Annotated in this window: 50 protein-coding genes (1 of these 50 only partly in view); 39 read left to right on the top strand and 11 right to left on the bottom strand. The window is 67.0% G+C overall.

Annotated features, from left to right (window positions below):
* Positions 1–1317, bottom strand: a complete 1317-nt coding sequence (locus SR870_RS17525) for a bifunctional folylpolyglutamate synthase/dihydrofolate synthase (RefSeq protein ID WP_322514818.1) — start codon at positions 1315–1317, stop codon at positions 1–3.
* A complete protein-coding gene (locus SR870_RS17520) occupies positions 1318–2304 on the bottom strand; it encodes a hypothetical protein (RefSeq protein ID WP_322514817.1) in 987 nt (328 codons plus the stop codon).
* 204 nt (positions 2305–2508) lie between these two features.
* On the opposite strand from SR870_RS17520, the gene SR870_RS17515 reads away from it, so the two are divergent.
* Positions 2509–4140 carry an FMN-binding glutamate synthase family protein gene (locus SR870_RS17515; protein ID WP_322514816.1) on the top strand — a complete coding sequence of 544 codons (1632 nt, stop codon included), beginning with the start codon at positions 2509–2511 and terminating at the stop codon, positions 4138–4140.
* Positions 4141–4512: 372 nt separating this feature from the next.
* Here SR870_RS17515 and SR870_RS17510 read toward each other — a convergent pair whose 3' ends face one another.
* From SR870_RS17510 to SR870_RS17500, 3 genes are all read right to left on the bottom strand, one after another.
* Complete coding sequence (locus SR870_RS17510) at positions 4513–6471, bottom strand: carbohydrate porin (protein WP_322514815.1); 1959 nt, start codon at positions 6469–6471, stop codon at positions 4513–4515.
* 390 nt (positions 6472–6861) lie between these two features.
* Positions 6862–7122, bottom strand: coding sequence for a hypothetical protein (locus SR870_RS17505; protein ID WP_322514814.1), 261 nt, complete (start codon positions 7120–7122; stop codon positions 6862–6864).
* A 126-nt stretch (positions 7123–7248) separates the two neighbouring features.
* Positions 7249–8061 (bottom strand): creatininase family protein, encoded by an 813-nt coding sequence (locus tag SR870_RS17500; RefSeq protein WP_322514813.1) that lies wholly within the window; start codon positions 8059–8061, stop codon positions 7249–7251.
* Between the two features lie 153 nt (positions 8062–8214).
* On the opposite strand from SR870_RS17500, the gene SR870_RS17495 reads away from it, so the two are divergent.
* The 8 genes from SR870_RS17495 to SR870_RS17460 all read left to right on the top strand — a co-directional run bounded on the left by SR870_RS17495 (position 8215) and on the right by SR870_RS17460 (position 14455).
* Positions 8215–9336: an ABC transporter substrate-binding protein gene (locus SR870_RS17495; RefSeq protein ID WP_322514812.1), complete on the top strand. Its 1122-nt coding sequence runs from the start codon at positions 8215–8217 to the stop codon at positions 9334–9336.
* Positions 9337–9346: 10 nt separating this feature from the next.
* Entirely contained in the window at positions 9347–10150 is an 804-nt protein-coding gene (locus tag SR870_RS17490) for an ABC transporter ATP-binding protein (protein ID WP_322514811.1), read from the top strand.
* The gene (locus SR870_RS17485) at positions 10147–10971 is read left to right on the top strand and encodes an ABC transporter permease (protein WP_322514810.1); all 825 of its coding nucleotides are present in this window, start codon (positions 10147–10149) and stop codon (positions 10969–10971) included. The genes SR870_RS17490 and SR870_RS17485 overlap by 4 nt, the downstream gene beginning before the upstream one ends.
* Positions 10971–11957: a 2-hydroxyacid dehydrogenase gene (locus tag SR870_RS17480; RefSeq protein ID WP_322514809.1), complete on the top strand. Its 987-nt coding sequence runs from the start codon at positions 10971–10973 to the stop codon at positions 11955–11957. Before SR870_RS17485 ends, SR870_RS17480 begins: the two co-directional genes overlap by 1 nt.
* A gap of 1 nt (position 11958) precedes the next feature.
* The gene (locus tag SR870_RS17475) at positions 11959–12678 is read left to right on the top strand and encodes an AprI/Inh family metalloprotease inhibitor (RefSeq protein ID WP_322514808.1); all 720 of its coding nucleotides are present in this window, start codon (positions 11959–11961) and stop codon (positions 12676–12678) included.
* A gap of 102 nt (positions 12679–12780) precedes the next feature.
* Positions 12781–13023 (top strand): type II toxin-antitoxin system Phd/YefM family antitoxin, encoded by a 243-nt coding sequence (locus tag SR870_RS17470; RefSeq protein ID WP_322514807.1) that lies wholly within the window; start codon positions 12781–12783, stop codon positions 13021–13023.
* Positions 13020–13478, top strand: coding sequence for a type II toxin-antitoxin system VapC family toxin (locus SR870_RS17465; protein WP_322514806.1), 459 nt, complete (start codon positions 13020–13022; stop codon positions 13476–13478). The genes SR870_RS17470 and SR870_RS17465 overlap by 4 nt, the downstream gene beginning before the upstream one ends.
* Positions 13479–13612: 134 nt before the next feature.
* Complete coding sequence (locus SR870_RS17460) at positions 13613–14455, top strand: AraC family transcriptional regulator (protein ID WP_322514805.1); 843 nt, start codon at positions 13613–13615, stop codon at positions 14453–14455.
* A 474-nt stretch (positions 14456–14929) separates the two neighbouring features.
* Here SR870_RS17460 and SR870_RS17455 read toward each other — a convergent pair whose 3' ends face one another.
* Both SR870_RS17455 and SR870_RS17450 read right to left on the bottom strand, forming a co-directional pair.
* Complete coding sequence (locus SR870_RS17455; RefSeq protein WP_322514804.1) at positions 14930–16423, bottom strand: NAD-dependent succinate-semialdehyde dehydrogenase; 1494 nt, start codon at positions 16421–16423, stop codon at positions 14930–14932.
* Positions 16424–16580: 157 nt separating this feature from the next.
* A complete protein-coding gene (locus tag SR870_RS17450) occupies positions 16581–16907 on the bottom strand; it encodes a hypothetical protein (protein ID WP_322514803.1) in 327 nt (108 codons plus the stop codon).
* Positions 16908–17193: 286 nt separating this feature from the next.
* On the opposite strand from SR870_RS17450, the gene SR870_RS17445 reads away from it, so the two are divergent.
* Both SR870_RS17445 and SR870_RS17440 read left to right on the top strand, forming a co-directional pair.
* Positions 17194–18381 carry a serine hydrolase domain-containing protein gene (locus tag SR870_RS17445; protein ID WP_322514802.1) on the top strand — a complete coding sequence of 396 codons (1188 nt, stop codon included), beginning with the start codon at positions 17194–17196 and terminating at the stop codon, positions 18379–18381.
* Between the two features lie 120 nt (positions 18382–18501).
* Complete coding sequence (locus tag SR870_RS17440; RefSeq protein ID WP_322514801.1) at positions 18502–20208, top strand: AMP-binding protein; 1707 nt, start codon at positions 18502–18504, stop codon at positions 20206–20208.
* A 317-nt stretch (positions 20209–20525) separates the two neighbouring features.
* Here SR870_RS17440 and SR870_RS17435 read toward each other — a convergent pair whose 3' ends face one another.
* Positions 20526–21527, bottom strand: coding sequence for an adenosine kinase (locus SR870_RS17435; protein ID WP_322514800.1), 1002 nt, complete (start codon positions 21525–21527; stop codon positions 20526–20528).
* A gap of 428 nt (positions 21528–21955) precedes the next feature.
* On the opposite strand from SR870_RS17435, the gene murJ reads away from it, so the two are divergent.
* The 26 genes from murJ to SR870_RS17305 all read left to right on the top strand — a co-directional run bounded on the left by murJ (position 21956) and on the right by SR870_RS17305 (position 51858).
* Complete coding sequence (murJ, locus tag SR870_RS17430; RefSeq protein ID WP_322514799.1) at positions 21956–23512, top strand: murein biosynthesis integral membrane protein MurJ; 1557 nt, start codon at positions 21956–21958, stop codon at positions 23510–23512.
* 51 nt (positions 23513–23563) lie between these two features.
* The gene (gene trpS / locus SR870_RS17425) at positions 23564–24616 is read left to right on the top strand and encodes a tryptophan--tRNA ligase (protein ID WP_322514798.1); all 1053 of its coding nucleotides are present in this window, start codon (positions 23564–23566) and stop codon (positions 24614–24616) included.
* A 196-nt stretch (positions 24617–24812) separates the two neighbouring features.
* On the top strand, positions 24813–25307 hold the full coding sequence (locus SR870_RS17420) for a universal stress protein (protein WP_322514797.1): 495 nt from the start codon (positions 24813–24815) through the stop codon (positions 25305–25307).
* A gap of 150 nt (positions 25308–25457) precedes the next feature.
* Positions 25458–26024, top strand: coding sequence for a NifU family protein (locus SR870_RS17415; protein WP_011439486.1), 567 nt, complete (start codon positions 25458–25460; stop codon positions 26022–26024).
* A gap of 161 nt (positions 26025–26185) precedes the next feature.
* The gene (tsaB, locus tag SR870_RS17410; RefSeq protein ID WP_322514796.1) at positions 26186–26878 is read left to right on the top strand and encodes a tRNA (adenosine(37)-N6)-threonylcarbamoyltransferase complex dimerization subunit type 1 TsaB; all 693 of its coding nucleotides are present in this window, start codon (positions 26186–26188) and stop codon (positions 26876–26878) included.
* A 24-nt stretch (positions 26879–26902) separates the two neighbouring features.
* On the top strand, positions 26903–27388 hold the full coding sequence (rimI, locus tag SR870_RS17405; protein WP_322514795.1) for a ribosomal protein S18-alanine N-acetyltransferase: 486 nt from the start codon (positions 26903–26905) through the stop codon (positions 27386–27388).
* A gap of 61 nt (positions 27389–27449) precedes the next feature.
* Positions 27450–27896: a Fur family transcriptional regulator gene (locus tag SR870_RS17400; RefSeq protein ID WP_322514794.1), complete on the top strand. Its 447-nt coding sequence runs from the start codon at positions 27450–27452 to the stop codon at positions 27894–27896.
* A gap of 168 nt (positions 27897–28064) precedes the next feature.
* The gene (locus SR870_RS17395; protein ID WP_322514793.1) at positions 28065–28718 is read left to right on the top strand and encodes an HAD family hydrolase; all 654 of its coding nucleotides are present in this window, start codon (positions 28065–28067) and stop codon (positions 28716–28718) included.
* 96 nt (positions 28719–28814) lie between these two features.
* Positions 28815–30251 carry a tRNA (N6-isopentenyl adenosine(37)-C2)-methylthiotransferase MiaB gene (gene miaB / locus SR870_RS17390; protein ID WP_322514792.1) on the top strand — a complete coding sequence of 479 codons (1437 nt, stop codon included), beginning with the start codon at positions 28815–28817 and terminating at the stop codon, positions 30249–30251.
* A 5-nt stretch (positions 30252–30256) separates the two neighbouring features.
* Positions 30257–31324: a PhoH family protein gene (locus SR870_RS17385; RefSeq protein WP_322514791.1), complete on the top strand. Its 1068-nt coding sequence runs from the start codon at positions 30257–30259 to the stop codon at positions 31322–31324.
* Between the two features lie 68 nt (positions 31325–31392).
* Entirely contained in the window at positions 31393–31911 is a 519-nt protein-coding gene (ybeY, locus tag SR870_RS17380) for an rRNA maturation RNase YbeY (protein WP_322514790.1), read from the top strand.
* A 1-nt stretch (position 31912) separates the two neighbouring features.
* Positions 31913–33052, top strand: a complete 1140-nt coding sequence (locus tag SR870_RS17375) for a hemolysin family protein (RefSeq protein WP_322514789.1) — start codon at positions 31913–31915, stop codon at positions 33050–33052.
* 11 nt (positions 33053–33063) lie between these two features.
* On the top strand, positions 33064–34674 hold the full coding sequence (gene lnt / locus SR870_RS17370; RefSeq protein ID WP_322514788.1) for an apolipoprotein N-acyltransferase: 1611 nt from the start codon (positions 33064–33066) through the stop codon (positions 34672–34674).
* Positions 34675–34870: 196 nt separating this feature from the next.
* Entirely contained in the window at positions 34871–35290 is a 420-nt protein-coding gene (locus SR870_RS17365; RefSeq protein WP_322514787.1) for a helix-turn-helix domain-containing protein, read from the top strand.
* A gap of 194 nt (positions 35291–35484) precedes the next feature.
* A complete protein-coding gene (locus tag SR870_RS17360) occupies positions 35485–36183 on the top strand; it encodes a tRNA (guanine(46)-N(7))-methyltransferase TrmB (protein WP_322514786.1) in 699 nt (232 codons plus the stop codon).
* Between the two features lie 590 nt (positions 36184–36773).
* On the top strand, positions 36774–37553 hold the full coding sequence (gene rimP / locus SR870_RS17355; RefSeq protein WP_322514785.1) for a ribosome maturation factor RimP: 780 nt from the start codon (positions 36774–36776) through the stop codon (positions 37551–37553).
* Between the two features lie 2 nt (positions 37554–37555).
* Positions 37556–39175: a transcription termination factor NusA gene (nusA, locus tag SR870_RS17350; protein ID WP_322514784.1), complete on the top strand. Its 1620-nt coding sequence runs from the start codon at positions 37556–37558 to the stop codon at positions 39173–39175.
* Between the two features lie 60 nt (positions 39176–39235).
* Positions 39236–40057 carry an RNA-binding protein gene (locus SR870_RS17345; protein ID WP_322514783.1) on the top strand — a complete coding sequence of 274 codons (822 nt, stop codon included), beginning with the start codon at positions 39236–39238 and terminating at the stop codon, positions 40055–40057.
* Positions 40050–42707, top strand: coding sequence for a translation initiation factor IF-2 (gene infB / locus SR870_RS17340; protein ID WP_322514782.1), 2658 nt, complete (start codon positions 40050–40052; stop codon positions 42705–42707). Before SR870_RS17345 ends, infB begins: the two co-directional genes overlap by 8 nt.
* A gap of 147 nt (positions 42708–42854) precedes the next feature.
* Positions 42855–43265, top strand: coding sequence for a 30S ribosome-binding factor RbfA (rbfA, locus tag SR870_RS17335; RefSeq protein ID WP_322518291.1), 411 nt, complete (start codon positions 42855–42857; stop codon positions 43263–43265).
* Positions 43265–44392: a tRNA pseudouridine(55) synthase TruB gene (gene truB / locus SR870_RS17330; protein ID WP_322514781.1), complete on the top strand. Its 1128-nt coding sequence runs from the start codon at positions 43265–43267 to the stop codon at positions 44390–44392. Before rbfA ends, truB begins: the two co-directional genes overlap by 1 nt.
* 2 nt (positions 44393–44394) lie before the next feature.
* Positions 44395–44664 (top strand): 30S ribosomal protein S15, encoded by a 270-nt coding sequence (gene rpsO, locus SR870_RS17325; protein ID WP_322514780.1) that lies wholly within the window; start codon positions 44395–44397, stop codon positions 44662–44664.
* Positions 44665–45011: 347 nt separating this feature from the next.
* Complete coding sequence (gene pnp / locus SR870_RS17320; protein WP_322514779.1) at positions 45012–47168, top strand: polyribonucleotide nucleotidyltransferase; 2157 nt, start codon at positions 45012–45014, stop codon at positions 47166–47168.
* 414 nt (positions 47169–47582) lie between these two features.
* Entirely contained in the window at positions 47583–48602 is a 1020-nt protein-coding gene (locus SR870_RS17315; protein ID WP_322514778.1) for a lipid A deacylase LpxR family protein, read from the top strand.
* 197 nt (positions 48603–48799) lie between these two features.
* Positions 48800–49534, top strand: a complete 735-nt coding sequence (locus SR870_RS17310) for a superoxide dismutase (RefSeq protein ID WP_322514777.1) — start codon at positions 48800–48802, stop codon at positions 49532–49534.
* Between the two features lie 635 nt (positions 49535–50169).
* Positions 50170–51858, top strand: a complete 1689-nt coding sequence (locus SR870_RS17305; RefSeq protein WP_322514776.1) for a PAS domain-containing methyl-accepting chemotaxis protein — start codon at positions 50170–50172, stop codon at positions 51856–51858.
* 34 nt (positions 51859–51892) lie between these two features.
* Here the strand turns inward: SR870_RS17305 and SR870_RS17300 are convergent, their stop codons facing one another.
* Complete coding sequence (locus SR870_RS17300) at positions 51893–52831, bottom strand: LysR substrate-binding domain-containing protein (RefSeq protein WP_322514775.1); 939 nt, start codon at positions 52829–52831, stop codon at positions 51893–51895.
* Positions 52832–53078: 247 nt separating this feature from the next.
* On the opposite strand from SR870_RS17300, the gene katG reads away from it, so the two are divergent.
* Positions 53079–55274, top strand: coding sequence for a catalase/peroxidase HPI (gene katG / locus SR870_RS17295; protein WP_322514774.1), 2196 nt, complete (start codon positions 53079–53081; stop codon positions 55272–55274).
* A 314-nt stretch (positions 55275–55588) separates the two neighbouring features.
* Complete coding sequence (locus SR870_RS17290) at positions 55589–56119, top strand: REP-associated tyrosine transposase (RefSeq protein ID WP_322514773.1); 531 nt, start codon at positions 55589–55591, stop codon at positions 56117–56119.
* Positions 56120–56228: 109 nt separating this feature from the next.
* Here the strand turns inward: SR870_RS17290 and fabI are convergent, their stop codons facing one another.
* The gene (gene fabI / locus SR870_RS17285) at positions 56229–57074 is read right to left on the bottom strand and encodes an enoyl-ACP reductase FabI (RefSeq protein WP_322514772.1); all 846 of its coding nucleotides are present in this window, start codon (positions 57072–57074) and stop codon (positions 56229–56231) included.
* A gap of 203 nt (positions 57075–57277) precedes the next feature.
* Positions 57278–57671: the final stretch of a beta-ketoacyl-ACP synthase I gene (gene fabB / locus SR870_RS17280; RefSeq protein ID WP_322514771.1), read on the bottom strand. The gene runs 833 nt beyond the window's last position; 394 of the gene's 1227 nt are visible here — the last part of the coding sequence; the start codon falls outside the window, past its right edge; its stop codon occupies positions 57278–57280.

The following is a 57671-nucleotide window of genomic DNA, read 5'->3' as shown; positions in this document are numbered from 1 at the left end:
TCAGAAAAACCGCAGATCCTCGGCGCGGCCGCCGCGCAGGATCGTGGCGAATTCGATCGCGAGAAACAGCCCGCCGGCGACGTAGATCCGCGCGTTCATCCGCTCGGCCAGCGCGCGTGCCTCGCGCACCGCGTCGGCGACGGTCGCCGCCGTGTAGATCTCCGCGCGCGAATTGGCCGCGCGCGCGGCCTCTGCGATCAGTTCGGCGGGCGCGCCCTTGTGATGCGCCGAGCTGCAGACGATGCTGTCGAACGCCGGCGCCAGCGCGTCGACGATCTCGGCTGCGGCCTTGTCGCGCGACACGCCGAGCACCAGAATCCAGCCGTTGTCGCCATGCGCGGCGTGGAGCCCGGCCAGCGCCTGGCGGATGCCGTCCGGGGTGTGGCCGACATCGATCACCGTCAGCGGCGCCGTGCCGATCGTCTCCAGCCGCCCCGGCCAGCGCGTCTCGCGCAAGCCGTCGCGGATCGCGGCCTCGACGCGCGCGGGATCGTGGGTGCCTGCGCTCCGCTCCAGCCACAGCGCGAACAGCGTCGCGGCGATCGCGGCGTTGTTGAGCTGGAACGCGCCGAGCAGCGACGTCTCCAGCGCGGCGTAGCCGGCCCGGCCGATCCGCAGATCGAAGCGCTGTCGCGCATCGGCGATGGTCTCGGCTTCGATGCCGATCTCGTCGCGGACATAGAGCGCATCGACACGCCGGCTGCGATTGTATTCGGCGAGCTGATCCCGCAACGGCCGGCAGTTCTCGCCATAGACGATGGTGCCGCCGGCCGCGCAGGCGTCGCTCTTGTCGGCGGCGATCAGTTCGAGCGAATGGCCGAGCAGCGCGGTGTGTTCGAGATCGACCGAGGTGACGCAGCTCACGCGCGCGCCGAGCAGCCGGGTCGGATCGTAGCGGCCGCCGATCCCGGCCTCGCACACCACGAGGTCGCAATTCTCCTGCTGGAAGTACAAACAGGCCAGCGCGAACTGCGCCTCGAACGCGCCGAATTGTTCGCCGCGCTGCGCCGAAACATCGGCGACCACCGCCGTCACGCGTGTCAGCAGCGGCGTCAGCGCCTCGTGAGGGATCGGCACGCCGTCGATCCGGAAGCGCTCGTTGAAACGATAGAGATGCGGCGAGGTGAACAGCCCGGTGCGCAGGCCATGGGCGCGGCCGATGCTCGCGGTGAACGCCGCGGTCGAGCCCTTGCCGTTGGAGCCACAGATCGCGATGGCTTTCCGTTGCAGCGATACGCGATCGACGCCGAGCCGGTCGAGCACCGCGGCGAGCCGCGCCAGACAGATCCCTTCGCCGTATTTGGGCAGGTCGAACATCTACAACAATCCCGTCGTCGTGAACGTATGCCGCCAGATCGCGAGAATCAGATCGTCGCGGCCGCATGTTTCCAGAAAGCGGATCGCCGGATTGGAGTTGACCTCGATCACTTGCACCGCATCGCGCCGCTCCGGGTCGACGAACAGATCGACCGCGCCGAGCCGCAGCCCGAGCGCGCGGACCGCGCTGATCGCCGCCGCGATCGCCGCGGCGCCGGCGTCGTCCATCGTCATCGTGCCGCCGGCGCTGAGATTCATCCGGCCCTCGATCGCGCGCAGCTCCCCGGCCGCCGGCACCTCGTCGAAGGCAGCGTCGTCGCTGGCCGTGTCGGACAGGCCGATGTCGCGCAACGCGCGATCGTGATGGCGCAAAAGCTCGCGCAGCGTGTGCACGCCATCGCCGATCAAGAACGGCGGTCGCTTGCGCGCGCTGTACAGCACCTCGCCGTCGATCACGAAGATGCGATACTCGTGGCCGGCGGCGACCGGCTGGATCAGCACGGAATCGTAGATGCGCGCCACCTCGTCGAGATACGAGGCGAGCGCCGCGCCGCCGTCGACCGGCCGTGCGAAGTCGCCGCGCGATCCGGTCAGCGGCTTGGCGAAGGCGCGGCCGCCGAGGGCTTCGAGATAGTCCAGCGCGTCGCTGCGTTCGTGTCCCGCGGGCCGCAGCGCGCGGTGCCGATCGTGCAGGAAGAAATAGCGCCCGCCGAGCGTCGCCAGCCCGGCGCGTCGCAGCAGCGCATCGGCGAGATATTTGTCGGTCGCCAGCGACGACGCGGTGGCGTTGTTCTGCGGATAATACGAGCAGCGCCCGCCGCCGAAGCAAATTTCCCGCGAAGCCGAGGCGACGCTGAACAGAAGACCCGTGCCGCCATCGAGCTCGTGAAAGCCGAGTCCGAGCCGGGCGCAGGCGTATTCGGCATAGATCGCCTGATCGGGATAGAAGCCCGGTCTGCCGCGTCGGAAATCCTGCAACTGTGGCATGAGGGCCCCGCCCGTCGCGCGGCGGCTTCCGAACGACTCGTGGCCGCAACCTAGCGGATCACCGAGGCGTGATCCAGCCGACCGGTCGCCGTTATCGCGTTGCATTCGCCGTGCTATAGAACGCGCCGCGCCCGTGTGCGGATGCGGTCCGCATTCGGAGCGGACGACAACAGGCCGGAGCGCCGCCCGGCTCGCGGAGATTTCATGGAAACGATCCTGCTTCCTTTCTCGCCGCGCTACATCGCGCTGACGATCTGCGCGGTGCTCGCCGCCTTGTTCGCGTCGATCGCGGTCGTCGATTATCACACCAAGCTGTTCGGGGTGCTGCTGGCGCTCGCGCTGGTGTTCAGCGCGCTGACGCTGCTCGGCATCCGCGATCTGCTGCAGAAGAACCACGCGGTGCTGCGCAACTATCCGATCTCGGCGCATCTGCGATTCCTGCTCGAGGAAATCCGCCCCGAGATGCGGCAGTATTTCTTCGAGAGCGAGAAGGACGGCAAGCCGTTCAGCCGCGACACCCGCGCGCTGATCTATCAGCGCGCCAAGATGGTGCTCGACAAGCGGCCGTTCGGCACCCAGAAGGACGTCTACGAGCAGGGCTACGAGTGGATGCATCATTCGGTGGCGCCGCGGCCGCATGCCGAGGAGCACTTCCGCGTCACGATCGGCGGGCCGGATTGTACGAAGCCTTACTCGGCCTCGGTATTCAACATCTCGGCGATGAGTTTCGGCGCGCTCAGCCCGAATGCAATTCGGGCGCTCAATGCCGGCGCCAGGAAGGGCGGCTTCGCCCACGACACCGGCGAGGGCGGCGTCAGCCCCTATCATCAGGAAAACGGCGGCGATCTGATCTGGGAGATCGGCTCCGGTTATTTCGGCTGCCGCACCCGCGACGGCCAGTTCGATCCGGAGGCCTTCGCCCGCCGCGCCACCGACGAGCAGATCAAGATGGTGGAGCTGAAAATCAGCCAGGGCGCCAAGCCGGGCCATGGCGGCGTGCTGCCGGCGGCGAAAGTCTCCGAAGAGATCTCGCGCATCCGCGGCGTGTCGATGGACGAGGATTGCGTCTCGCCGCCCTATCACAAGGCGTTTTCGACGCCGATCGAGATGCTGCGTTTCATCGCCGAGATGCGGCGGATGTCGGGCGGCAAGCCGGCCGGCTTCAAGCTGTGCATCGGCCATCCGTGGGAGTTTCTGGCGATCTGCAAGGCGATGCTGGCGACCGGGATCACGCCGGACTTCATCGTCGTCGACGGCAACGAAGGCGGCACCGGCGCAGCCCCGCTGGAGTTCATGGACCATCTCGGCATGCCGATGCGCGAGGGCGTCAATTTCGTCCACAACGCGCTGATCGGCGTCGGCCTGCGCGACCGCATCCGGATCGGCGCCGCCGGCAAGGTCGCCACCGCCTTCGACATGTCCCGCGCGATGGCGCTCGGCGCCGACTGGTGCAATTCGGGGCGCGGCTTCATGTTCGCGCTCGGCTGCATCCAGTCGCTGAGCTGCCACACCGATCGCTGCCCGACCGGCGTGACGACGCAGGAGCCGTCGCGCTATCGCGCGCTGGTGGTGACCGACAAGATCGACCGCGTCTACAATTATCACCACGCCACGCTGCACGCGCTGGCCGAACTGATCGCGGCCGCCGGGCTCGATCATCCGCAGGACATCCGCCCGCACCATTTCTCGCAGCGCACCTCGTCGTCGGACGTGGTGTCGTTCGCGCAGCTCTACCCGACACTGCGGCCAGGCGAACTGCTCGACGGCACCGACGACCCCCGCTTCAAGCACGCCTGGGCGATGGCGCGCGCCGAGACCTTCGCGGCGGCGGTGTAGACGTCCGCAAAAGAGCCGTTCTGCTTGAGGTGGAATCAGGCTTGGTGATGCGCAGCCACAAGTACATCCTCATGGTGAGGAGGCGCGTAGCGCCGTCTCGAACCATGTGCCACCGGCACTACGTTGCCCCATCCTTCGAGACGCCCGGCTTCGCCGGGCTCCTCAGGATGAGGACTCAGTGCCTCTGGAAAGGCCGGATTGCTTCAATCAATCGATGAAGCGCTCGAGGCTCGAAGAGCCAAACCCCATTCGCCGTCATGCCCGGGCTCGTCCCGGGCATCCACGTTTCGAGCCTCTCGGTGAGGCAAAGACGTGGATGGCCGGGACGAGCCCGGCCATGACGAAAGAGAGTTGGGTTACGAGTAACTGGCGTCAGAACTCCCCGTGCAGCCGGGCGGTGAACACCGAGACCGGGCCGCGGTCGGCGTTGTAGGCCGGGTTGACGATAAACTGATAGTCGGCCGTCGCGGTCCAGGCGCGGTTGATCGCGTAGGCGTAGTAGGTCTCGAGCAAATTCTCGCGGCGATAGTTGAGCGCGCCGTCGCCGATCAGCGGGCCGAGCCCGCCGGCGGCGAGGAAATCGCGGTGGTCGCGCGACAGCCCGTTGGTCGCGCCGGCGATGCCGATGACGTCGTCCGGCCGGCCCCAGCGCAGTCCGCGGATCGAGACGCCGCCGGACAGGCTGTCGTCGATATCGGTGAACGCCATGATCTCGTTCCGGCCGTCGTTCCAGCTCCAGCGCCCGAACAAGCCGATATCCTCGGTCAGCGCCTGTTCGAGATTGAGCGCGTAGCCGTATTTGATCCGGCCCCGCCTTGTCTGGCTGATGTCGAGGTTCAGCAGCGGATTGTCGAGCGTCTCGCGATAGCTGCCGGCATAGACGCTGTTGAGGAACGCCAGCGTGCGCAGCTTGCCGGGCCGGCCGAACAGCGCATAGCGCGTCTCCAACTCGGCGACGTACTGGCCGCGCTGGCCCAGCCGCATGTCGAAATTGTTCGAGTTGGATTCGGCGTCCACCAGGAAGTAGCCGGCGCGGATCGCCCATTGCTTCTGGTTCAGTTCGGCGGTGGCGCCGTAGGTGAGGCCGAGCTTGTCGGCGGCGTAATCGAACGCGCCCGAGGCCCAGATCGACCAGTTCATGAAGTCGCGGCGCGGATCGTGCGCGTAGGCGTTGCCGTCGAACGCGTCGAGTACGCTGAAGCGCCCGACTTGCAGCGTCAGCCGCGAGATGTCGGCCTTGCCGGAGAGCTGCGACGCGCTCGAGGCGAGCTGTTCCTGCTCGCCGCCGAGGCCGAAGGTCTGGCGCAGATAGAAGCGCGACGGGCTGATATGCGGGTAGGCGAAGCCGGATTTCTGCCCCTCGCCATTGGGGAAGCCGGCGACGCCGACGGTGTCGCTGAGCCCGAAGCCCTGCAGGAATTCCGGGCCGAGATACAATTCGCCGCCGTCCCACAGCCGGACATTGGCGAACAGGCCGGAGCTCCAGGTCGATTTGAACTGCGCGTTCGGCGTGAGACTATTGGCGCCGCTATAGGGCGCGCGGAACGACGGATAGCCCTGGCCGACCACGGTGGTCTGGCCATGGATTTCCCAGCGGTCGGACTCCGGATCGGCGACCGCCGCGAACGGAGCGGTGTCGCCCGCGCCCAGCCAGTCGATCCGGCGATTGACGCCGACACGCAGCGTCTGCAGGTCGAGCCGCGTGTCGTAGCGGGCGCCGGTCGGCAGCCCCACCGAGTCGTTGCCAAAATCGCTGTAGAGATATTCGATCCGGGCGCTCCAATGCGGCGTGAAGCCGTATTCCAGGCCCGCGCCCGCCGCCCAGCCGATCCGGCCGTTCAGCACCTTGCCGGAGCCGGGTTCGGTCAGATAGCGCTCGTGCTGATAGGCGAGGCCGCCGGTGACGTAGCCGAGCCATCGCCCCGCGGCAACGCCGAGCCGGGCCCGCAGCGTGCCGTAGAAATCGATGTGCTGCTGCGCCGTCGACGCACCATTGTCGAATTCGGACAGCACCGCATTGGCCGGCAGATAGCTCGGAAACGAGATGTCGGCCTCGACGCCGAGCAGCACGCCGGATCGCGTCAGAACATTGTAGCCGGCCTGCGCGCCGGCGGTGACGCCGCCGGAGCCGTTGCTCTGGCTCGCCGCGAACGTCGGATCCTGCAAACCCGCATCGGCGTGGCCGCGGACATAGCCGGCATGGGCGCCGACATAGAAGCCGCTCCAGTCAGTGGCCGGGCTCGGCAACGCCTTCAGCGCGTCGGCCGCGGCGGCGGCCTGCGGCAGCACCAGGCCGCCGAGCATCAGCGCGGTCGTCACGATTGGGCGCATGGTCGCGCAGCGTCGCTGATGGATCATTGCAGACTTCACATGAATATCGCGCGGTCTTGGCCGCGCGAGTCGCCGGACAGCTTCGCTGATGGATCGCAAGCTGTCGAAATCCAGGAACGGTTTGGCTGATTTGCCGGTTTGCGTCGAGCGCATGCCGCCGTGCCGGGCACGCGATCGTTGCTTACCAGAAGACCTCTAGCCGCGCGATCTTTACGCCCGTGTGACGGGGCGGCCAAGGTATCGGGTATCGCGATGCGCGGAATCCGAATGCAACTGTTGGTCGTGCATCGACGAAGTGACCCGCCCGGGGGGACAGCCGGGCGGGTCTGCCTCCGACACGGGGTGGATGAGGCGCCCGTGCCGGACGCAACTCCACGCGTGTGGATCGGCTCAGTCGCAGGCCCGGACCCGGCCGATATAGGCGCCGTAGTAGTTGTATTGCGGCACCCAGACGCAGTGGCGATAGCCGGCCACGTAATACGGGCTGCCGGCGGCGATCGCGCTGCCGACCACCGCGGCGCCGAACAGGCCGGCGGCGACGCCGAAGGCGGGGCCGGGACCCTTGGCCTGCGCCTGGGTCGAGGTGGCGAGCGCGCCGGCGGCGACGATCGCGGTGAGGGCGAGGGCGGCGAATTTGCTGTTGAACGACATCTGACAACTCCATCCTGTGCGAGGCGGCCCGTCGTGGTCCGCATGCAGGGTGGTCGGCGCGATCGAGGCCGCGGTTCGGCCGGCGCTGCGGCGCGTGTGCGCCAGATCACTCTCGAAGGACGTGTATCAGGCCTGCGGCGCGGCGCCGAATGCTGCGAGGTCGAAGCGGTCGACATCGGCCAGCAGCTCGCAGAAGGCGCGGGCGCCGTGGTCGAGCGCCTGCCGGCCCTTGTCGGCGGTGGCGGCCGTCGCATCGCCGATCGCGCCGCTCGGGTGCAGGTCCTGCGCCGCCCAGGCGAACGGCGCCGGCCGCTGCGCCGACAGAAAGCGGAAGTCCCGCTCCATCGCCACCGTGGCGGGGCGGAAATCGGCGATCCGATCGGTGCGGACAAGGTGCGGCGCATGCGCCAGCATGATCGAAGTCTCGACCGCGCCGCCATGGATGCCATGGCGCAGTTCGTCGGCCGCGAACAGCCCGTCCGGCAGGCCGAACCGCGCCCAGCCGGTGGTCACCGCCAGCATCCGGTGCCGCGCCCGCAGCTCCTGCGCCACCAGCCCCATCGCGGCGCTGTTGCCGCCATGGCTGGTCACCATCACCAGCTTGCGGATTCCGGCCCGGGCGACGCTGTCGCCGATCTCGGTCCAGCTTTTCAGCGCGGTTTCGGTCGACAGCGTCAGCGTGCCGGGAAACGACAGATGTTCGGTGGACAGGCCGACCGGCTGCAGCGGCAGGAACGTCGCCGGCAGCTCCGCCGGTAACAGCTCGTGCACCCGCGCCAGATAGGCTTGGGCGATGATCAAATCGGTGCCGAGCGGCAGATGCGGGCCGTGCTGTTCGGTGGCGGCGAGCGGCAGCACCGCGATCCAGCGCGCCGGATCGGCGTCGCCGATCTCCGGCCAGCGGATCTCGGTCCAGTCGCGGGGCGGAAGCTTGGTCATGAATTCGTGACTCGGGCGCGGTCCGGGCGTGCGGCCGCCTTCCGGATAAGTGGTTCAAATGCCCGCATTGTTTCGCTATCTATCCCGGACCGGACGAAACCGCGCCGCCTCGCTGCTCCCATCATGGGCCAAAACGAACGACGGAGTCCAATCATGACCCCCGCCTTCCTGCTGCGAGCGTTAACCGGGGCCGTCGTGGCAGCGTCGCTGGCGTTTCCGGCCCTGGCCTCGCCGCCGCCGGCTCCGGCCAAGCCGGTCGAAAAGCCCGCCCCGCCGCCGCCGCCGAAGAAGCCTCCGCCGCCGAAGCTGCAGCCGGTGCGCAAGGTTCCGGAGGGCGGCTTCGACAAGGTCTCGTTCGGCACCAACTGGGTCGCCGAGGGCGAGCACGGCGGTTTCTTCCAGGCGGTCGCCGACGGCACCTACAAGGCCTACGGGCTGGACGTGACGATCGTGCCGGGCGGACCCAACGTCAACAACCGCGCGCTGCTGCTCGCCGGCAAGCTCGATTTCTTCATGACCGCCAATACGCTGCAATCGTTCGACGCGGTCGCCAGCAATGTCCCGGTGGTGGCGATCGCCGCCATCTTCCAGCGCGACCCGCAGGTGTTCCTGACCCATCCGGAATCCAAGGTCGAGAAGCTCGACGACCTCAAGCGGCTGACGCTGTTCGTCTCCAAGGAGGGCATCGCCAGCTACTTCCAGTGGCTGAAATCCGAATACGGCTTCAGCGAAGCCAAGGTGAAGCCCTACACGTCGAATCCGCAGCCCTTCATCATCGACCGCAACTCGGCGATGCAGGGCTACGTCACCTCCGAGCCGTTCGTGATCGAGCAGAAGGCGAAATTCAAGCCGAACGTCCTGCTGCTCGCCGATTACGGCCTCGACGGCTATTCGACGCTGATCGAGACGCGCCGCGACCTGATCGACAAGAACCCGGAGATGATCCAGCGCTTCGTCGACGCCTCGATGATCGGCTGGTACAACTACCTCTACGGCGACAACTCGGCGGGCAACACGATGATCAAGTCGCTCAATCCGGAGATGACCGACGAGATGCTGGCCTATTCGGTCGAGAAGATGAAGGAACACGGCATCGTCGATTCCGGCGACGCGGTGAAGAACGGCATCGGCGCGATGAGCGACGCGCGCTACGCCAGCTTCTTCGACAAGATGTCGCGCGCCGGCGTGGTCAAGCGCGATCTGGATTTCCGCCAGGCCTATACGCTGCAATTCACCAACAAGGGCGTCGGCGTCGATCTGCGGCCGAACAAATAGCGCCGGCGCGATGGCGGTGTCCTCCTCGCGCGATCTCGACGGCCCGGCGGCAGGTCAGGCGATCCGCCTGCGCGCGGTGACCAAGATCTATCGCAACGGCGTGCCGGCGCTCGGGCCGATCGATCTCGCCGTCGGCCGCGGCGAATTCGTCTCGCTGCTCGGGCCGTCCGGCTGCGGCAAGTCGACCGCGCTGCGGCTGATCGCCGGACTGGCCGTGCCGTCCTCCGGCCGCATCGAGGTGGCGTCGCAGCCGCGAAACGGGCATTCGATCGGCTTCGTGTTTCAGGAGCCGACGCTGATGCCGTGGACCAGCGTCCGCGGCAATGTCGGCCTGCCGCTGCAGCTCGCGCACGCGCCGTCCGCCGAGATCGCCCGCCGCGTCGACGCGGCGTTGGCGCGGGTCGATCTGTCGGACTTCGCCGAGGCCTATCCGCGCGAACTCTCCGGCGGCATGAAGATGCGGGCGTCGCTGGCGCGCGCGCTGGTCACCGATCCGGACATCCTGCTGATGGACGAGCCGTTCGCCGCGCTCGACGAGATCACCCGCTTCCGGCTCAATGACGATCTGCTGGCGCTGTGGCGCGAACTCGGCAAGACCGTGCTGTTCGTGACGCATTCGGTGTTCGAGTCGGTGTATCTGTCGCAGCGCGTCGTGGTGATGTCGCCGCGGCCGGGAACGATCGCGGCGGAATTCCGGATCGCTGCGCCCGAGCCGCGCGACGCGGAATTCCGCACCTCGGCGGACTACGCCGCGCAATGCCGCGAGGTCTCGCGCGCGCTGGCGGAAACCGGCACCGCAAAGGTGCGCGCATGAGCGAATCCGAGCCGATCGAATTGCAGCCCGCGCGCCTCGGCGCGGCGAGCCTGCTACGCGTGCTGCTGCCGGTCGTGGTGCTGGCCGCCGGCGTCGCGGCGTGGGACCTCGTCGTCCGGCTCAATCAGATCCCGCCCTATATCCTGCCGGGTCCGGGGCTGGTGGCGCAGACGCTGGTGGCCGATTGGCCGGTGCTGTCGGCCTCGCTGCTGGCGACGCTGGTCACCACGCTGCAGGGCTTTCTCGCCGCGGCGATCGGCGGCATCGCGCTGGCGCTGCTGTTCAACCAGTCGCGCTGGGTGGAGTACTCGCTGTTTCCCTATGCGGTGGTGCTGCAGGTGACGCCGGTGATCGCGATCGCGCCGCTGCTGCTGATCTATCTGCCGCAGGACACCGCCGTCGTGGCCTGCGCCTTCATCGTCGCGTTCTTTCCGGTGCTGGCCAACACCACGCTCGGGCTCAACTCGGTCGACCGCAATCTCGCCGGGCTGTTCCGGCTGTACGGCGCGTCGCGCTGGCAGACGCTGCTGCGGCTGAAGCTGCCGGCGGCGCTGCCCTACATCCTCGGCGGCCTGCGCATCGCCGGCGGGCTGTCGCTGATCGGCGCGGTGGTGGCCGAGATCGCGGCGGGCTCCGCCGGCGCCGGCTCCGGCCTCGCCTACAGGATCGCCGAATCCGGCTACCGGCTCAACATTCCCCGCATGTTCGCCGCCTTGCTGTTGCTCTCCGCGGCGGGCATTGTCATCTATGGGCTGCTCGCGCTGCTGTCGCATCTGCTGCTGCGGCGCTGGCACGAAAGCGCGCTCGGAAAGGAACAATAATGGCGGGGGAAACGGGCTCGGCGGACGCCATCGATCTGCTGATCTACGGGCCGAACAAGCCAGTGGTGAACGAGGGCTTTCCGCAGCGCTATGTCCTGCACCGATGCGAGCAGCCGGCCGATCTCGACCGCCTCGGCGACGACGTTCGGGCCAGGATTCGCGGCGTCGCGGTCACCGGCCTGGTGCCGACCCAGGCGGCGATGCTGGCGCGCTACCCGACGCTCGAGATCATCGCCTCGTTCGGCGTCGGCTACGACCACATCGATTCCGGCTGGGCGGCGCAGCACGGCGTCGTCGTCACCAACACGCCCGACGTGCTCACCGAGGAAGTCGCCGACACCGCGCTCGGCCTCTTGATCGCCACGTTGCGCGAATTCGTCCGCGCCGATGCGCATGTCCGCTCCGGGCTGTGGGCGACGCAGCCCTATCCGCTCAGCAAAGGCTCGCTGCGCGACCGCACCGTCGGCATCGTCGGCATGGGCCGGATCGGGCAAGCCATCGCGCGGCGGCTCGACGCCTCGCTGGTGCCGGTGGTGTATCACTCGCGCAAGCCGGCGCCGGGCGTGAACTACAAGCATTATCCCGACCTGATCGCGATGGCGAAGGAGGTCGACGCGCTGATCGTGATCATCCCCGGCGGCGCCTCGACATCGAAGCTGATCAACGCCGAGGTGCTGGCCGCGCTCGGTCCGCGCGGCGTGCTGATCAACGTCGCGCGCGGCTCGGTGGTCGACGAGCCGGCGCTGATCGCGGCGTTGCAATCGGGCACGATCCTCGCCGCCGGTCTCGACGTGTTCGTCGACGAGCCGAACGTGCCGGAAGAGTTGCGCGCGCTGCCGAACGTGATCCTGCTGCCGCATATCGGCTCGGCCTCGGTGGTGACACGCAATGCGATGGACCAGCTCGTGGTCGACAATCTCCAGGCGTGGTTCGACGGCAAGCCGCCGCTGACCCCGATTCCCGAAACCCCGGTGAAGGGCCGCTGAGATGAGACGCTGCGTCGCCGCCGCCATGCTGTTGCTGTTGAGCGCCGCGCCGGCGCCGGCGCAGGACGCCACGGCGCTGACCAAGGCGATGGTCGGACAGTGGGAACTGTCGACCACCGAGCGCAGCAGGACCTGCGTGGTGACGCTGAAGCCGGAGGCCGCTCCGCAAGGACAGCAGGGGGGGCTTCAAGGGGGCGTGCCTGGCATGAAGCTCGAACTCGAGCCCGGCTGCGCCGCCGCGCTGCCTTTCACCAGCGATATCGCATCCTGGACCGTGAAGGGCCTCGACATTGTCCGGCTGCAGAGCGCCGCCGGCGAACCGGTGATCGATTTCACCGAGGTCGAGAGCGGCATCTTCGAAGGCCTGCGCGCCAATGAGGGCGTCTACATCCTGCAGAATCTGGTCGCGGCGCGTTCGCTCGCCAAATCGATGGACCAGATGATCGGCGACTGGTCGATGGTCCGCGGCAGCGGCCGCGTCGTCTGCGGCCTGACGCTGACCAACAACGAGGCGGCGACGGCGGACAATTTCGAGGCCTTCCTCAAGCCGCGCTGCGATCCGCCGGTCGCGAGTTTCGGCCCGACGATGTGGCGGCTGGAGCGCGGCGCGCTGACGCTGATCGCGCCGTCCGGCGAGATCTGGCGGTTCGAGGCCGACGACAACGCGCAATGGCGCAAGACCCCCGACAGCGCCGACCCGCTGATCATGCTGCGGCAGTGACCGCGGCGGGCCAAGGCCGGCGCGGTGGGTGGTCCATAACCCCTTGCAGATTTGGTGTTTCTTCATTATGTAGTCACAAGAGACTACATGCGGAGATCGCCGATGAAAACGATCAACCTCAGGGAAGCCAAGGCGACGCTGTCGGCGGTGGTCGAAGCCGCCGAGGCCGGCGAGCCGGTGACCATCACGCGGCACGGCAAGGCGGCTGCCGTGGTGGTCCCCGTCGATGTCGCACGGCGGCTCTACCCGGCCCGCAGGGGTTTTGGCGAATTCCTGATGGGCTTTCCGGGCCTTCCTGAAGAGATCGAGCGCAATCCGTCTCCGGGCCGCGAGATCGACCTGTGAGCGATCCGTCCGGCTTCCTGGTCGATACTTCGATCGTGTCGGCGTTTGCGCCGGGCCGGCCGGCGGTGGCCGAGCAAACGGCGCGGTGGATGATCGCGCAGGGCGAGGCCGAGCGGCTGCATTTGTCGGTCATCACGGTGGCCGAGATCGAGCGCGGATGCCGCAAGCTCGCCCGCGCCGGCGGCACGGCGCGGGCACAAGCCTTGTCCGCATGGTTACGCGAACTGATCGACCTCTATGGCGACCGGCTGCTGCCGATCGATGCGGCGACCGCGCGGATTGCCGGCGCGATCGAAGACCAGGCGATCGCGAACGGCGTCCATCCCGGCTTCGCCGATGTGCTGATCGCAGCGACGGCGCGAGCCCATGCGCTCTCCGTGTTGACGGCCAACATCAGTCATTTCCGCCCGCTCGGCGTGAGCTGCTTCAATCCGGTCGACGGGCTTCCGGACTGATCGGCGGCCGAACCCGCGGGTCCGACGCCCGCGGGGCGGGCTCAATGGATCAGCCGGAACCGACAGGTCCGCAGGATTTATCAAGCCGCCATGTGCCATCGATGGGGGACAGCAACTTGCGCCTGCGAGGACCGATGACCAGGACATGGACCAACTACCAGGACCGACTCGATCGGGTGACGTCGTACATCCACGACAATCTCGACGGCGAGCTCGACTTCGACAGGATCGCCGAAATCGCGTCGCTGTCGCCGTATCATTGGCACAGGATCTATCACGCCTGCCGCGGCGAAACCGCGGTCGGCACCGCCCGGCGGCTGCGGCTGCAGCGCGCTTCGGTCCGTCTGGCGCAGACCGACGACCCGATCGCGCAGATCGCGACGCAGGCGGGGTATGCCAGCGTGGCGGCGTTCACCCGCGCCTTCGCGGACGCCTATGGGTTGCCGCCGGCGACCTATCGCGACAGCGGCAGCCATGCCGATTTCCGGCCGGGGCAACTGGCCGCTGCGCAAGGCGGCTGGTCGATCGACATCCGGCGATTCGAGGCGATACCCGCGCTCGCGGTCCGGCACGGCGGTCCGTATATCGAGATCGGCAAGGCCTTCGAAACGCTGTTCGGGCAACTGGCCGCTCGCGGCGCGCTGCCGCAACGGATCGAGATGATCGCGGTCTATCTCGACGATCCGACGGCGGTGCCGCCGGAGCAACTGCGCTCGCTCGCAGCGCTCGCGGCGCCGGGCGGCGTCGTCGATCCGCCGGTCGAGCGCATCGAGATCGCCTCCGGCGACTACGCGGTGCTTCGGCACAAGGGGCCCTATGCGGATATGTGGGCCGCTTATCAGTGGCTGTTCGGCACCTGGCTGCCGCAGTCCGGGCGCGAAGCCGACGATCGGCCTGTCGTCGAGAAATATCTCAACAGCCCGCAGGACACCAAGCCCTCGGAGCTGCTCACCGACCTCTGCCTGCCGTTGCGGTAGGTGCCCGACCCGAGACGCCTGCGGTTGGATGGAATGCTGATGCCCGGCGCGAGGCCGGACATGACGAAGTGATTGCCGATCGGGTCGTGCGCGCCACGCACGCCCGGCGTCATCCTGAGAGTCTGACCGAAAATTCGGACAGCAAAATCAAGCGTTCTTTTGGGTCGCTCATTTCGCGATTAGTTCCGTCATGGCCGGGCTTGTCCCGGCCATCCACGCCCTTTTTGCAGCTTCCGCTGCAAGACGTGGATGCCCGGCACAAGGCCGGGCATGACGAGTTGAAACGAAAGTGCCTGATTTAATTAGCCGCTTTTCCGGTCAGGCTCTGAGGTGCCCGTCCGGCCGCGGGCATGCGCGGGCGAACGGGCCTCGAAGGATGGCCGCAACCACCGGCGCCCGGCATCCGCGGCGCATCCTTCGAGGCGCGCAAGGGCGCGCACCTCAGGATGACGGCGGAGCGAGTGGCGAGTGACCTCAGATCCCCGCCATCATCACGTATTTGATCTCGACATATTCGTCCATGCCGTGATGCGAGCCTTCGCGGCCGAGCCCCGATTCCTTGACGCCGCCGAAGGGAGCTACTTCGGTGGTGATCAGTCCGGAATTGACGCCGACCATGCCGCTCTCCAGCGCCTCGGCGACGCGCCACACCCGGCCGATGTCGCGGGCGTAGAAATACGCCGCCAGCCCGAACGGCGAGTTGTTCGCCAGCTTGATGACTTCGTCCTCGGTCTTGAAGCGGAACACCGGCGCCAGCGGACCGAACGTCTCTTCATGCGCCACCAGCGCGTCCGGCCGCACATTCGCCAGCACGGTCGGCTCGAAGAAAGTGCCGCCGAGCGCGTGGCGCTTGCCGCCGGTGATCACGCGGGCGCCGTTCGACACCGCGTCCGCAATGTGCTTTTCGGTCTTCTCGACCGCGGCCTGGTTGATCAGCGGGCCCTGCGTCACGCCCTGCTGCGTGCCGTCGCCGACCGTCATCGCCTTGACCTTGGCGGCGAGCTTTTCAACGAACGCATCGTAGACGCCGTCCTGCACGTAGAGCCGGTTGGCGCAGACGCAGGTCTGGCCCATGTTGCGATATTTCGACACCATCGCGCCCTCGACCGCGGCGTCGATATCGGCATCGTCGAACACGATGAACGGCGCGTTACCGCCGAGCTCCAGACCGAGCTTCTTCACGCCGACGGCGGACTGCCGGTACAGGATCTTGCCGACCTCGGTCGAGCCGGTGAAGCCGACGAAGCGCACAGCGGGATGCTCGCAGAACACCTTGCCGATCGGCGGCGCGTCGCCGGTGACGATGTTGAACACGCCTTTCGGCACGCCGGCCTTCTCGGCCAGCACGGCGAGCGCCAGCGCCGAGAACGGCGTCTCTTCGGCGGGCTTCAGCACCACGGTGCAGCCTGCGGCCAGCGCCGGCGACACCTTGCGGGTGATCATCGAGTTCGGGAAGTTCCACGGCGTGATCGCCGCGCAGACGCCGATCGGCTGCTTGATGGCGATCAGCCGCGCGTCGGCGCGCTGCGTCGGAATGGTCTCGCCATAGACCCTTCGGGCCTCCTCGGCGAAGAATTCGACATAGGCGGCGCCGATGTCGACCTCGCCGAGCGCCTCGGTCAGCGGCTTGCCCTGTTCGGTGGTCAGGATCAGCGCCAGATCCTCGCGATTGGCGACGATCAGCTCGAACCATTTGCGCATGATGTTGGAGCGCTGCTTCGCCGTCAGCTTAGCCCAGGCCGGGAACGCCCGCTCGGCGGCTTCGACCGCCGCGGTCGCATCGTCCGCCGTCAGGCCGGGAATCCGCCCTATCTCCTGGCCATTGGCCGGATTGGTCACGGCGATCGACCCGGCGCCGGTCCAGGCGCCGTCGATGAAGCACTGCTCGCGCAGCAGTGACGGGTCTTTCAGGCGGTCGCGCAGCGACGAGGCGGCATCGGACGGGCGGGCGGCGGCGGTTGGGGACATCGGTCTTCCTCGAAATTTGACGTCGGCGCGCGGGAGCCTGCGAGCGAAGCGGGTCCCGGCCTGTGAGGAAGTATAGAGGCATCTCGCGCGGTTGGCACGGACCCGGCGTCATTGCAGCACTGCGGCGGCGCGGTTCGCGCCGCAATGCGAAGAAGGCTCAGGCGGCGCGGCTGAACCAGGTCTCCCGCCGTTCGATCATATGCTCTGCGGCGGTCCGGGCGGCGGCGCGCGTCGCTGTGGCGCAGACACGATACTCCAGGTCCGGCGTCGGCGCCGGCGTGCGGCGGCCGAACCAGCCCCCGAGCCGTTTCGGCTGCACCTGCAGTTGGCCGAGCGCCACCGCGAGATTGTCGGCCGCAGCGAAGCCGAACAGCGAACCGTCGTCGGCATTGCGGATCTCGTAGACGCCGGGACAGACCGGCGCTTCGATATTGCCCCGGCCGTCACGGGGATAGCGCTTCCACGCACTCCAGGTTGGGATCATCGAACTCTCCGAGGCCGCGGCCTGCATTGTATTTGTCGGATTGTGACGCCGGAGATTGCTACGAGGTTCAACCAACGGCTTCCGCATTCTGAACGTCGGTTCGCGCCGATCGTTCCGTCGCCGTCGAACGGCCACCAAATCGCCGTCACGTCTGCGGCCGCCACCGCGCTGCAGCGATGGGCTTCAAGACCGCGCGATATGTCGCTCCGTCGATCTGCCGTCTTGCCTATCCGGAGTTTGGGCGGAACAATGCGCCCGTTAACGAAACAACAACCGGGAGGATCAAATGCAGGACGGAGCCAACATCGATCAGTCGTTGCGGCAGATGTGCGAGCGCGGGGAGATCCCCGGCGTGGTCGCGCTCGCGGGCAACTCCAGCGAAGTGATCTATCAGGGCGCGTTCGGCAAACGCGATCTGTCGAAGCCGCAGCCGATGACGACCGACAGCGTGTTCTGGATCGCGTCGATGACCAAGGCGATCACCGCCGCAGCGGCGATGCAACTGGTCGAGCAGGGCAAGCTGTCGCTCGACGAGCCGATCGGCAAGGTGCTGCCCGATCTCGCCGCGCCGCTGGTGCTGGACGGCTTCGACGCCGACGGCACGCCGAAGACGCGGCCGGCGAAGACGGCGATCACGCTGCGCCATCTGCTCACCCACACCGCCGGCTTCTGCTACGACATGTGGAACGCCGACATGGTGAAGTACATGGAGCGCCACGGCATCCCCGGCATCATCGGCTGTCAGGAAGCGGCGCTGAAGACGCCGCTGGCGTCCGACCCCGGCACCCGCTGGGAATACGGCATCAACATCGATTTCGCCGGCAAGGCGGTCGAGGCCGCGAGCGGCGTCAAGCTCGACGCTTACTTGCGCGACCACATCTTCGCGCCGCTCGGCATGACCGACACCGGATTCAAGATCGGCGACGCCCAGCGTGAGCGGCTGGTCGCGGTGCATGCGCGCGGCGAGGACGGCTCGCTGTCGCCGATTCCGTTCGAGGTGGCGCAGGAGCCGGAATTCCACATGGGCGGCGGCGGGCTCTACGGCACCGCGGCGGACTATCTGAAATTCACCCAGATGATCCTCAACAAGGGCCGCGGCGCTGGCGGTCAGGTGCTGAAGCCCGAGACCGTGGCGCTGATGAGCCAGAACCACATCGGCGACCTCAACGTCAACAAGCTCGAGTCGGCGATCCCCTTCGCCACCAACGACGTCGATCTGTATCCGGGCATGGACAAGAAGTGGGGCCTGAGCTTCCTGATCAACACCGAAGCGACGCCGGAAGGCCGCAGCCCCGGCAGTCTTGCCTGGGCCGGGCTCGCCAACACCTATTACTGGATCGATCCGACCCGCGACGTCTGCGGCGTGATCCTGATGCAGGTGCTGCCGTTCGCGGACGGCAAATGCCTCGAGGCCTTCGCCGGCTTCGAGCGCGGCGTGTATCAGGGACTTGTCGCCGGCCAGAAGGCGGCCTGACGCGTCTTCGAGCGCTGCCGGCGGGGCTCGACAAGTCCCGCCGGCAGCGCGATCATCGATCCGAACCACAAAAACAAGCCGGCCGAATCAGGTCCGGTGCACGGCGAGGGAACCAAGGACGTGATCGACAAAGCTCCCGATAAAGCTCCCAGCTATGTGTGCGGCGTCTCCGACGCGCCGCTGCTCGGCATCACCATCGGACAGGCGCTCGATCTGGCGGCGCAGCGTTGGCCGGATCGCGAGGCGCTGGTGTCGCCGAGCCACGACGTGCGCTGGAGCTGGCGCGAGTTCGGCCAGCGCGTCGATGCGCTGGCGGCGGGCTTTCTGGCGCTCGGGCTGGAGCGCGGCGCGCGGATCGGCGTGTGGTCGATGAACCGGCCGGAATGGACGCTGACGCAATTCGCCGCGGCGAAAGCCGGGCTGATCCTCGTCACCATCAATCCGGCCTATCGGCTCAGCGAACTCGAATTCGCGCTCGCCAAGGTCGGCTGCGCCGCTCTGGTCACCGCCACCGCGTTCAAGACCTCGGCCTATATGGAGATGCTGAACACGCTGATCCCGGAGCTTTCGCGCGCGCAGCCCGGCGCGCTGCAATCGGCCAGGCTGCCGCAGTTGCGCGCGGTGATCCAGATCGGCGGCCCGAAATGCCCGGGCACCATCGCGTTCGACGAAGTGGCCGCGATGGGCGGCGACCGCCACCGCGAGGCGATCGCGCGGCTCGCCTCCGAATTGCAGTTCGACGACGCCGTCAACATCCAGTTCACCAGCGGCACTACCGGCTCGCCCAAGGGCGTGACGCTGACGCATCACAACATCCTCAACAATGGTTACTTCGTCGGCCGCGCGATGAAGCTCACCGAGCAGGACCGGATCTGCATTCCGGTGCCCTTGTATCACTGCTTCGGCATGGTGATGGGCAATCTCGCCTCGGTCACTTGCGGCGCCACCATGGTGTATCCCGGCGAGGGGTTCGATCCGCTGGCAACGCTGCAGACGGCATCGAACGAGAAATGCACCGCGCTGTACGGTGTGCCGACGATGTTCATCGCCGAGCTCGATCATCCGGACTTCGCAAAATTCGACCTGTCGTCGCTTCGCACCGGCATCATGGCGGGCGCGCCGTGCCCGGTCGAGGTGATGCGCCGCGTCAATGATCAGATGAACATGCGCGAGGTGACGATCGCCTACGGCATGACCGAGACCAGCCCGGTCAGCTTCCAGAGCGCGGTCGACGACCCGGAGGAGCGGCGCGTTTCAACGGTGGGCCGCATCCATCCGCATGTCGAGGTCAAGGTGGTGGATCTCGAAGGCCGCATCGTGCCGCGCGGCGCGCGCGGCGAACTCTGCACCCGCGGCTACAGCATCATGCTCGGCTATTGGGACGAGGCGGAAAAGACCGCCGACGTGCTCGACGCCGCCGGCTGGATGCACACCGGCGATCTCGCGGTGATCGACGACGAAGGCTTCTGCAACATCGTCGGCCGCATCAAGGACATGGTGATCCGCGGCGGCGAGAACCTGTATCCGCGCGAGATCGAGGAATTCCTGTATCGCCATCCGAAGATCCAGGACGTCCAGATCTTCGGCGTCGCCGATCATCGCTACGGCGAGGAACTGTGCGCCTGGGTCCGTGTCCGACCGGGCGAGACGCTGACCGCCGACGAGATCCGCACCTTCTGCCAGGGCCAGATCGCCCACAACAAGATCCCGCGCTACGTCGAATTCGTCGACGAATTCCCGATGACCGTCACCGGCAAGATCCAGAAATTCGTGATGCGCGAGAAGGTGGAAGAGAAGCTCGGTCTGGTCGCGGCGAAGACGGCGTGAGGAGTTAGTCCCTCATGGCCTCATGGTGATGAGCTAGTCCCTCATGGTGAGGAGGCGCGTAGCGCCGTCTCGAACCATGAGGCGGCATCGCCTGGCTGGCCCACAGACACGCGGCCATCCTTCGAGACGCCCGGCTCCGCTCTGCGAGCGGCGCCGGGGCTCCTCAGGATGAGGGCATTGCGTTTTGTTGATTCAATACAACAAGGATCGTCATTCCGGGGCGCGCGCAGCGCGAACCCGGAATCTAGAGGTTGTTGCGAAGAGAGATTCCGGGTTCGCGAACTTCGTTCGCGCCCCGGAATGACTCGGGGAGTGTCTTACACCGGCAGCCCGTGCTGCTGCGCCAGCTCCTTCAGCGACACTAGCGGCCGGGCGCCGATGTGCTGGATCACTTCGGCGGCGGCCAGCGCGCCGAGGCGGCCGGCGTTCTCGTAGCCGGCGTTGCGGACCAGGCCGAACAGAAAGCCCGCGGCGAACAGGTCGCCGGCGCCGGTGGTGTCGACGAGCTGGTCGATCTTCGCGGCAGGCACCAGCGTGACGGCGTCGCCCTCGACCACCGCGCAGCCCTTCTCGCTGCGGGTGACGACGCCGAGCGTGACGTCCTGCGCGAGGCTCTTCAGCGCGGTGTCGAAATCCGAGGTCTGGTACCGCGAATGCAGTTCCGACTCGTTGGCGAAAATCAGGTCGACGGTCTTGCTACGCATCAGTTCGAGGAACTCGCCGCGATAGCGATCGACGCAGAAGGCGTCCGACAGTGTCAGCGCCACCTTGCGGCCGGCGCCATGCGCGATGGTCGAGGCTTTCAGGAACGCTTCCTTGGCCTGCGGCGGATCCCACAGATAGCCTTCGAGATAAGTAATCGCCGCCGCGGCGATCTGCGCCTCGTCGATATCGGACGGCCGCAGGTCCTGCGCCGCGCCGAGAAACGTGTTCATGGTGCGCTCGCCGTCGGGCGTCACCAGAATGTAGGAGCAGCCGGTGGCCGGTCCGTCCGCCGCCGCCTTGGTATCGAACGCCACGCCGGCGGCGCGGATGTCGTGGGCGTAGAGCTTGCCGATCTGGTCGTCCTTGATCTTGCCCACATAGGCGGTGCGCGCGCCGAAGCTCGCCAGCCCGACGATGGTGTTGGCGGCGGAGCCGCCGGAGATCTCGGTGGCCATCCCCATGTCGGCGTAGATCGCGGCGGCGCCGGCCTCGTCGATCAGCGCCATGCCGCCCTTGGTCATCTTGTGGCGGAGCAGGAAGTCGTCCTCGGTGCGCACCAGCACGTCGAACAGCGCGTTGCCGATGGCGAGGACGTCGTATTGGGCTGAGCTCATCGAGATTGGTTTCCATTGCGGCGAGGGGGAATCGGACCGCGGTTCTGCGGCAGGGGCCGGTGCATCGCCGGCCGCGCGAAAGGCGCGCCGACCTATCACGTTCGGCGGCGATGCGGCAAGCGAGGGCGGTTCCGAGACCGTGTCAGCCACCGGCACATCCTCGTCCTGAGGAGGCCGGCAAGCCCGAAAGGGCGAAGCCGGGCGTCTCGAAGGACGGGCCGCGGGTACGCTGCATTTCCGTCAGCTCATGGTTCGAGACGGCGCCACTGCGAGGCCGTGCAGGTTTCCGATCCAGTGCCAGGCGCCTCCTCACCATGAGGGCTGTGCCCGCTGGAGGGAGGACGCCGCTATCGCACCCCCTTTACCAATCAGCCACTCAACCGAGCTGCGCCAGGCCCTTGCCCGCGCAATCCGGCTATAAGCCTCGCATGATCCGCCCGATTCTCACCGTTTCCGCCGGAACGCTGTCGTCGCGCCTGCTGGGATTCGTTCGCGACGCGCTGGTCGCGGCGCTGCTCGGCGCCGGCGCGGTGGCGGACGCGTTCCTGCTGGCGTTCCAGCTCGTCAATGTGGCGCGGCGGCTGCTGACCGAAGGCGCGCTGAATGCGGCGCTGGTGCCGGCCTGGCTGCGGGTCCGCGAGCACAACGGCCCGGTCGCGGCCGCCGCCTTTGCCGGCCGGCTGCTCGGCACCGTGGCGCTGGCGACGCTGCTGCTGGCGCTGCTGCTCGGCGTCTTCATGCCGCTGTTGATCGCGCTCTTGGCGCCGGGCTTTCTCGGCCATCCGACGCTGCTGATGGCGGTGCGCGACGCGCGGCTGATGCTGCCTTATCTCGCCTTCGCCGGCCCGGTCGCGGTGATGATGGGGCTGTTCAACGCCCAGGGCAAAGTCGGCCTCACCGCTTTCTCGCCGCTGCTGTTCAACATTTTGCTGATCACCGTCACCGGCGCGCTGCTGCTGTGGCACGCCGACGAGACCCGCGCCGCGCTGATCCTGTCCGCCACCGTCGGCATCGCCGGGCTGCTGCAGCTTTCTGTTCTCGTCTTCAACGGCCGCGGCGAGCGCCTCGCGACGCCGCTGCGGGTGTCGTTCGACACCGCGATGCAGGCGTTCTTCGCCAAGGCGATCCCCGGCATGATCGCCAATTCCGGGCCGCAGCTCCTGATCGTGATCGGCGCGATCGTGGCGTCGTCGCAGCCCGCCGCGGTGTCGTGGCTGTATTTCGCCAACCGGCTGATCGAGCTGCCGCTCGGCATCGTCGGCGTGGCGATGGGCTCGGTGCTGGTGCCGGAACTGGCGCGCGCGGTGCGCGGCGACGACCGTGCGGCATTGTCGGACGCCGCGTCGCGCGGGCTGGAGCTCGCGCTCGGCGTGGCGCTGCCGGCGACGCTGGGGCTGATCGTGCTGAGCGGGCCGATCGTGCGGGTGCTGTTCGAGCACGGCGCGTTCACGGCCGCCGACACCGCTGCGACCGCGCAGGCGCTGGCGCTGCTGGCGCTCGGCCTGCCGGCGCAGGTGCTGGCGAAAACCTGGTCGGCGGCGTTCTTCGCCCGCGAGGACACCCGCACGCCGCTGCTCGCCACGCTGCTCGCATTGGCGGTGGCGCTCGCCGCCGCGCTGCTGCTCGGGCGGACGTTCGGCGCCAGCGGCGTCGCCGTCGCGATCGCGCTCGGCGCCTGGAGCAACGCGGCGCTGCTGCTGGGACGCGGCCTGAGCCGTTTCGGCGTCACCATCGACGCCGCCGCGCGCCGCCGCGTCGCGCTGATCGTGCTCGCGGCCGGCGCGATGGGCGGGCTGCTGGCGCTGAAGGCCGGTTTCGTGCTGCCGCTGGTCGCACAGGCTTCGACGCTGGCCCAGGCCGCCGCGCTCGGCGTCCTGATCGCCGGCGGCGTGATCGTCTATGCGGCGCTGCTGATGCTGTTCGGCGTGGTGCGCCCGGCGGCGGCGCTGGGCGCGCTGCGGCGGCCGCGCGGCTTGCGCGGCTAGCGCGCTTGTGCCACTTCACGGCGCCTTATCAGGATGCGCAGGAACACGATCATGGCCATTACGCAGCGGGTTTTTTCCGGGGTCCAGCCGACCGGCAATCTGCATCTCGGCAACTATCTCGGCGCGATCGTGAATTTCGTGAAGCTGCAGGAGACCCACAACTGCATCTATTGCGTGGTGGACCTGCATGCCATCACCGTTCCGGTGGCGGTCTGGGGCGGCCCGGACGAATTGCGCCGCAACACCCGCGAGGTCACCGCGGCGTTCATCGCCGCCGGCATCGATCCGCAAAAGCACATCATCTTCAACCAGAGCCAGGTCGCCGAACACGCCGAACTCGCCTGGGTGTTCAACTGCGTCGCCCGGCTCGGCTGGCTCAACCGCATGACCCAGTTCAAGGAGAAGGCCGGCAAGGACCGCGAGAACGCCTCCATTGGACTATATGATTATCCGGTGCTGATGGCGTCCGACATTCTGGTCTATCGCGCCACCCATGTGCCGGTCGGCGAGGACCAGAAGCAGCATCTGGAACTCACCCGCGACATCGCCCAGAAGTTCAACAACGACTTCTCCGCCTCGATCGCCGCGCAGGGCCTCGGCGACGCGTACTTCCCGCTGCCGGAGCCGGTGATCACCGGACCGGCGACGCGGGTGATGAGCCTGCGCGACGGCACCAAGAAGATGTCGAAGTCGGACCCGTCGGACTATTCGCGCATCAATCTCACCGACGACGCCGACGCGATCGCGCAGAAGATCCGCAAGGCCAAGACCGATCCGGAGCCGCTGCCGACCGAGGAGAAGGGCCTGGAACCGCGCCCCGAGGCCGACAATCTGGTCGGCATCTTTGCGGCGCTGGCCGGCAAGCCGAAGGCCCAGGTGTTGAGCGAATTCGGCGGCGGGCAGTTCTCCGCATTCAAGTCGAATCTGGTCGATCTCGCAGTCGAGAAATTGTCGCCGATCGCCGGCGAAATGAAGCGGCTGTCGGCCGACCACGGCTATGTCGATTCCGTGCTCGCGTCGGGCAGCGACCGCGCCCGTGTTATCGCCGCCGAAACCATGACGTCGGTGAAGGACATCATGGGCATGGTGCGGAAGAAGGGCTGATATTCGGCCTCGGCCCTCGTCCTGAGGAGCCCGGCGCAGCCGGGCGTCTCGAAGGACGAGCTTGTGTCGCATGGTTCGAGACGCGCAGCTTCGCTGCGCTCCTCACCATGAGGGCCGTGCCCTTGTCCGCCACCGCGCCGCCGTGGCAGCATGGCGGGGTTTGCGCGGGCGCGCGCGTGGGAACCCGGGGACACCATTGAGCAGCCAGCGACGCAGTTACGAATCCGGCCACAAGCCGAAATGCCTGGTCGTGGTCGACGACACCGCCGAATGGGATCGCGCGGTGTATTACGCCAGCCGCTGGGCGGTGCGGGTCGGCGGCGGCGTGGTGATGCTGCGGGTGATCGAGATTCTCGACCAGAACCAGCAATGGCTCGGCGTCGCCGATGTGATGCGTGCCGAGGCGATCGAAATCGCCGAACGGGCGCTCGACCGTGCCTCCGGCCGCGCCAATGGCGTCGCCGGCATCACCCCGGAGCGGGTGATCCGCGAGGGCGACACCATCGCCCAGGTCCGCAAGGCGATCGACGCCGACGTCGACATCACCACGCTGGTGCTGGCGGCGAGCGACGGCCCGGAGGGCCCCGGCCCGATCGTCACCGCGATGGTGCGCCATCTCGGCTCGTTCCCGGTTCCGGTCGTGGTGGTGGCGTCGAGCCTGACCGACGACGACATCGACGCGCTGACCTGACCGTCGTCACCCGAGATTCGAAAAGTTGAATGCTTTCAAGCCACAATCGCCTTCCACCGCGGCCTGCCGGCTTGATCGTGCGTTCCGCGACGCCATCTGCTAGACACAGCCTCACGCACCGGCCTTGAACCGGCGACGACGGAGATCCCCATGTTCATCCAGACCGAACCCACGCCGAATCCCGCCACCCTGAAATTCATCCCCGGCCGCGTCGTGCTCGACAGCGGCACGATGGAATTCACCGACCGCAGCCAGGCGGCGCGCTCGCCTCTGGCGGAGCGGCTGTTCGACGTCGATGGCGTCAGCGGCGTGTTCTACGGCTCGGATTTTGTCACCGTCACCAAGGACGGCGGCGACTGGCAGCATCTCAAGCCGGCGATCCTCGGCGCCATCATGGAGCACTACATGTCCGGCGCGCCGATCCTGGCCGACGGCAAGACGGATGGCGACGCCGGCGACGAGGACGACGAGTTCTTCGCCGAGCGCGACGCCGAGACCGTCGAGATCATCAAGGATCTGATCGAGACAAGGGTGCGCCCGGCGGTCGCCAATGACGGCGGCGACATCACCTTCCGCGGCTTCAAGGACGGCATCGTCTATCTGGCCATGAAGGGCGCCTGCTCCGGCTGCCCGTCCTCGACCGCGACGCTGCAGCACGGCATCCAGAACCTGCTGAAGCACTTCGTGCCCGAAGTGGTCGAAGTCCGCCCGGTCTGATTCGCCGCGCGCCATCGTACCAAACCGATGGCGCCGGTCCGGCCGCATGCTGCGTTGCATCCGCGATGCGTTGTCGGCCTGCTGCGCGTTGTCGGCGAATCTCTGTCGATCGTGTCCGTCGGGGCATGACGCGCGCATTGCATTGCTGATATGCTCGGCGGATGTTGATCCTCGCTATCGATACCGCGCTCGATGCCTGCGCCGCTGCCGTGCTGGACACCGCAGCGAACCGGCTGCTCGCCCGGGAGTCGCAGCCGATGCAGCGCGGCCATGCCGAGGCGCTGATGCCGCTGCTCGGCCGCGTCATGCAAGCCTCCGGCATCGGCTTCGCCGATCTCGACCGCATCGCGGTGACGACCGGACCTGGTAGTTTCACCGGGTTGCGGGTCGGCTTGTCCGCCGCGCGCGGTATCGCGCTCGCCGCCGACAAGCCGATCGTCGGCCTCACCACGCTGTCCGCCTTCGCCGCGCCGCTGGTCAGCGAGCGCGACGACACGCCGATCCTGTCGGCGATCGATGCGCGGCACGATCAGGTCTACTATCAGCTCGTCAGCGGTAACGGCACGCGGCTGGTCCCGCCGCGCGTCGGGCCGATCAGCGAGGCGCTGGAAACCGTCCGCCACGGCGCGCCGCGGCTGGTCGGCAATGCGGCGGGCCTGCTCGCCGCGCGCTGGCCGGCGTTGACGCCGCCGGCGCCGCTGATCGATCAGCAGCCCGCCCCGGATATTTTCTGGATCGCCTGGCTCGGCGCCGCCGCGACGCCCGAAGCCGCGCCGGCGCGGCCGTTCTATTTGCGCGCCCCGGATGCGAAGCCGCAGGCCGATGCGCTGGCGCGTGCGCAGCCCGCCGCATGACGCTGCTCGAATGATGCTGCTCGAATGATGACCTGGTTGGCCGAATTCTGGGGTTACGCCGACGCCGTCGTCGAGCCCGCGACGCTGCGCGACAGCCCGAAACTGGCGCAGCTCCATGCCGCGTCGTTTCACTCCGGTTGGAGCGAGGAGGAATTCGCCGACCTTTTGAGCCAGCGCAACACGCTGGTGCACCGATTGCGTATGGGACGTAGGATCATTGGATTCATCGCCTCGCGATTCGGGGCCGACGAAGCCGAAATCCTCTCGGTCGCCGTGGCCTCGGGCTACCGTGGCCGCGGATTGTCCCGGGAACTGCTGCTGACGCATCTCGGCCATCTCGCCGGCCACGGTGTCGCCAAAGTGTTTCTGGAGGTCGAGGAAAACAACCAGCCGGCGCGGCGTTTGTACCAGCGCGCCGGTTTCGAGATCGTCGGACGCCGCGAGCGCTATTATCGCCAGCCCGACGGCGAACAATTGAACGCATTGATAATGCGTCGCGACTTGTCCTAATTTTCGCGCGATGGCACAAGTGCTCGTCGCTCCGTCCAATTCCAACAATGCGTTGACGCCGATGTCCGATATGAAGGCCAATGATATGAAGGCCACTGAAATCGAAGCCCGCTGTGCCGCCACCGGCATGCGCATGACGGAACAGCGGCGCGTGATCGCGCGGGTTCTCGCCGAGTCGGTCGATCATCCCGACGTCGAGGAGCTGTACACCCGCTGCGTCGCCGTCGACGACAAGATCTCGATCTCGACCGTGTACCGCACCGTCAAGCTGTTCGAGGACGCCGGCATCATCGAGCGGCACGATTTCCGCGAGGGCCGCGCCCGCTACGAGCAGATGCGCGACAGCCATCACGATCACCTGATCAATCTGCGCGACGGCAAGGTGATCGAGTTCACCAACGAAGAGATCGAGACGCTGCAGGCCGAGATCGCCCGCAAGCTCGGCTACAAGCTGGTCGATCACCGGCTCGAGCTGTATTGCGTCCCGCTCGACGACGACAAGGCCTGAGCCGTCGGGCGTCGAGCGCTGTCAGCCTCGCTCGAGGTCGAATAGTTGTGAACGACTCGTCATGGCCGGGCTTGTCCCGGCCATCCACGTCTTTGAACGTGGCCGGCGCTGAAAGGCGTGGATGCCCGGGACGAGCCCGGGCATGACGGTGGAAACGAAAGGGCGTGATTGACTTACGACCTCGTCATCTTCGATTGCGACGGCGTGCTGGTCGACAGCGAAGTGATCTCCTGCCGCGTCCACGCCGAAACGCTGACCCGCCACGGCTATCCGATCACCACCGAACAGGTCGCCGAGCGCTTCCTCGGCCGCTCCGGCCGGGAGGCGCGGCGCGAAATCGAGGCCGAACTCGGCCGCGCCTTCGCCGACGAGTTCGAGGCGCAACTGGTCGCCGATTTGCTGCGCAGCTTTGCCGACAGCCTCGAACCGATTCCCTTCATCAACGATGCGCTCGACGCGATCGCGCAGCCGGTCTGCGTCGCCTCCAGCGGCACGCCGGAGCGCATCAGCTTCGCGCTGAACCGCACCGGCCTGTATCAGCGCTTCGCGCCGAACCTGTTCTCGGCCGAGCAGGTCGCCAACGGCAAGCCGGCGCCCGATCTGTTTCTGCATGCGGCGCGGCAGATGGGCGTGGCGCCGGGGCGCTGCGTGGTGGTCGAGGACAGCGTCCCGGGCATTCTCGGCGCGACGGCCGCCGGGATGGCGGTGCTGGGTTTCGTCGGCGGCAGCCATTGCGTGCCCGGCATGGACGCCAGGCTGTCCGCCGCCGGCGCCGCCCAGGTGTTCGCCGATATGCGGCAATTGCCTGAAATAATTCGATAAAATTGCTGCGACCGGGGTCGTGCGGCGGTCGCCGGCTGGATTTCGCCGGTTTTCGCCTGTAGAGCAGGGCAGCTTTTACCTCAAACCCCGGTTGTCATGGCCCCGCCGCGCAAGCTGCACATCAAGTCCTATGGCTGTCAGATGAACGTCTACGATGCCCAGCGCATGGTCGACGTGCTGGCGCCGGAGGGTTTCGTCGAGACCGCCAGCGTGGACGACGCCGATCTGGTGATCCTCAACACCTGCCACATCCGCGAGAAGGCGTCCGAGAAGGTCTATTCCGAGCTCGGCCGGCTGCGGCTGGCGCGCGAGGAGGCGGCCAAAGGCGGCCGCAAGATGCAGATCGCGGTCGCCGGCTGCGTTGCGCAGGCCGAGGGCGAGGAAATCGTCCGGCGTCAGCCGGCAGTCGATGTCGTGGTCGGCCCGCAGAGCTATCACCATCTGCCGCGCCTGCTGGCGCAGGCGGCGCAAACCGGCCGGGCGCTGGAGACCGAGTTTCCGGTCGCCGACAAGTTCGGCTTCCTGCCGCAACCGCGGCCGGAGACGATCCGGGCCCGCGGCATCTCGGCCTTCGTCACCGTGCAGGAAGGCTGCGACAAGTTCTGCACCTTCTGCGTGGTGCCCTATACCCGCGGCGCCGAAGTGTCGCGGCCGGTGGCGGCGATCCTCGACGACGTCGCGCGGCTCGCCGACAACGGCGTCCGCGAGATCACGCTGATCGGCCAGAACGTCAACGCCTATCACGGCGACGGCGCGGACGGCCGGCCCTGGACGCTCGGCCGCCTGCTGCAGCGGCTGGCGGCGGTTCCCGGCATCGCCCGGCTGCGCTATTCGACCAGCCATCCCAACGACGTCGACGACGATCTGATCGCGGCGCATCGCGATCTCGATGCCCTGATGCCGTTCGTGCATCTGCCGGTGCAGTCGGGCTCGGACCGGATTCTGGCGGCGATGAACCGCAGGCATTCGGCGGCGGATTATCGCCGGGTGATCGACCGGTTCCGCGCGGTGCGCCCGGAGATCGCGTTTTCGTCGGATTTCATCGTCGGATTCCCCGGCGAGACCGAGGCGGATTTCGAAGCGACGCTCGCACTGGTCACACAAATCGGCTACGCTGGTTCGTACTCGTTCAAATATTCGCCGCGGCCCGGCACGCCCGCGGCGGAGATGCCGGAGATGGTGCCCGCAGCGGCGATGGACGAACGTTTGGAGCGACTCCAGCAATTGATCGACGCTCAGCAATCGGCCTTCAACAAGGCCGCGATCGGCCGGACCGTGGACGTGCTGTTCGAGCGCGCCGGCCGCAAGCCGGGCCAGATCGTCGGCCGCACCGCCTATCTGCAGCCCGCCCATGTTTTTCCTGGTCACGTCTTTCCAGGCCCGACGTTTACAGGTCCCGGGATGGCGCCCGACAGCATCATCGGGCAGGTCCTCCCGGTCCGGGTCGACAGTCTCGAGCGCTACAGCCTGCTCGGCGAACTGGCGGCCACGCCGCCGCAGCATGCTCGTCCTCTGGCCGCTACTGGAGCCTGAGCCCCTTGGCAAAAAGCGTATCGGATTCGTCCTCGCTGATGACCCGCCGCAAGCTCGACCGCGACAGCCCGCCTCGGCCCGAGACCCAACCCGAGACCCAGGTGGTCGTCGCCTTCGACGACAACCGCGCCGCCTCGGCGCTGGTCGGGCCGTATGGCCAGAACCTCGCCCAGATCGAGCGACGGCTCGCCGTGGTGGTGGATTCGCGCGGCAACCACATCACCATCGCGGGCTCGCGCGAGGGCTGCGACGCCGCCCGGCGGGTGCTGGAGGCGCTGTATGCCCAGGCGGTGGCGGGCAGCGATCTCAGCCAGGGCGACGTCGAGGGCGCGATCCGCGCGGTGATCGCGCAGGGCTCGCTGTTCGAGTTCGACAGCAAATCGACCGCCGGCGCATTCGAGGCGATCAATCTGCGCAAGCGCCCGGTGCGGGCGCGCACCGCGGCGCAGGATTCCTACATCCGCGCGCTGAAGCGCCACGAGCTGGTGTTCGGCGTCGGCCCGGCCGGCACCGGCAAGACCTGGCTGGCGGTCGCCCATGCGGCGCAATTGTTCGAGCGCAAGGAGGTCGACAAGATCATCCTGACCCGCCCCGCGGTCGAAGCCGGCGAGCGGCTCGGCTTCCTGCCGGGCGATCTGCGCGAGAAGGTCGATCCGTATCTGCGCCCGATCTACGACGCGCTGTACGATCTGATGGATTCGCGGATCGTCGAACGCGCGCTGCAGACCAACGAGATCGAGATCGCGCCGCTCGCCTTCATGCGCGGCCGCACTTTGACCAACGCCGCCATCATCCTCGACGAGGCGCAGAACACCACCTCGATGCAGATGAAAATGTTTCTCACCCGGCTCGGCGAGAACTCGCGGATGATCGTCACCGGCGATCCGAGCCAGGTCGATCTGCCGAACGGCCAGACCTCGGGACTGTCCGAGGCCGTCAAGCTGCTGTCCGGCGTCGAGGGCATCGCCCAGGTCAAATTCACCGCCGAGGACGTCATCCGACACGAACTGGTGGCGCGCATCGTCGCCGCCTATGAGGGGATCCCGCCGAAGCCGGCGGGTGGCGCGGCCTGATGTCACAATCCGTTTTTGCGAGCCGCGCCGATTGCATCGGGCCGGCTCGGGGCAGTAATTTGAAGCCGATGAGTAGTTCCGCCATTCCCGCCACCGAGGTCGTGATCGCCGCCGATTGCTGGCGCTCCGAAACCTCCGCCGAAGCGATCGTGCTCCGCGCGATCGAAGCCGCCGCCGCGATGGTCGACGCCGACACCGGCGCGGCCGAACTCGCCGTGATGCTGACCGACGACGACGGCATCCGCGCGCTCAACGCGTCGTATCGCGGTCTCGACAAGCCGACCAACGTGCTGTCGTTTCCGGCGCCGCAGCCGGACTATCAGGGCGCTTCCCGGAGCCCGGACGTCGCGCCGAAACTGCTCGGCGACATCGCGATCGCGTACCAGACGGTGCGGCGCGAGGCCGACGACGAGGGCAAACGGTTCGATCATCATCTCAGCCATCTGGCGGTCCACGGCTTCCTGCATCTGGTCGGCTACGACCACGAGACCGACGCCGAGGCGGAGACGATGGAAGGCGCCGAGCGCCGCATTCTCGCCGGCCTCGGCATTCCGGATCCCTATGCCGATCAGGATCGGGTGAGCTGACATGCCGGACGGCGACAGAGCGCAGAGCGCGGCCCAGCCATCGGAGCAGGACTTACCACGCGGCCAGCAACTGCCGGCGGTGGTGCATCAGGGCGAGGTGCTGCGGCCGGCCGGCGCCGCCTGGCTGATGCGCGCGATCCGTTCGCTGTTCGGCTGGAAGCCCGGCTCGGTGCGCGACGACCTGCAGGTCGTGCTCGACACCAGCCCGGCGGACGACACCGGCTTCAGCGCGCTCGAGCGCACCATGCTGCGCAACATCCTCGGGCTGCACGAGCGCCGCATCGCCGACGTCATGGTGCACCGCGCCGACATCGTCGCCATCAAGCAGGACATCGCGCTGGGCGAACTGATGAGCCTGTTCCAGGGCGCGGCGCATTCGCGCCTCGTGGTCTATGACGAGACGCTCGACGACCCGGTCGGCCTGGTGCACATCCGCGACCTCGTCGCGTTCATGACCGCGAACGCCAAGGTGGCGCCGCAGACCGTCGCCAAGCGCAAGAAACCGCTGCCGGCCGGGCTCGATCTGCGCGCCATCGATCTGAAGATGCCGCTGACCGAGACCGGCATCATCCGCAAGCTGCTTTACGTGCCGCCGTCGATGCGCGCGATCGATCTGCTGGCGCAGATGCAGGCCGCCCGCATCCATCTCGCGCTGGTGGTCGACGAATACGGCGGCACCGACGGCCTGGTCTCGATCGAGGATATCGTCGAACAGATCGTCGGCGAGATCGACGACGAACACGACAGCACCGAGCCGCCCTCGATCGTGCAGCAGGCCGACGGCTCGTTCGTCGCCGACGCCCGCACCAGCCTCGAGGACGCGCGCGAAATGATCGGCGACGGCTTCGTCACCGGCGAGGCCGGCGAGGCCGGCGAGGACGTCGAGACGCTCGGCGGCTATCTGGTCAACCATGTCGGCCGGCTGCCGGTGCGCGGCGAAGTGATTTCCGGCCCCGGCAATTACGAGATCGAGGTGCTCGACGCCGACCCCCGCCGCGTCAAGCGGCTGCGCATCGGCATCCGCAAGGAACGCCCCGTCGTGCGGCCGCGCGAGACCCGCCGCCGCGATCAGGCGTCCGATCAATCCGCCCCTCCGCCCGCCGATCCGACCAGTCCAAATCCTTCGCCGCCCGGCGAGTGAGCGAGCACGCCGTGACATTGCCCCATCTGCTGAGCCGAGCCGCATCGAGCATCATCCTCGCATGGGGCTGGAAGCGTGCAGCGATCGCGTTGCTCGCCGGCGCATTGTCGTCGCTGGCGATGGCGCCGTTCAACGCCTGGCCGATCCTGTTCGTCACCTTCCCGATCGTGGTGTGGCTGATCGACGGCTCCGGCGCCGGCAAATGGCGCGGCGTGCCGGCGGCCGCGATGGCCGGCTGGTGGTTCGGTTTCGGTTACTTCGTCCCGGGACTGTACTGGATCGGCTACGCGTTTCTGGTCGATGCCCAGACCTTCGCCTGGCTGCTGCCGGTCGCGATCTGCGGACTGCCGGCGTATCTGGCGCTGTTCAGCGCGCTCGGCTTCGCGCTGGCGCGGCTATTGTGGCGGCCGGACGCGATGCGCGTGCTCGCGCTCGCCGTCAGCCTCACTGTCGGCGAGTGGCTGCGCGGCCATGTGCTGACCGGCTTTCCGTGGAACGCGTTCGGCTACGCGCTGACCGAGCCGCTGGCGCTGGCGCAGAGTATCTCGCTGGTGGGATTGTGGGGGCTGACCTTCATCGCGGTCGCGGTGTTCGCCAGTCCGGCGGTGCTGGTCGACGATCGCGCCGACACGCGCCGGCGCTGGGTCGCGCCCGCCGCGGCGCTCGGCGTACTGATCGCGATGGCGGTGTATGGCGGCATCCGGCTGCAGCTCACGCCGACCCGCCTGGTCGACAATGTCCGGCTGCGGATCATGCAGCCCGACGTGCAGCAGGATCAGCGCTTCAACTACTCCGCCAAGGCGGAGGTGATGCAGAAATATCTCACTCTGTCGGATCGTTCGACCGGCCCCCATGCGACAGGCGTGCGTGACGTCAACCTGCTGATCTGGCCGGAATCGGCATTCCCGTTCTTCCTCGCGCGCGAGGCGGACGCGATGGCGCAGATCGCCGAACTGTTGCCCAAAGGCACCATCCTGCTCACCGGATCAGTGCGACCGCCGGAGATGCCGCCGGGGCGGCGCATCACCCGTGCCTACAATTCGATCTATGCGATCGATCACGACGGCTCGATTCTGCAGGTCTACGACAAGCTTCATCTGGTGCCGTTCGGCGAATTCTTGCCGTTTCAGAACTTCATGGAGAAGATCGGCTTCGTACAACTCACCAAGGTGCAGGGCGGATTCCTGCCCGGCGTGAAGCGGCAGAATCTCGATCTGCCCAACGCGCCGCCGCTGCTGCCGCTGATCTGCTACGAGGCGATTTTCCCCGATGAAATCGACATTCGCGGCCAGCGTCCCGGCTGGATGCTGAACCTCACCAATGACGGCTGGTTCGGCGTTTCCACCGGTCCGTATCAGCATCTGCAGCAGGCGCGGATGCGCGCGGTGGAGCAAGGACTGCCGCTGGTGCGCGCCGCCAATACGGGTATCTCGGCGGTGATCGATCCGGTGGGCCGCATCGTCGGACAACTCGGTCTCGGCCTCGAAGGTGTGCTCGACGCGACCCTGCCGCAGCCAATTCCGCCCACTGTCTATGCGAGGGTCGGCGAACTTCCTGCTGCTGTACTGGTTGCGCTGTCGCTGATGCTTGTACTATTACGAAGGCGACCGTCACCCCGGTGATAGTACGCGACGCAGCCGCGCAACCAGAGATTAAGCTGGATACAATGCGCACGTGCGTTAATTGCGTTTTTCCGATGGCGTCTATTAACGCCGGCATCCGAAGACATTTGACGGCTCCGATATTTCAGGCGTATTCCAACCCGCGATCGCTTTCGCTTTCCGTTTGCGACTGCATGTGCCTCGAGGAGTAAGTGAGATGTCGACTAAAGCGCCCAATCCTGTTGACAAATACGTCGGCAGCCGTGTGCGCATGCGACGCATCATGCTCGGCATGAGCCAGGAAAAGCTCGGCGAAGCATTGGGCCTGACCTTCCAGCAAGTTCAGAAATACGAGAAGGGCACCAACCGCGTCGGCGCCAGTCGTATTCAGCAGATCTCGGAAGTTCTTCAAGTGCCGGTGTCGTTTCTGTTCGAAGGCGGCCCCAGCGGCGGCCTCGCCAACGGCAGCGGATTCAGCGAAGCGCCGTCTCCGTCGTATGTTTCCGATTTTCTCGCGACGTCGGAAGGCCTGGCATTGACGCGTGCGTTCACCAAGATCTCCGACGCCAAGCTTCGTCGCAGCATCGTCGATCTGGTCGAACAGATCGCCGCGCGCGAGCCCAGCGAGTCGCGCTGATCTTAGCGATTCATTAACCGCCGCGATCCTCGCGCTGAACTAATAATTCAGTGCGGCGGATCGCGGCGGTTGCATTTTTCGGGTTGAACTAATTCCAGTTCTGCACGTAAAGCGAGCCGGCCAGTGGTCGTTATTGATCGCGTTGTTCAGCCGGCGGCGCATCGCGGGTGCATTCCTGAAAAGAGCTCATCGACATGAATGAACCGGTTCATCCTCAGGGCTCGTTCTTCGGGCGACGCAAGGGCCACAAGCTTCGCGCGCATCAGGCCGATCTGGTGGACAATCTGCTGCCGCATCTGGCGCTCGACATCGACCGGCCCGCGCCGGATTCGCTGGTCGAGCTGTTCGATCCGCCGGTCGAGGCGGTGCGGCTGGAGATCGGGTTCGGCGGCGGCGAGCATCTGATCGCCGAGGCGCTGGCGCATCCGTCGACCGGGTTCATCGGCGCCGAGCCCTATGTCAACGGCATGGCCAAGATCCTGGCGCGGATCGAACAGGAGAACATCCGCAACATCCGCCTGTTCGCCGGCGATGCGGCGGCGCTGATGGCGTGGGTTCCGGCCGGGGCGTTGAAGCGGATCGATCTCATTCATCCGGATCCGTGGCCGAAGCGGCGGCACTGGAAGCGGCGCTTCGTGCAGGACGCGATGGTCGGCGCGATGGCGCGGGCGCTGAGCGACGGCGGCGAATTCCGCTTCGTCAGCGACATCGACAGCTACAATGCGTGGACGCTGGCGCATCTGCTGCGTGCGCCGGATTTCGACTGGACCGCCGAGCGCGCCGACGACTGGCGCAAGCCGTGGCCGGACTACACGATGACGCGCTACGGCCGCAAAGCCGAACGCGAAGGCCGCCGCGCCGCCTATCTGCGTTTCCGCAGGCTCGCCGCCTGATACGCGACCGCCGCCCGAAACGAGTCGTCCCCGCGCAGGCGGGGGTGATCGCATATCGATCGCGGCTATTGCACCGGCTCTCTTCACCCTCCCCTGGAGGGGGAGGGTCGGCACGCAGCCCGCTGTGCGGGATGCGTGACGGGGTGGGGTGAGCCACGTGCACGGCGGATGAACTCTTCGCCACCCCACCCCGCTCGCTGACGCGAGCGACCCTCCCCCTCCAGGGGAGGGTGATGCGCGTCGCGAGCGCGAACTTTCATAGCCGATCGCCCTGGCCTGCGCGGGTTCGACAGGCCGGCAGGCACGGCCCGAACCGCCGTGCGCCGCCCGGCGCGGTTCCACGGTACGGCGGGCCGTGGCCGGCGGCCCTTGCCGGTCGGCCGGAAAACCGCTATATCAGCGTCACTCAGAAATTCTCATACGAGCGCGTATCGAGAGTGGGCCCCCCGGGACCCGCTCTTTTTTATTACCCGATCGTATCTTCGAGACCCGAAACGTATCGCCGGACCGAACCTCCGGATTGCCGCTGACACCATTGGAAAGCGCCGAGACTGCCCCAACCTGACCGCCAAAGCTCGATCGACCCGGATATGACCGATCCCATCGCCGATTCCGTCGCCCCCGATTTGCTGGACGAGCCGCGCCTGGTGGTCGAGCCCGGCGTCGCTGCGCGGTTCGGCGCGGTCGCCGAGCCGGTGCTTCAGGCGATGGGCTATCGGCTGGTGCGGATCAAGGTGTCGGGCGAATCCGGCTGCACCGTGCAGATCATGGCCGAGCGGCCTGACGGCACCATGCTGATCGAGGATTGCGAGGCGGTGTCCAAGGCGCTGTCGCCGGTGCTCGACGTCACCGACCCGATCGAGAAGGCCTACCGGCTGGAGATTTCCTCGCCCGGAATCGACCGTCCGCTGGTGCGGCGCTCGGATTTCGCCCGCTACAGCGGCCATCTGGTCAAGATCGAGATGGCTGTGCCGCATCAGGGCCGCAAGCGCTATCGCGGCCTGCTCGACGGCGTCGAGGGCGACGCGATCCGGATCCAGCGCGAGGGCGTCAAAGACGAGGACCCGCTGGTGCTGCTGCCGATGCACGACATCGGCGACGCAAGGCTGGTGCTGACCGACGAATTGATCGCCGAATCGATGCGCCGCGGCAAGCAGGCCGAACGCGAGCTGAAGCAGAGCCTCGGGCTCGCGCCGCCGCCGCCGCCGCATGCCAAGCGCAGCGATCCGAAAAAGAGCAACGCGCCGAAGCCGAAGCCCAAGCCGCCCGTCAAGGCGGATGCCAAGCCGAAGCCGAAGAACACCAAGCAACATCGCCTCGCCGCCGACAGGTCGCGGCGTGGCGACACCGACCTGTCCGAGGGAGACTGACCATGGCCGTCAGCGCCAACAAGCTTGAATTGCTGCAGATCGCCGACGCGGTGGCGCGGGAGAAATCGATCGACCGCGGCATCGTGATCGCCGCGATGGAAGACGCGATCGCGAAAGCGGCGCGCGCCCGCTACGGCTCGGAGACCGACGTCCACGCCGAGATCGACGCCAAGAAGGGCGAGCTGCGGCTGTCGCGCCACATGCTGGTGGTCGACCAGGTCGAGAACGCCGCCAACCAGATCTCGCTGAAGGACGCGCAGCGCGCCAATCCCGGCGCGATGGTCGGCGACACCATCGCCGACACCCTGCCGCCGCTGGAATACGGCCGCATCGCCGCGCAGTCGGCCAAGCAGGTGATCGTCCAGAAGGTGCGCGAGGCCGAGCGCGACCGGCAATACATGGAGTTCAAGGACCGCATCGGCGACATCGTCAACGGCGTCGTCAAGCGCGTCGAATACGGCAGCGTGATCGTCGATCTCGGCCGCGGCGAGGCGATCGTCCGCCGCGACGAGATGCTGCCGCGCGAATCCTTCCGCAACGGCGACCGCGTCCGCGCCTACATCTTCGACGTCCGCCGCGAGACCCGCGGCCCGCAGATCTTCCTGTCGCGCACCCATCCGCAGTTCATGGCCAAGCTGTTCGCCCAGGAAGTGCCGGAAATCTACGACGGCATCGTCGAGATCAAGGCGGTCGCCCGCGATCCGGGCTCGCGCGCCAAGATCGGCGTGGTGTCGCGGGATTCCTCGGTCGATCCGGTCGGCGCCTGCGTCGGCATGCGCGGCTCGCGCGTCCAGGCGGTCGTCAACGAGCTGCAGGGCGAGAAGATCGACATCATCCCGTGGTCGCCCGACATCGCCACCTTCGTGGTCAACGCGCTGGCGCCGGCCGAAGTCTCGAAAGTCGTGATCGACGAAGATCGCGAGCGCATCGAGGTTGTCGTTCCGGACACCAATAACCAATTATCCCTTGCGATCGGCCGCCGCGGCCAGAACGTTCGTCTGGCCTCGCAGCTCACCGGCTGGGACATCGACATCCTGACCGAGACCGAGGAATCCGAGCGCCGCCAGGCCGATTTCGAGAATTCGACCCGGGTGTTCATGGAAGCGCTGAACGTCGACGAAGTGGTCGGCCAGTTGCTCGCCTCGGAAGGTTTCACCTCGGTCGAGGAACTGGCGCTGGTCGATATTCGCGAACTGGCGTCGATCGAAGGTTTCGACGAGGAAACCGCGACCGAACTGCAGGCTCGCGCCAGCGAATATCTCGATCGGGTGGAGACGGAAATGGAAGCGCGACGGCTGGAACTCGGCGTCGAGGACGCCCTCAAGGAGGTCCCCGGCGTGACGTCGAAGATCCTGGTCAAGCTCGGCGAGGGCGACGTCAAGACGGTCGAGGATCTGGCCGGCTGCGCCACCGACGATCTGGTCGGCTGGACCGAGCGCAAGGAAGGCGCCGAGCCGGTGAAGTTCGCCGGCATTCTCGACGGCGTCGAGGGCGTGACGCGCGACGAGGCCGAAGACATGATCATGCAGGCCCGCGTCAAGGCCGGCTGGATCACCGAGGAAGAACTCGCCAGCACCAAGGGCGAGGACGCCGGTGCGGAGATCGAAGCGGAGGCGGAGTAACCGCCGTGGCTTCGCGATCCGAACCCAAGCGTTTCGAGACATGAAAGGCCGATCGACCGAATGCTCGCTGCCGCCGATGCTGCAGATCTCGACGACGGACCGCGGACCCAAAAGTCCGCGACCGAGCGGATGTGCGCGGTCACGCGGCAGGTCCGGCCGATCGACGAACTGATCCGCTTCGTGGTCGCGCCCACCGGCGAGGTGGTGGCGGATCTGAAGCGCAAGCTGCCCGGCCGCGGCCTCTGGGTCACCGGGTCGCGAGCGATGGTCGAGCAGGCGGTCCGCCGCAAGGCGTTCGCCAAGGGTTTCAAGCGCGACGTCAAGGTCGCCCCGACGCTGGCGGCCGACATCGAGCGGCTGTTGGTGCAATCGGTCTGCGACGCGCTGGCGATCGCCGCCAAGGCCCGTCAGGTGGTGTCGGGTTTCGGCAAGGTCGGTTCGGCGCTGAAGGCCGGCGAGGCGGTGGCGATGCTGCACGCCGCCGACGGCGCGGCCGACGGAATCCGCAAGCTCGGCGCGCTTTCCCGGCAGATTGACGGCGATGCGACCGTCTCGCGGGAATTTCCCGTCATTACGGTGCTCAATTCCGAAGAATTGGATTTGGCATTGGGGCGGTCAAATGTGATACATGCTGCGCTGCTTGCGGGCCCGGCCGGACGGACATTCCTGTCGCGCTGCCAGATTCTGGTCCGATACCGGCTGGCGGACGACGGCAATGGCACTGCGGTGATTGCAGGACCGCCGAACAAGACGCCGAACGACGCTGCTGACGACAGCCCCGCTGACGCCAACGCCGCTGACGAAGACGCCGCTGACGACGCTGCTGATGAGGTCTGTGCGAACGCGCACAACGTTGAGAGATTGGGACGACTGAATGGTTGATACGAAAACTCCTGGCGACAAGACTCTGTCGATGCCGTCCAAGACCTTGACGCTCAAGCCGCGCGTCGAGCAGGGCGTCGTGCGCCAGAGCTTCAGCCACGGCCGTAGCAAGCAGGTGGTGGTCGAGAAGCGCGGCAAGCGGCGCATCGGCGGCGACGGCGCGCCCGAGCCGGCAGCGCCCGAAGTCGCCAAGAAGCCCGCCCCCGCACCCGCGCCGGCCGCGCCGTCGCCCCGGCAGCAGCCCCGCCCGTCGCCGCAGCAGCAGGCGCGTAGCGGCATGGTGCTCAGGACCCTGACCGAGGACGAACGCAGCGCCCGCGCCACCGCGCTCGCCGACGCCCGCGTCCGCGAGGTCGAGGAGCGCCGCCAGGCCGAGATCGAGGCGCAGCGCCGCGCCGCGCAGGAAGTCGTCGACAAGGCCGAGCGCGAAGCCGCCGAGGCCCGCCGCAAGGCCGAGGAAGAGCGTCACCGCAACGAGGAAGAAACCAAGCGCAAGGCCGAAACCGAAGCCAAGAAGCGCTTCGGCGAGACCGAGCCCGCCGCGCGGAAGCCGGCCGACGGCGGCCGCCCGGCCGCTGGCGCCGCCACGACGGCGCCGCGCGCGCCCGTCACCACCACGACCACCCGCCCGCCAGCGGTCGCCGCCGAAGCCGGTGACGACGACGAGGCGCCGCGGATGGTTCGCCGCGGTCCCGGCGGCGGTCCCGCCCGTCCGGCGCCCCCGCCGAAGCAGCCCGCCGCCAAGCCCGGCGCGTCGAAGCAGCGCGGCCGCCTGACGCTGGTCACCGCGCTCAACGCCGACGACGTCCGCGAGCGTTCGATCGCCTCGTTCCGCCGCCGCACCCAGCGCCTCAAGGGCCACGCCTCGAACGAGCCGAAAGAAAAGCTGGTGCGCGAAGTCATCGTCCCCGAAGCCATTTCCATCCAGGAACTCGCCAACTGCATGTCGGAGCGGGCGGTGGATGTGATCCGGCTGCTGATGAAGCAGGGCGCGATGCACAAGATCAACGACGTGATCGACGCCGATACCGCGCAACTGATCGCCGAAGAACTCGGCCACACCGTCAAGCGCGTCGCCGCGTCGGACGTTGAAGAAGGCCTGTTCGACGTCGTCGACAATTCCACCGACACCGAGCCGCGTTCGCCGGTGGTGACCGTGATGGGCCACGTCGACCACGGCAAGACCTCGCTGCTCGACGCGCTGCGCCACGCCAATGTGGTGTCCGGCGAAGCCGGCGGCATCACCCAGCATATCGGCGCCTATCAGGTGACCTCGCCGGAGAGCGGCAAGAAGATCACCTTCATCGACACCCCGGGCCACGCCGCGTTCACCGCGATGCGCGCCCGTGGCGCCAAGGTCACCGACATCGTGGTTCTGGTGGTCGCCGCCGACGACGGCGTGATGCCGCAGACCATCGAGGCGATCAATCACGCCAAGGCGGCGAACGTTCCGATCATCGTGGCGATCAACAAGATCGACAAGCCGGACGCGAAGCCGGAACGGGTCCGCACCGAGCTGCTGCAATACAACGTCCAGGTCGAATCGCTCGGCGGCGACGTCGTCGATGTCGAGGTCTCGGCCAAGAACAAGACCAATCTCGACAAGCTGCTCGAGATGATCGCGCTGCAGGCCGAACTGCTCGACCTCAAGACCAACGAGCAGCGTCCGGCCGAAGGCACCGTGATCGAGGCCAAGCTCGATCGCGGCCGCGGTCCGGTCGCCACTGTGCTGGTCCAGCGCGGCACCCTCAAGGTCGGCGACATCATCGTCGCCGGCGCCGAGATGGGCCGCGTCCGCGCGCTGATCTCCGATCAGGGCGACACCGTGGACTCCGCCGGTCCCTCGGTTCCGGTCGAAGTGCTCGGCTTCAACGGCCCGCCCGAGGCCGGCGATCGTCTCGCCGTGGTCGAGAACGAAGCCCGCGCCCGCCAGGTCACCAGCTATCGTGCGCATCAGAAGCGCGAGAAGGCCGCCTCCATCGTCGGCATGCGCGGCTCGCTCGAGCAGATGATGAGCCAGCTCAAGACCACCGGCCGCAAGGACTTCCCGCTGATCGTCAAGGCGGACGTGCAGGGCTCGCTCGAAGCGATCCTCGGCTCGCTGGAGAAGCTCGGCACCGACGAGGTCGCCGCGCGCATCCTGCATGCCGGCGTCGGCGGCATCTCGGAGAGCGACGTCACGCTGGCCGAAGGCTTCAGCGCCGTCATCCTCGGCTTCTCGGTCCGCGCCAACAAGGAAGCGGCCGCGGCCGCCAAGCGCAACGGCATCGAGATCCGCTACTACAACATCATCTACGACCTCGTGGATGATATTAAGAAGGCGATGAGCGGCCTGCTCGCGCCGACCCTGCGCGAGACCATGCTCGGCAACGCGCAGATCCTGGAGATCTTCAACATCTCCAAGGTCGGCAAGGTCGCCGGTTGCCGCGTCACCGACGGCACCGTCGAGCGCGGCGCCAATGTCCGCCTGATCCGCGACAACGTCGTGGTTCACGAGGGCAAGCTGTCGACCCTGAAGCGCTTCAAGGACGAAGTGAAGGAAGTGCAGTCGGGCCAGGAATGCGGCATGGCGTTCGAGAACTACACCGACATGCGTGCCGGCGACGTCATCGAGTGCTACCGCGTCGAGACCATCCAGCGCTCGCTGTAAGTCCAAGTCTTACAGTCGAGTACTGAGCTTTAGAAATGAGGCGTCATGGCCGGGCTTGACCCGGCCATCCACGTCTTCCTTTTCCGCATCAAGGACGTGGATGCCCGCGACAAGCGCGGGCATGACGGCAGTTTTGAGAGACCATCAATGCCGCGCAACGAGAAGAAGACCGGCCAGAGCGCCTCGCCGCGCAAGCTGCGCGTCGGCGAACTGGTGCGCCATGCGGTCGCCGATATCCTCAGCCAGGGTGGCGTGCACGACCCGGTGCTGGAGACCCATCTGATCACCGTGCCCGAAGTGCGGATGTCGCCCGACCTCAAGCTCGCCACCGTCTATGTGATGCCGCTGGGCGGCAAGGACGAGAAGCTGGTGCTGGCGGCGCTCGAACAGCACAAGCGCTTCCTGCGCGGCGAGGTCGCCCGCCGCGTCAACCTCAAATACGCCCCCGATCTTCGCTTCCGCATCGACGAGCGTTTCGCCGAAGCCGAGCGGATCGAAAAGCTGCTCCGCACGCCCGCGGTGCAGAAAGACCTCGAACCCGATTCGGACCAGAATTGATGACTGTGACCACCCCAGGCGCCACGCTCGCTCCGCACGATGTGCAGCACGACGGCGGCGACGACGCCTCGTCCGCGCACGCCCGCAAGCCGCGCGACAACAACGATCCGCGCAACAACGACCAGCGCAACAATGCCCGCGGCAAGGACGGTGGCGGCAACAACAAGCAGCCGCGCCGCGACAAGCGCGACGTCCACGGCTGGGTGGTGCTCGACAAGCCGATCGGCATGACCTCGACCCATGCGGTAGCGGTGGTGAAGCGGCTGTTCTCGGCCAAGCGCGCCGGCCATGCCGGCACGCTCGATCCGCTCGCCTCCGGGGGCTTGCCGATCGCGATGGGCGAAGCCACCAAGACGGTGCCGTTCGTGATGGACGGCCGCAAGCGCTACCGCTTCACCGTGGCGTGGGGCGAGGAGCGCGACACCGACGACACCGAAGGCAAGGTGACGCAGACCAGCGACGTCCGCCCCACCCCCGAGGCGATCCGGGCGCTGCTGCCGCGCTTCACCGGCCTGATCGAGCAGACCCCGCCGCAATATTCCGCCATCAAGATCGCCGGCGAGCGCGCCTACGACATGGCGCGCGACGGCGAAATCGTCCCGCTGGTTCCCCGGCCCGTCGAAATCCACGAATTAACCCTTGTCGAACATGACGATAGCGGAAAATCGGTGTTCGAGGCCGAATGCGGCAAGGGAACCTATGTGCGGGCGCTGGCGCGCGACATCGGCCGGCTGCTCGGCTGCTACGGCCATATCTGCGCGCTGCGCCGGACCCTGGTCGGGCCGTTCGACGAGGCGGACATGATTCCGCTGGAACAACTGCAGGCTTTGTGCGATAGAGCCGCGTCGGGCGAGGGTAGCCTCGCCGACGCGCTTTTGCCCGTTGAGACCGCGCTGGACGACATCCCGGCACTGGCCGTCACACGGGCTGATGCGGCAAGGCTCCACCGGGGCCAGGCCGTTTTGTTGCGCGGACGGGATGCGCCCAATACTAGCGGCACAGTCTATGTCACGGTGGCAGGCCGTCTTTTGGCCCTCGCCGAGCTCGGCAATGGCGAACTCATCCCCAAGCGTGTGTTCAACCTCACCGGGCTGACCGCCAGTTCGGCGCTTAAGGAAAGTAACTGACGATGTCGATTACCGCAGAACGCAAAGCGGAAGTCATCCAAGGCAATGCCAACAAGGCCGGCGATACCGGCTCGCCCGAGGTTCAGGTCGCGATCCTGTCGGAACGCATCGCCAACCTCACCGCGCACTTCAAGACCCACACCAAGGACAATCACTCGCGTCGCGGGCTGTTGAAGCTGGTGTCGACGCGCCGTTCGCTTCTCGACTACGTCAAGAAGAAGGACGAGGCGCGTTACAAGGCGCTGCTCGAAAAGCACGGCATCCGTCGCTGATCGAAGCCGCGTCCGCCGGGCGAGGCACGGCAGCGGATCGCCGCTGCCGCCCGCCGCGTCCGGCCGAACCGTCCACACAGGCGCTCTGAGTTCGCCTGTGTGTTTGCTCAGCCGCATCCGGCGGCTGGGCCGTCAACGGGCCGATCAGGCCCGCCCCGTGGGCCGAGGACCTCGAAGGTCCCGCCGCCCGCACCCGGGAGGACTGAACGCCATTTTCCACCTCGAGACCATGGCAGGATCGCCGGACGCTGCTCGCACCTTCGGGTCGCCAGCGTCCCGCAATCTTGCGCATGGTCTTTTGGTATCTGGCGTCCGGTCGTCGCGGAAAACGATGAAAGAGACACCCGATGTTCAATAAGCATTCCGTCGAAATCGATTGGGGTGGGCGTCCCCTCAAGCTCGAGACCGGCAAGGTCGCGCGCCAGGCCGACGGCGCCGTCGTCGCCACCTATGGCGAGACCATCGTGCTCGCCACCGTGGTCGCCGCCAAGACGCCGCGCGAAGGCGTCGACTTCCTGCCGCTGACCGTGGACTACCAGGAAAAGACCTACGCGGCCGGTCGCATTCCCGGCGGTTACTTCAAGCGCGAAGGCCGTCCGACCGAGAAGGAGACGCTGGTCTCCCGCCTGATCGACCGCCCGATCCGTCCGCTGTTCGCCGACGGCTGGCGCAACGAGACCCAGGTGATCGTCACCGTGCTGTCGCACGACATGGAGAACGATCCGGACATTCTGGCGATGGTCGCCGCCTCGGCAGCGCTGACGCTGTCCGGCGCGCCGTTCAAGGGTCCGATCGGCGCCGCCCGCGTCGGCTTCATCAACGACGAATACGTGCTCAACCCGGTGCTCGACGAGATGCCCGAGACCCAGCTCGAGCTGGTCGTCGCCGGCACCTCGGACGCGGTGCTGATGGTCGAATCCGAAGCCAAGGAGCTGTCGGAAGAAATCATGCTCGGCGCGGTGATGTTCGGTCACCGTCACTTCCAGCCCGTGATCGACGCGATCATCGAGCTCGCCGAGAAAGCCGCCAAGGAGCCGCGCGAACTCACCGTCGTCGACGATTCGGCGATCGAGAAGGAAATGCTCGGCCTGGTCGAGCAGGAGCTGCGCGCCGCCTACGCGATTCCCGTCAAGCAGGAGCGCTACGCCGCGGTCGGCAAGGTCAAGGAAAAGGCGATCGCGCATTTCTTCCCGGAAGGCGAAGAGCCGAAATACGACAAGCAGCGTATCGGCGGCGTGTTCAAGGAGCTCGAGGCCAAGATCGTTCGCTGGAACATCCTCGACACCGGCAAGCGCATCGACGGCCGTGACAGCAAGACCGTCCGCAGCATCATCGCCGAAGCCGGCGTGCTGCCGCGCGCCCACGGTTCGGCGCTGTTCACCCGCGGTGAGACCCAGGCGCTGGTGGTCACCACGCTCGGCACCGGCGAAGACGAGCAGTACGTCGATTCGCTGGCAGGTACGTACAAAGAGACGTTCCTGCTGCACTACAACTTCCCTCCCTACTCGGTCGGCGAGACCGGCCGCCTCGGTGGTACCAAGCGCCGCGAGATCGGCCACGGCAAGCTGGCGTGGCGCGCGATCCGTCCGGTGCTGCCGCCGCATCACGAGTTCCCCTACACCATCCGCGTCGTCTCCGAGATCACCGAGTCGAACGGCTCGTCCTCGATGGCGTCGGTGTGCGGCGCCTCGCTGGCGCTGATGGACGCCGGTGTGCCGCTGAAGCGGCCGACCGCGGGCATCGCGATGGGCCTGATCCTGGAAGGCGAGCGCTTCGCGGTGCTCTCCGACATTCTCGGCGATGAAGATCATCTCGGCGACATGGACTTCAAGGTCGCCGGCACCGATCAGGGCATCACCTCCCTGCAGATGGACATCAAGATCGCCGGCATCACCGAGGAGATCATGAAGGTCGCGCTCGGCCAGGCCAAGGACGGCCGCATCCACATCCTGGGTGAGATGTCCAAGGCGCTCGACCGCGCCCGCGCCGAGCTCGGCGAACACGCGCCGCGGATCGAGACCTTCAAGATCCCGACCGACAAGATCCGTGAAGTGATCGGCACCGGCGGCAAGGTGATCCGCGAGATCGTCGAGAAGACCGGCGCCAAGGTCAACATCGAGGACGACGGCACCGTCAAGGTCGCCTCCAGCGATGGCGAGTCGATCAAGGCTGCCATCAAGTGGATCAAGTCGATCGCCTCCGATCCGGAAGTCGGCGAGATCTACGAGGGCACCGTCGTGAAGGTGATGGAGTTCGGCGCCTTCGTGAACTTCTTCGGTGCCAAGGACGGCCTGGTGCATATCAGCCAGCTCGCCTCCGGCCGGGTGCAGAAGACCTCCGACGTCGTCAAGGAAGGCGACAAGGTCAAGGTCAAGCTGCTCGGCTTCGACGACCGCGGCAAGACCCGGCTGTCGATGCGCGTGGTCGATCAGGAGACCGGCGAAGACCTCGAGGCCAAGCAGAAGGCCGAAGGCGAAGCCCCGGCCCAGGCCGCCGGCGAGTAGTTCGTCCGCTGCAGGCCCGCTTGGGCCTCGCGAGTAGTTCCCGAAGGGCGGCCGCGAGGCCGCCCTTCGTCGTTTCCGGCGTCGCAGCAGAACGGAGCCTGCTTGGCCCTTGCGATCAGGGCCGCCGCCCCGTCCGCCGGCGGCCGCGCATGGGGCGACGGCGATGATGAGCCGCCGCCGCGCAAACTGCGACTCGAATGGGCAGCATGACTGCCCAGTGATCAGGGGCGGTCGCACAGGCCGCCCCTTTTCGACCCAGGAAGAGCCGCAGTCGGTGGAACAAATCGCGCGCGCTGTGTCCGTCGCGACACGAATGTCGGCAGTACACCGCTAAGTTGTCGGCAGGCATCAAGCCGACCTTGCGGAGCGGGGGTTCTGCCCCGATAATCGCCGAACGTTCCCGCGAGATCACTCATGCGCCGTTGGATTGCCAGGCTCGCCACGGTCGCGATCGCGACGCTGCTCTCGCAGGGTGCGTTGGCGCAGCGCGCGGTGCTGATCGGCGAGAACGATACGGTAGCCGATACCGACCGGGACTACACGTCCGGCTTCCGGCTCTCCTTCGTGTTCGATAATTTCTCGCGCGATCTGCTCGCCGGGCAGGTGTTCGATCTGGTCCGTCCTGCGCTGGTGACTTACGGCGCGCCGGGCGGCTCGGTGAAGCAGCAGTTCGAATGGATCGCGCTCGCGCAGAACATCTACACGCCGGACCGTGATACCAGGGGCACCTACATGCCGGGCGTCGACCGTCCGTTCGGCGGCTGGCTCTACACCGGCTTCAGCGTCGCGCAGGAGACGGGTCGCCGTCAGCTCGATTCGTTCGAGGTTCAGGTCGGCGCCGTCGGCGGGCGCGCGTCGCTGGCGGAGGCGGTGCAGTCGAGCTTCCACAGCCTGCTCAATCAGGCCAAGCCCGTCATCAACGGCTACGAACTCCGCAACGAGCCAGGCGTGCTGGTGGCGTGGGACCGGCGCTGGAAGTTCGGCACCGAGTTCGGCAACGGATTCGGCGCCGACATCATCCCGTCGGTCGGCCTGACGGCCGGCAACGTCTTCACCTATGGCGAAGCCGGCGCGATCGTCCGGTTCGGTCGCGCGCTGTCGACGACCTGGGGGCCGACGCTGATTCGTCCCGGCGTGTCGGGCGCGAATTTCGTCAGCCCGGATACCGCCGCGCCGTTCTGGGGCTTCTCGCTGTTCGGCGGCGTGCAGGCGCGCGGCGTCGCCCGCAACATCTTTCTCGACGGCAACACCTTCAGCAGCGGCCTCCACGTTACGCGCGAAGCCTTCGTCTACGACCTCGTGGCCGGCGCCGAAATCTTCAATCAGGCCGGCTTCCTGGCCTCGCTGAGCTGGATTCGCCGGTCGCGCGAATACACCACGCAGACGCGGGCGTATTCGGATTACGGCTCGCTGACGCTCGCCTATCATTTCTGAGGCCGGCAGCTCCGGCGTCACGCCCCGGGGCAGGGGGCGCAAGCGGACGCGGCGCACCGCGCCTCGTGCGGTCATCACGCAGGACATCGTCACGCGCTGCGCTACTCCGCCGCAGCCAAGTCGCAGTTTGGTCAGAAACTGCGGTCCCCGGCGGGCGTAGACGACGTGCACGCCCTGAAGCCGAACTGGAGGAAATCATGTCCATGCTGTCCCGTCGCCATCTAATGATGGCCGCCACCGGATTCGCCGCCGCCGCCATGGCGGCGCCGCGCGGGGCGTTCGCGCAGGCCGCCGCCACGCCGGCCGGTCCGTTCACGCTGCCGCCGCTGCCCTATCCGGCCGCGGCGCTGGAGCCGCATATCGACGCGAAGACCATGGAGATCCACCACGGCAAGCATCACCAGGGCTACGTCAGCAACATGAACGGCTTCGCCAAGGACCACCCGAAGCTGGCGCAGATGTCGGTGCCGGACGTGCTCGGCAATCTCGGCGATGTGCCCGAGGCGATCCGCACCGGCGTCCGCAACAATCTCGGCGGCCACGCCAATCACACCATGTTCTGGCAGATCATGGGCCCGAACGGCGGCAAGCCGTCCGGCGAGGTCGCGGCCGCGATCGATCGCGACCTCGGCGGCATGGACAAGTTCCAGGCCGCCTTCAACGCCGCCGGCGGCAAGCAGTTCGGTTCCGGCTGGGTGTTCGTCACGGTGGGCAAGGACGGCAAGCTGGCGATCGAGGCCCGGCCGAATCAGGACACGCCGCTGATGGACGGCAAGCGCGTGCTGCTCGGCAACGACGTCTGGGAACACGCGTACTACCTCAATTACCAGAATCGCCGCGCCGACTATCTCAAGGCGTGGTGGAACACGGTGAACTGGAACAAGGTCGGCGAGCGCTACGCCGCCGCCAAGGCCGGCACGCTCGGCGTCTGAGTTCCGACGCGGATCGGAGGCGACATTCCGGCCGAATCCGGGTGTCGCGTCCGTCTCTGCGCCGAGGTGGGCGGTTCTCGGCGAGCCGCCCGGCGCGGGCCGTCGCTCGCGAAAGCCAAAACAACCGACATTGGAACTCATGAGTCGATCAGCGCTTGCTTCATGCACGCTGGTATTACTTCACTCTGCGACCGCAATGGTCGGGTGCGTCACTTTCTCACAGGAGCGGCGGCTCGGCTCGGCTCGGCGCCGGTCGCGCGATACACGCCACGCTTGCAAAGTCCGACTTTGGAGTTAACGCGACCTCCCGCGCGGTTCCCCACCGTCGCGCGGAGTAGTGCGGCGGATGCGATGGATACGCGCGTCTTCGCCCGTGCTGCGATCCGCAGCGGTCGGCGGCGCACCGGCCGGAGCGCATCCCTGAGTTGAGTAGTCCCGGCTAACTAATCGCGTGCAGCGCGGCGATTATTTCGTTCGATGAAATCGGCGAGGCGACAATTGAGCAGTAGTCCCTTTTTGGGGCTAGGCGATCGTTAAGTCATCGACGCGATGGTAGTGCCGCAGGTCGCGGTCGTGCTTGCTCGATGCAGCGCGATGGTCCATCTCGCGGTCCTGCTCTCACAAAGGGTCTCCCGATGTTGTCCTTCTTCAAGCGCTCCGGCAATGCCGCGTCCTCCGCAGCGGTTCTGGACGCGCTCAATCGTTCCCAGGCGATGATCGAGTTCAGTCTGGACGGCGTCGTGCTGAATGCGAACGAGAACTTCCTCGCGGCGCTCGGCTACTCGCTCGACGAGATCAAGGGCAAGCATCACAGCATGTTCATCGATCCGCAGGAGGCCAAGAGCGACGCCTATCGCCGGTTCTGGGCCGATCTGAAATCCGGTCACTACCAGAGCGGTGAGTTCAAGCGGATCGCCAAGGGCGGCCGCGACATCTGGATCCAGGCCTCGTACAATCCCGTGCTCGACAAGGACGGCGAGCCGGTCTGCGTGGTGAAATACGCGACCGATATCTCGGCCGCGAAACGGCGCGCGCTGGAAGACGCCGGCAAGATCGCGGCGATCGGGCGCGCCCAGGCGGTGATCGAATTCGCGCTCGACGGCACCATCCTCGACGCCAATGCCGGGTTTCTCGGCGCGATGGGCTACACGCTCGACGAAATCAAGGGCAAGCATCATTCGATGTTCGTCACGCCCGTGGAGCGCGGCAGCGCTGCCTATCGCGAGTTCTGGGCGCAGCTCAATCGCGGCGATTATCTCGCCTCCGAATACAAGCGGATCGGCAAAGGCGGTCGCGAGGTCTGGATTCTCGCGTCCTACAATCCGATCCTCGACGACGCCGGCCGGCCGTTCAAGGTGGTCAAATTCGCCACCGACGTGACCGCACAGAAGCTCCAGACCGCCGACCTCGCCGGCCAGATCGATGCGATCGGCAAGTCGCAGGCGGTGATCGAGTTCGGCATCGACGGCACCGTGCTGGTCGCCAACGAGAACTTCCTGCAGGCGCTGGGCTACACGCTGGCCGAGATCAAGGGCAAGCATCACAGCATGTTCGTCGCGCCCGCCGAACGCGACAGCGCCGCCTATCGCACGTTCTGGGCGGAGCTCGCCGCGGGTAAGTACCAGGCCGCGGAGTACAAGCGGATCGGCAAGGGCGGCCGCGAGGTCTGGATCCAGGCGTCCTACAATCCGATCCTCGATCTCAACGGCAAGCCGTTCAAGGTGGTGAAATACGCCACCGACACCACCCGGCAGGTGCTGATCCGGCTCGGCAACGAGCGGGTGCGCGGCATGATGGAATCGGTCGCCGCCGGCGCCGAGGAACTGAACGCGTCGGTGCGCGAAATCTCCGAGGCGATGACCAAGTCGCGCGAGACGGCGCTGTCCGCGGTCGGCGAGGTCGACGCCGCCGACAGCCAGGCCAACCGGCTCAACGAGGCCGCGCAGGCGATGACCGGGATCGTCGAACTGATCGGCCACATCACCGGCCAGATCAATCTCTTGGCGCTGAACGCGACGATCGAATCGGCGCGCGCCGGCGAGGCCGGGCGCGGCTTCGCGGTGGTCGCCTCCGAGGTGAAGAACCTCGCCAATCAGGCCAAGCAGGCCACCGACAAGATCGGCGCCGAGATCGAGAATCTGAACGGCATTTCCGGCGACGTGGTCGGCGCGCTCGGCAAGATCAAGACCGCGATCCAGAACGTCAGCGAATACGTCACTTCGACGGCCGCCGCGGTCGAAGAGCAGAGCACGGTGACCGGCGAAATGTCCTCGAGCATGCAGCGCGCCGCCGCCGAAGCCGCCGCGATGGCGGCGGGCGGCTGAGCCGCCGCCGCTCGTCCTGTTCGCCGAATGGCGATCAGGCGACCGGCTGCGCCACGCTGCTGCGGCCGCCCACCCCTTCCTTCACCACCTCGCCGAACGCCTCGAAGTCGCGGCGGCGTGGCGAGGTCTTGCGGAAGGCGAGGCCGATGGTGCGGCCCGGCTGCGGTCGCTGCAGCCGCAGGAACTTCACCCGTGTGTCGCGGCGTTCGATCTCGGCGGCGATCTGCGGAATCAGCGTCAGGCCGTAGCCGCCGGCGACCATCTGGATCACCGTGGTGAGGCTGGAGGCGCCGAACGTGGTGGTGCTGGTGCCGCCGATGGTGATGGCGCGGTTGCGCGCGGTGGCGCAGAACGCCAGCGCCTGGTCGCGCAGGCAGTGGCCGTCCTCGAGCAGGATCAGCCGCGACTGGTCGATCTCGTCGACCGCCACCGTCGCGGTCTCGGGCCGCGGATCGTCGGCCGGCACCGCCAGCAGGAATTCGTCGTCGAACAGCGCGATCGATTCGAGGTCGCGATGCCCGGCCGGCAGCGCCAGCAGGGCGGCGTCGAGCGCGCCGCTGCCGACCTCGGTGACCAATTGCCGGGTCTGGCTCTCGCGCAGCTCCAGCCGCAATTCGGGATAGCGCCGCTGCAGCAGCGGCAGCAGCTTCGGCAGCAGATACGGCGCCAGCGACGGGATCACCCCGAGCGTCAGCCGGCCGGTCAGCGGCTGGGCGCGGTGGCGGGCGAAATCCACCAGATCGCGCGACGCCGTCAGCAGGTCCTCGCCGCGGCGCGCGATCTCGCGGCCGATCTCGGTCAGAAACACCTCGCCGGGCCGGCGTTCGACCACTTTGACGCCGAGTGTCCGCTCCAGATCGGCGATCTGCATCGACAGCGCCGGCTGGGTCACGGCGCAGGATTCCGCCGCCCGGCCGAAATGGCCGAAGCGGGCGAGGGCGGACAGATAGCGGAGCTGACGAAGCGTCACCATGCCGATCAGATAATCTGATCGAGATGTAAAATCAATTCGACTGGACCTGATCGTAGAACTGATCCAGTCTGTGCCTGCCGGGCGACGCTGATCCAGCGGACCGCCATCGGCCAACACAACAGCATCACCCCAGGATGAGATGCCGCGGACGGCCCCCCGCGTCCGCGGCATTCTTGGCCCATCAATCAGACTGTCATCACGGGTTCGAACGACGCGAACACACTGGCAGGCGACGACGGAGAGAAACATGGACGCAAAGACAGACGATCAGGGCAAGTGCCCGTTCCCGCACGGCGGCGGTTCGCGTGCGCATCGCAACCGCGACTGGTGGCCGGAGCAGCTCGACATCAACATGCTCCATCGTAATTCGACCCTGTCCGATCCGATGGGCAAGGCGTTCGACTACGCCCGCGAATTCGAGAGCCTCGATCTCGACGCGGTGATCAAGGATCTGCACGCGCTGATGACCGATTCGCAGGAATGGTGGCCGGCGGATTTCGGCCACTATGGCGGCCTGATGATCCGCATGGCCTGGCACTCGGCCGGCACCTATCGCACCACCGACGGCCGTGGTGGCGCCGGCGCCGGGCAGCAGCGCTTCGCGCCGCTGAACTCCTGGCCGGACAACGCCAATCTCGACAAGGCGCGCCGGCTGCTGTGGCCGATCAAGCAGAAATACGGCAACAAGATCTCGTGGGCCGACCTCTACGTGCTGACCGGCAACGTCGCGCTGGAGTCGATGGGCTTCAAGACCTTCGGCTTCGCCGGCGGCCGTGCCGACACCTGGGAGCCCGAAGAGCTGTTCTGGGGCCCTGAAGGAAGCTGGCTTGGCGACGAGCGCTATTCCGGCGAGCGCCAGTTGCACGACGCGCTCGGCGCGGTGCAGATGGGCCTGATCTACGTCAATCCGGAAGGCCCGAACGGCAATCCCGACCCGGTCGCCGCCGCCAAGGACATCCGCGAGACCTTCGCCCGCATGGCGATGAACGACGAAGAGACCGTGGCGCTGATCGCCGGCGGCCACACTTTCGGCAAGACCCACGGCGCCGGCGATCCGTCGCTGATCGGCGCGGAGCCCGAAGGCGGCGCGCTCGAGGATCAGGGTCTCGGCTGGAAGAGCAAGTTCGGCACCGGCTTCGGCGCCGACGCCATCACCGGCGGCCCGGAAGTGATCTGGACCCAGACCCCGACGCAGTGGAGCAACTTCTTCTTCGAGAATCTGTTCGGCTTCGAATGGGAGCTCGACAAGAGCCCGGCCGGCGCCAAGCAGTGGAAGGCCAAGGGCGCCGAGGCGAATATTCCGGATCCGTTCGATCCGGCCAAGAAGCGCCTGCCGACGATGCTGACCACCGACCTGTCGCTGCGCTTCGACCCGGCCTACGAGAAGATCTCGCGGCGCTTCCTGGAGAACCCGGATCAGTTCGCCGACGCCTTCGCCCGCGCCTGGTTCAAGCTGACCCATCGCGACATGGGCCCGAAGGTGCGCTACCGCGGCAAGCTGGTGCCGAAGGAAGATCTGATCTGGCAGGACCCGATCCCGCCGGTCGACCACGAGCTGGTCAGCGCCAAGGACATCGCCGATCTCAAGGCGAAGATCCTCGGCTCCGGCCTGTCGGTGTCGCAGCTCGTCTCCGCGGCGTTCGCCTCGGCCTCGACCTATCGCCACTCCGACAAGCGCGGCGGCGCCAATGGCGCGCGCATCCGCTTCGCGCCGCAGAAGGATTGGGAGGTCAACCAGCCGGCCGATCTGGCGCAGGTGCTCGGCAAGCTCGAAGCGATCCAGAAGGACTTCAACGGATCGCAGAAGGACGGCAAGAAGGTCTCGCTCGCCGACCTGATCGTGCTCGGCGGCTCAGCCGCCGTCGAAAAGGCGGCGAAGGATGCCGGCACCGAGGTCGAGGTGCCGTTCACTCCCGGCCGGATGGACGCGCTGGAAGAGCAGACCGACGCCGACTCGTTCAAGGTGCTGGAGCCCCGCGCCGACGGCTTCCGCAACTTCATCGGCAACCGGCATCAGTTCATGCAGCCCGAAGAAGCGCTGGTCGATCGCGCGCAATTGCTCAACCTGACGGCGCCGGAAATGACGGCGCTGGTCGGCGGGCTGCGCGTGCTCGGCGGCAATGTCGGCCACACCACCCACGGCGTGTTCACCAACCGGCCGGAGAAGCTGACCAACGACTTCTTCGTCAACCTCTTGGACATGAAGACCGCCTGGTCGCCCTCGGCCACCACCGAAGGCGTCTTCGAGGGCCGCGACCGCAAGTCCGGCGAACTGCGCTGGACCGGCACCCGCGTCGACCTGATCTTCGGCTCGCACTCGCAGCTCCGCGCGCTCGCCGAAGTCTACGGTCAGTCCGACGCCCAGACGAAGTTCGCCCACGACTTCGTCGCCGCCTGGACCAAGGTGATGAACGCCGACCGCTTCGACATCGTCGCGAAGTAAGCGCCGCTGATATCAAGATCTCGAAAGGGCGGCCTATGGGCCGCCCTTTTTGCGTGGGTGGGTTCTTTTCGCTCCGCGCCGCAACTCATCCGCCGTCATCCTGAGGAGCTCGGCGTCGCCCGGAGGGCGAAGTCGAGCGTCTCGAAGGATGGCCGCTTGCACCCGTCGCTTCATCCTTCGAGGCGCGCAAGGGCGCGCACCTCAGGATGACGGATGGGGTGTGGCAGTTCGCGTAGGGTGGGCAAAGGCGCGCCATAGGCGTGCCGTGCCCACGCGTGGTAGGCTGCTGTTCGCATCGACGGAGCCGCAACGCCGTGTCGTACTATCGCCGGGCCAATGTCGCTGGCGGAATGTACTTCTTCACCGTCACGATCGCCGACCGGTCGGCCGACGATCTCGTTCGCCATATCGACAGGCTCCGACGGGTATATCGCGTCGTTGGTGAGCAGCGTCCTTTCGAGACCGTTGCGATTTGTATTCTGCCCGACCATCTGCACGCCATCTGGTCGCTGCCCGACGGCGATGCCGATTTTGCGTCGCGCTGGATGCTGATCAAGTCCGGGTTTTCACGCGGCCTTCCGGTGCGGCCGCCCGCGTCGGCCAGCAAGCTTCGGAAGCGGGAGAAGGGCATCTGGCAGCGGCGCTATTGGGAGCATCTGACCCGTGACGAGAACGATCTGGCGCGTCACATCGACTACATCCATTTCAATCCGGTGAAGCACGGGCTGGTCGCGCGGGTTCAGGATTGGCCTCACAGCAGCTTCCATCGCTACTGCAGGAAAGGGCTGTTGCCGCCGGAGTGGGGCGGTGACGTTCGTGACTTGTCCGGAAATTTCGGGGAGTAGCGCCGTGGGCACGGCGCTACTCGCCTTTGCCCACCCTACAGGGTGTTCGCTTAGGGTGGTCAAAGGTGCGCCATAGGCGCGCCGTGCCCACGCGAAGCAACGAGTCGCGCTACTCGCCCTTCGCGGCGCGCTGTTCGGCGGCGGTTTCGGCTTCGTCGACGGTCTTGAGCGCGTCGGGCTGCGGCATCGAGATGATGTTGTAGCCGGAATCGACGAAGTGGACTTCGCCGGTGACGCCGTTCGACAGTTCCGACAGCAGATACAGCGCCGAGCCGCCGACGTCCTCGATCGACACCGTGCGCCGCAGCGGCGCGTGGCGGAGCTGGTAGTTGAACATCATCCGCGCATCCGCGATGCCGGCGCCGGCCAGCGTCCGCACCGGGCCGGCCGAGATCGCGTTGACGCGGATGTTGCGCGGGCCGTAATCGGAGGCGAGATAGCGCATGCTGGCTTCCAGCGCCGCCTTGGCCACGCCCATCACATTGTAGTTCGGCATCACCCGGGTCGAGCCGCCATAGGTCAGCGTGATCATCGTGCCGCCGCTCTCCGGCATCAGCTCGGCGGCGCGCTTGGCGATCTCGGTGAAGGAGAAGCAGGAGATCACCATGGTGCGCGAGAAGTTCTCGCGCGTGGTGTCGGCGTAGCGGCCCTTCAGCTCGTTCTTGTCGGAAAACCCGATGGCGTGGACGATGAAATCGAGCCCGCCCCATTTCTCCTTCAGCGTCGCGAACACCGCGTCGACGCTGGCGATGTCCTCGACGTCGCAGGGCAGCACCAGCTCGGCGTCGAGCGATTGCGCCAGCGGCTTCACCCGCTTGCCGAGCGCGTCGCCCTGATAGGTGAAGGCGAGCTCGGCGCCGTGCGCCGACAGCGTCTTGGCGATGCCCCAGGCGAGCGAATGATTGTTGGCGACGCCCATGATCAGGCCGCGCTTGCCCTGCATCAGTGATTGCATGTTTCGTCGCTTTCCTCTGGTAGGGCCCTCATCCTGAGGAGCCCGGCGGAGCCCGACGGGCGGAGACGGGCGTCTCGAAGGATGAGATGTAGAACATCCCCCATGGTTCGAGACGGCGCCGAAGAGGCGCCTCCTCACCATGAGGGTTCAGTGCACGCGGTGGGTCCCGCCCAGCAGGAGCGGGGGAGATCAGTCGTATCGCATCACGCGTCCAGCCGCTTGAACACCAGCGTCGCGTTGGTGCCGCCGAAGCCGAACGAATTCGACAGCACCGCGCCGAGCTTGGCGTTGTCGATCCGCTTGCGCACGATCGGCATGTCGGCGAACACGGGATCGAGTTCGGTGATGTTGGCGCTCTCGCAGATGAAGCCGTTCTGCATCATCAACAGCGAATAGATCGCCTCCTGCACGCCGGTGGCGCCGAGCGAATGCCCGGTCAGCGCCTTGGTGGCGGAGATCGGCGGGCACTTGTCGCCGGCGCCGAACACGTTGCGCAGCGCCGTGATCTCCGGCGGGTCGCCGGCCGGGGTCGAGGTGGCGTGCGGGTTGATGTAGTCGATCTTGATGCCGCCGGTGGTCGACAGCGCCATCTGCATG

The sequence above is a fragment of the Rhodopseudomonas palustris genome (assembly GCF_034479375.1).
In the GTDB taxonomy this organism is placed as follows: Bacteria; Pseudomonadota; Alphaproteobacteria; order Rhizobiales; family Xanthobacteraceae; genus Rhodopseudomonas; species Rhodopseudomonas palustris_M.
This window is presented reverse-complemented; position numbering and strand designations above follow the sequence as displayed.

Excerpts from the sequence above, each read along its gene's own strand:
- SR870_RS17525 (WP_322514818.1), bottom strand. The coding sequence starts at position 1,317 with ATGTTCGACCTGCCCAAATACGGCGAAGGGATCTGTCTGGCGCGGCTC.
- SR870_RS17520 (WP_322514817.1), bottom strand. The coding sequence starts at position 2,304 with ATGCCACAGTTGCAGGATTTCCGACGCGGCAGACCGGGCTTCTATCCC.
- SR870_RS17515 (WP_322514816.1), top strand. The coding sequence starts at position 2,509 with ATGGAAACGATCCTGCTTCCTTTCTCGCCGCGCTACATCGCGCTGACG.
- SR870_RS17510 (WP_322514815.1), bottom strand. The coding sequence starts at position 6,471 with ATGCGCCCAATCGTGACGACCGCGCTGATGCTCGGCGGCCTGGTGCTG.
- SR870_RS17505 (WP_322514814.1), bottom strand. The coding sequence starts at position 7,122 with ATGTCGTTCAACAGCAAATTCGCCGCCCTCGCCCTCACCGCGATCGTC.
- SR870_RS17500 (WP_322514813.1), bottom strand. The coding sequence starts at position 8,061 with ATGACCAAGCTTCCGCCCCGCGACTGGACCGAGATCCGCTGGCCGGAG.
- SR870_RS17495 (WP_322514812.1), top strand. The coding sequence starts at position 8,215 with ATGACCCCCGCCTTCCTGCTGCGAGCGTTAACCGGGGCCGTCGTGGCA.
- SR870_RS17490 (WP_322514811.1), top strand. The coding sequence starts at position 9,347 with ATGGCGGTGTCCTCCTCGCGCGATCTCGACGGCCCGGCGGCAGGTCAG.
- SR870_RS17485 (WP_322514810.1), top strand. The coding sequence starts at position 10,147 with ATGAGCGAATCCGAGCCGATCGAATTGCAGCCCGCGCGCCTCGGCGCG.
- SR870_RS17480 (WP_322514809.1), top strand. The coding sequence starts at position 10,971 with ATGGCGGGGGAAACGGGCTCGGCGGACGCCATCGATCTGCTGATCTAC.
- SR870_RS17475 (WP_322514808.1), top strand. The coding sequence starts at position 11,959 with ATGAGACGCTGCGTCGCCGCCGCCATGCTGTTGCTGTTGAGCGCCGCG.
- SR870_RS17470 (WP_322514807.1), top strand. The coding sequence starts at position 12,781 with ATGAAAACGATCAACCTCAGGGAAGCCAAGGCGACGCTGTCGGCGGTG.
- SR870_RS17460 (WP_322514805.1), top strand. The coding sequence starts at position 13,613 with ATGACCAGGACATGGACCAACTACCAGGACCGACTCGATCGGGTGACG.
- SR870_RS17455 (WP_322514804.1), bottom strand. The coding sequence starts at position 16,423 with ATGTCCCCAACCGCCGCCGCCCGCCCGTCCGATGCCGCCTCGTCGCTG.
- SR870_RS17450 (WP_322514803.1), bottom strand. The coding sequence starts at position 16,907 with ATGATCCCAACCTGGAGTGCGTGGAAGCGCTATCCCCGTGACGGCCGG.
- SR870_RS17445 (WP_322514802.1), top strand. The coding sequence starts at position 17,194 with ATGCAGGACGGAGCCAACATCGATCAGTCGTTGCGGCAGATGTGCGAG.
- SR870_RS17435 (WP_322514800.1), bottom strand. The coding sequence starts at position 21,527 with ATGAGCTCAGCCCAATACGACGTCCTCGCCATCGGCAACGCGCTGTTC.
- murJ (WP_322514799.1), top strand. The coding sequence starts at position 21,956 with ATGATCCGCCCGATTCTCACCGTTTCCGCCGGAACGCTGTCGTCGCGC.
- trpS (WP_322514798.1), top strand. The coding sequence starts at position 23,564 with ATGGCCATTACGCAGCGGGTTTTTTCCGGGGTCCAGCCGACCGGCAAT.
- SR870_RS17415 (WP_011439486.1), top strand. The coding sequence starts at position 25,458 with ATGTTCATCCAGACCGAACCCACGCCGAATCCCGCCACCCTGAAATTC.
- tsaB (WP_322514796.1), top strand. The coding sequence starts at position 26,186 with ATGTTGATCCTCGCTATCGATACCGCGCTCGATGCCTGCGCCGCTGCC.
- rimI (WP_322514795.1), top strand. The coding sequence starts at position 26,903 with ATGATGACCTGGTTGGCCGAATTCTGGGGTTACGCCGACGCCGTCGTC.
- SR870_RS17400 (WP_322514794.1), top strand. The coding sequence starts at position 27,450 with ATGTCCGATATGAAGGCCAATGATATGAAGGCCACTGAAATCGAAGCC.
- miaB (WP_322514792.1), top strand. The coding sequence starts at position 28,815 with ATGGCCCCGCCGCGCAAGCTGCACATCAAGTCCTATGGCTGTCAGATG.
- ybeY (WP_322514790.1), top strand. The coding sequence starts at position 31,393 with ATGAGTAGTTCCGCCATTCCCGCCACCGAGGTCGTGATCGCCGCCGAT.
- SR870_RS17375 (WP_322514789.1), top strand. The coding sequence starts at position 31,913 with ATGCCGGACGGCGACAGAGCGCAGAGCGCGGCCCAGCCATCGGAGCAG.
- SR870_RS17365 (WP_322514787.1), top strand. The coding sequence starts at position 34,871 with ATGTCGACTAAAGCGCCCAATCCTGTTGACAAATACGTCGGCAGCCGT.
- SR870_RS17360 (WP_322514786.1), top strand. The coding sequence starts at position 35,485 with ATGAATGAACCGGTTCATCCTCAGGGCTCGTTCTTCGGGCGACGCAAG.
- rimP (WP_322514785.1), top strand. The coding sequence starts at position 36,774 with ATGACCGATCCCATCGCCGATTCCGTCGCCCCCGATTTGCTGGACGAG.
- nusA (WP_322514784.1), top strand. The coding sequence starts at position 37,556 with ATGGCCGTCAGCGCCAACAAGCTTGAATTGCTGCAGATCGCCGACGCG.
- SR870_RS17345 (WP_322514783.1), top strand. The coding sequence starts at position 39,236 with ATGCTCGCTGCCGCCGATGCTGCAGATCTCGACGACGGACCGCGGACC.
- infB (WP_322514782.1), top strand. The coding sequence starts at position 40,050 with ATGGTTGATACGAAAACTCCTGGCGACAAGACTCTGTCGATGCCGTCC.
- rbfA (WP_322518291.1), top strand. The coding sequence starts at position 42,855 with ATGCCGCGCAACGAGAAGAAGACCGGCCAGAGCGCCTCGCCGCGCAAG.
- truB (WP_322514781.1), top strand. The coding sequence starts at position 43,265 with ATGACTGTGACCACCCCAGGCGCCACGCTCGCTCCGCACGATGTGCAG.
- rpsO (WP_322514780.1), top strand. The coding sequence starts at position 44,395 with ATGTCGATTACCGCAGAACGCAAAGCGGAAGTCATCCAAGGCAATGCC.
- pnp (WP_322514779.1), top strand. The coding sequence starts at position 45,012 with ATGTTCAATAAGCATTCCGTCGAAATCGATTGGGGTGGGCGTCCCCTC.
- SR870_RS17315 (WP_322514778.1), top strand. The coding sequence starts at position 47,583 with ATGCGCCGTTGGATTGCCAGGCTCGCCACGGTCGCGATCGCGACGCTG.
- SR870_RS17310 (WP_322514777.1), top strand. The coding sequence starts at position 48,800 with ATGTCCATGCTGTCCCGTCGCCATCTAATGATGGCCGCCACCGGATTC.
- SR870_RS17305 (WP_322514776.1), top strand. The coding sequence starts at position 50,170 with ATGTTGTCCTTCTTCAAGCGCTCCGGCAATGCCGCGTCCTCCGCAGCG.
- SR870_RS17300 (WP_322514775.1), bottom strand. The coding sequence starts at position 52,831 with ATGGTGACGCTTCGTCAGCTCCGCTATCTGTCCGCCCTCGCCCGCTTC.
- katG (WP_322514774.1), top strand. The coding sequence starts at position 53,079 with ATGGACGCAAAGACAGACGATCAGGGCAAGTGCCCGTTCCCGCACGGC.
- fabI (WP_322514772.1), bottom strand. The coding sequence starts at position 57,074 with ATGCAATCACTGATGCAGGGCAAGCGCGGCCTGATCATGGGCGTCGCC.